This window comes from Vibrio sp. JZG120, assembly GCF_053890955.1.
Genome location: NZ_JBSRRK010000004.1, coordinates 634,385 through 684,062 on the forward strand (window position 1 = coordinate 634,385; position 49,678 = coordinate 684,062).

41 protein-coding genes, 1 tRNA gene and 1 other RNA gene (1 of these 43 only partly in view) are annotated in these 49,678 nt (G+C 44.7%); 14 read left to right on the forward strand and 29 right to left on the reverse strand.

Going from position 1 to position 49,678, the window contains the following annotated elements:
- Together ACWPOD_RS11270 and ACWPOD_RS11275 are read left to right on the forward strand one after the other, a co-directional pair.
- Positions 1-475: the end of a YeaH/YhbH family protein gene (locus ACWPOD_RS11270; RefSeq protein WP_005390656.1), read on the forward strand. The gene continues 797 nt to the left of window position 1, outside the view; only the last 475 of its 1,272 coding nucleotides appear in the window; its start codon lies off the left edge, out of view; the stop codon is at positions 473-475.
- 11 nt (positions 476-486) lie between these two features.
- Entirely contained in the window at positions 487-2,046 is a 1,560-nt protein-coding gene (locus ACWPOD_RS11275; RefSeq protein ID WP_006742146.1) for a SpoVR family protein, read from the forward strand.
- 77 nt (positions 2,047-2,123) lie between these two features.
- Here the strand turns inward: ACWPOD_RS11275 and kdsB are convergent, their stop codons facing one another.
- From kdsB to ACWPOD_RS11300, 5 genes are read right to left on the reverse strand one after another with little or no spacing between them, the layout of a single operon-like run.
- Entirely contained in the window at positions 2,124-2,879 is a 756-nt protein-coding gene (kdsB, locus tag ACWPOD_RS11280; RefSeq protein ID WP_005390653.1) for a 3-deoxy-manno-octulosonate cytidylyltransferase, read from the reverse strand.
- Positions 2,879-3,058: a Trm112 family protein gene (locus tag ACWPOD_RS11285; RefSeq protein WP_005390649.1), complete on the reverse strand. Its 180-nt coding sequence runs from the start codon at positions 3,056-3,058 to the stop codon at positions 2,879-2,881. The genes kdsB and ACWPOD_RS11285 overlap by 1 nt, the downstream gene beginning before the upstream one ends.
- Entirely contained in the window at positions 3,039-4,046 is a 1,008-nt protein-coding gene (gene lpxK, locus ACWPOD_RS11290; protein ID WP_395220325.1) for a tetraacyldisaccharide 4'-kinase, read from the reverse strand. The genes ACWPOD_RS11285 and lpxK overlap by 20 nt, the downstream gene beginning before the upstream one ends.
- Positions 4,047-4,051: 5 nt before the next feature.
- Entirely contained in the window at positions 4,052-5,800 is a 1,749-nt protein-coding gene (gene msbA / locus ACWPOD_RS11295; protein WP_005390646.1) for a lipid A ABC transporter ATP-binding protein/permease MsbA, read from the reverse strand.
- A gap of 31 nt (positions 5,801-5,831) precedes the next feature.
- A complete protein-coding gene (locus tag ACWPOD_RS11300; RefSeq protein ID WP_456231895.1) occupies positions 5,832-8,090 on the reverse strand; it encodes a DNA internalization-related competence protein ComEC/Rec2 in 2,259 nt (752 codons plus the stop codon).
- Between the two features lie 8 nt (positions 8,091-8,098).
- Between ACWPOD_RS11300 and ACWPOD_RS11305 the strand changes: the two genes are divergently transcribed.
- On the forward strand, positions 8,099-8,608 hold the full coding sequence (locus ACWPOD_RS11305) for a DUF2062 domain-containing protein (protein WP_006742150.1): 510 nt from the start codon (positions 8,099-8,101) through the stop codon (positions 8,606-8,608).
- Positions 8,609-8,756: 148 nt separating this feature from the next.
- Here ACWPOD_RS11305 and lolE read toward each other — a convergent pair whose 3' ends face one another.
- Genes lolE through lolC form a run of 3 tightly spaced genes read right to left on the reverse strand, consistent with a single transcriptional unit; the run spans position 8,757 to position 11,912 of the window.
- Positions 8,757-10,001 carry a lipoprotein-releasing ABC transporter permease subunit LolE gene (gene lolE / locus ACWPOD_RS11310; protein ID WP_456231896.1) on the reverse strand — a complete coding sequence of 415 codons (1,245 nt, stop codon included), beginning with the start codon at positions 9,999-10,001 and terminating at the stop codon, positions 8,757-8,759.
- 2 nt (positions 10,002-10,003) lie between these two features.
- The gene (gene lolD / locus ACWPOD_RS11315; RefSeq protein ID WP_046874713.1) at positions 10,004-10,711 is read right to left on the reverse strand and encodes a lipoprotein-releasing ABC transporter ATP-binding protein LolD; all 708 of its coding nucleotides are present in this window, start codon (positions 10,709-10,711) and stop codon (positions 10,004-10,006) included.
- Positions 10,704-11,912, reverse strand: a complete 1,209-nt coding sequence (gene lolC / locus ACWPOD_RS11320; RefSeq protein ID WP_085343473.1) for a lipoprotein-releasing ABC transporter permease subunit LolC — start codon at positions 11,910-11,912, stop codon at positions 10,704-10,706. Before lolC ends, lolD begins: the two co-directional genes overlap by 8 nt.
- Before the next feature lie 249 nt (positions 11,913-12,161).
- Between lolC and ACWPOD_RS11325 the strand changes: the two genes are divergently transcribed.
- The 4 genes from ACWPOD_RS11325 to ACWPOD_RS11340 all read left to right on the forward strand — a co-directional run bounded on the left by ACWPOD_RS11325 (position 12,162) and on the right by ACWPOD_RS11340 (position 17,688).
- Entirely contained in the window at positions 12,162-12,731 is a 570-nt protein-coding gene (locus tag ACWPOD_RS11325) for a PilZ domain-containing protein (RefSeq protein WP_456231897.1), read from the forward strand.
- A 5-nt stretch (positions 12,732-12,736) separates the two neighbouring features.
- A complete protein-coding gene (gene mfd, locus ACWPOD_RS11330) occupies positions 12,737-16,198 on the forward strand; it encodes a transcription-repair coupling factor (protein WP_456231898.1) in 3,462 nt (1,153 codons plus the stop codon).
- Between the two features lie 7 nt (positions 16,199-16,205).
- Positions 16,206-16,976, forward strand: a complete 771-nt coding sequence (locus tag ACWPOD_RS11335; protein WP_074191059.1) for a peptidoglycan binding protein CsiV — start codon at positions 16,206-16,208, stop codon at positions 16,974-16,976.
- A gap of 163 nt (positions 16,977-17,139) precedes the next feature.
- A complete protein-coding gene (locus tag ACWPOD_RS11340; RefSeq protein ID WP_005390628.1) occupies positions 17,140-17,688 on the forward strand; it encodes a GNAT family N-acetyltransferase in 549 nt (182 codons plus the stop codon).
- 84 nt (positions 17,689-17,772) lie between these two features.
- Here the strand turns inward: ACWPOD_RS11340 and ACWPOD_RS11345 are convergent, their stop codons facing one another.
- The 7 genes from ACWPOD_RS11345 to hinT form a co-directional block, all read right to left on the reverse strand.
- On the reverse strand, positions 17,773-19,062 hold the full coding sequence (locus ACWPOD_RS11345) for an NAD(P)/FAD-dependent oxidoreductase (RefSeq protein WP_006742157.1): 1,290 nt from the start codon (positions 19,060-19,062) through the stop codon (positions 17,773-17,775).
- Between the two features lie 539 nt (positions 19,063-19,601).
- Complete coding sequence (gene ycfP / locus ACWPOD_RS11350) at positions 19,602-20,141, reverse strand: alpha/beta hydrolase YcfP (RefSeq protein ID WP_012842003.1); 540 nt, start codon at positions 20,139-20,141, stop codon at positions 19,602-19,604.
- Between the two features lie 75 nt (positions 20,142-20,216).
- On the reverse strand, positions 20,217-21,098 hold the full coding sequence (gene thiK / locus ACWPOD_RS11355; protein ID WP_256955070.1) for a thiamine kinase: 882 nt from the start codon (positions 21,096-21,098) through the stop codon (positions 20,217-20,219).
- Positions 21,099-21,122: 24 nt separating this feature from the next.
- Entirely contained in the window at positions 21,123-21,713 is a 591-nt protein-coding gene (gene lpoB, locus ACWPOD_RS11360) for a penicillin-binding protein activator LpoB (RefSeq protein WP_005378467.1), read from the reverse strand.
- A gap of 66 nt (positions 21,714-21,779) precedes the next feature.
- On the reverse strand, positions 21,780-22,172 hold the full coding sequence (locus ACWPOD_RS11365) for a YcfL family protein (RefSeq protein ID WP_005390620.1): 393 nt from the start codon (positions 22,170-22,172) through the stop codon (positions 21,780-21,782).
- On the reverse strand, positions 22,172-23,569 hold the full coding sequence (locus tag ACWPOD_RS11370) for a COG3014 family protein (RefSeq protein ID WP_456231899.1): 1,398 nt from the start codon (positions 23,567-23,569) through the stop codon (positions 22,172-22,174). Before ACWPOD_RS11370 ends, ACWPOD_RS11365 begins: the two co-directional genes overlap by 1 nt.
- A 71-nt stretch (positions 23,570-23,640) precedes the next feature.
- Positions 23,641-23,991, reverse strand: coding sequence for a purine nucleoside phosphoramidase (gene hinT, locus ACWPOD_RS11375; protein WP_005390611.1), 351 nt, complete (start codon positions 23,989-23,991; stop codon positions 23,641-23,643).
- 268 nt (positions 23,992-24,259) lie between these two features.
- Between hinT and ACWPOD_RS11380 the strand changes: the two genes are divergently transcribed.
- Positions 24,260-26,251 (forward strand): methyl-accepting chemotaxis protein, encoded by a 1,992-nt coding sequence (locus tag ACWPOD_RS11380; RefSeq protein ID WP_456231900.1) that lies wholly within the window; start codon positions 24,260-24,262, stop codon positions 26,249-26,251.
- A gap of 163 nt (positions 26,252-26,414) precedes the next feature.
- Complete coding sequence (locus ACWPOD_RS11385) at positions 26,415-27,575, forward strand: DUF1887 family protein (RefSeq protein WP_005390608.1); 1,161 nt, start codon at positions 26,415-26,417, stop codon at positions 27,573-27,575.
- A 155-nt stretch (positions 27,576-27,730) separates the two neighbouring features.
- Here the strand turns inward: ACWPOD_RS11385 and udp are convergent, their stop codons facing one another.
- The 7 genes from udp to ACWPOD_RS11420 form a co-directional block, all read right to left on the reverse strand.
- Entirely contained in the window at positions 27,731-28,489 is a 759-nt protein-coding gene (gene udp, locus ACWPOD_RS11390) for a uridine phosphorylase (protein WP_012842006.1), read from the reverse strand.
- A gap of 305 nt (positions 28,490-28,794) precedes the next feature.
- Positions 28,795-31,101 carry a zinc/cadmium/mercury/lead-transporting ATPase gene (locus ACWPOD_RS11395; RefSeq protein ID WP_301575064.1) on the reverse strand — a complete coding sequence of 769 codons (2,307 nt, stop codon included), beginning with the start codon at positions 31,099-31,101 and terminating at the stop codon, positions 28,795-28,797.
- Between the two features lie 179 nt (positions 31,102-31,280).
- Positions 31,281-31,700 (reverse strand): CBS domain-containing protein, encoded by a 420-nt coding sequence (locus ACWPOD_RS11400; protein WP_005390603.1) that lies wholly within the window; start codon positions 31,698-31,700, stop codon positions 31,281-31,283.
- Between the two features lie 248 nt (positions 31,701-31,948).
- Positions 31,949-32,683, reverse strand: a complete 735-nt coding sequence (locus tag ACWPOD_RS11405) for an RNA methyltransferase (RefSeq protein WP_167426762.1) — start codon at positions 32,681-32,683, stop codon at positions 31,949-31,951.
- A 208-nt stretch (positions 32,684-32,891) separates the two neighbouring features.
- Positions 32,892-32,988, reverse strand: an RNA gene (gene ffs / locus ACWPOD_RS11410) — signal recognition particle sRNA small type.
- A gap of 137 nt (positions 32,989-33,125) precedes the next feature.
- On the reverse strand, positions 33,126-35,129 hold the full coding sequence (locus ACWPOD_RS11415) for a GGDEF domain-containing protein (protein ID WP_167426763.1): 2,004 nt from the start codon (positions 35,127-35,129) through the stop codon (positions 33,126-33,128).
- Positions 35,130-35,281: 152 nt separating this feature from the next.
- Complete coding sequence (locus ACWPOD_RS11420; protein ID WP_046874702.1) at positions 35,282-36,025, reverse strand: VP0952 family biofilm-associated protein; 744 nt, start codon at positions 36,023-36,025, stop codon at positions 35,282-35,284.
- A 257-nt stretch (positions 36,026-36,282) separates the two neighbouring features.
- Between ACWPOD_RS11420 and ACWPOD_RS11425 the strand changes: the two genes are divergently transcribed.
- Positions 36,283-36,585: a DNA base-flipping protein gene (locus ACWPOD_RS11425; RefSeq protein ID WP_005390592.1), complete on the forward strand. Its 303-nt coding sequence runs from the start codon at positions 36,283-36,285 to the stop codon at positions 36,583-36,585.
- Positions 36,586-36,615: 30 nt separating this feature from the next.
- On the opposite strand, the gene ACWPOD_RS11430 is transcribed toward ACWPOD_RS11425, so the two are convergent.
- On the reverse strand, positions 36,616-37,050 hold the full coding sequence (locus tag ACWPOD_RS11430) for a YbaY family lipoprotein (protein ID WP_012842007.1): 435 nt from the start codon (positions 37,048-37,050) through the stop codon (positions 36,616-36,618).
- Between the two features lie 240 nt (positions 37,051-37,290).
- On the opposite strand from ACWPOD_RS11430, the gene tesB reads away from it, so the two are divergent.
- Entirely contained in the window at positions 37,291-38,151 is an 861-nt protein-coding gene (tesB, locus tag ACWPOD_RS11435) for an acyl-CoA thioesterase II (protein WP_005390581.1), read from the forward strand.
- 64 nt (positions 38,152-38,215) lie between these two features.
- Here the strand turns inward: tesB and ACWPOD_RS11440 are convergent, their stop codons facing one another.
- Together ACWPOD_RS11440 and ACWPOD_RS11445 are read right to left on the reverse strand one after the other, a co-directional pair.
- Positions 38,216-41,257 carry a cadherin repeat domain-containing protein gene (locus tag ACWPOD_RS11440; RefSeq protein WP_456231901.1) on the reverse strand — a complete coding sequence of 1,014 codons (3,042 nt, stop codon included), beginning with the start codon at positions 41,255-41,257 and terminating at the stop codon, positions 38,216-38,218.
- Between the two features lie 461 nt (positions 41,258-41,718).
- Positions 41,719-42,183: an Lrp/AsnC family transcriptional regulator gene (locus tag ACWPOD_RS11445; RefSeq protein ID WP_005390577.1), complete on the reverse strand. Its 465-nt coding sequence runs from the start codon at positions 42,181-42,183 to the stop codon at positions 41,719-41,721.
- Between the two features lie 138 nt (positions 42,184-42,321).
- Between ACWPOD_RS11445 and ACWPOD_RS11450 the strand changes: the two genes are divergently transcribed.
- Entirely contained in the window at positions 42,322-43,416 is a 1,095-nt protein-coding gene (locus tag ACWPOD_RS11450; RefSeq protein ID WP_005390576.1) for a PLP-dependent cysteine synthase family protein, read from the forward strand.
- A gap of 63 nt (positions 43,417-43,479) precedes the next feature.
- On the opposite strand, the gene ACWPOD_RS11455 is transcribed toward ACWPOD_RS11450, so the two are convergent.
- Complete coding sequence (locus ACWPOD_RS11455; RefSeq protein ID WP_005390574.1) at positions 43,480-43,797, reverse strand: DUF1244 domain-containing protein; 318 nt, start codon at positions 43,795-43,797, stop codon at positions 43,480-43,482.
- A 213-nt stretch (positions 43,798-44,010) separates the two neighbouring features.
- Between ACWPOD_RS11455 and ACWPOD_RS11460 the strand changes: the two genes are divergently transcribed.
- On the forward strand, positions 44,011-44,586 hold the full coding sequence (locus ACWPOD_RS11460) for a porin family protein (protein ID WP_085343461.1): 576 nt from the start codon (positions 44,011-44,013) through the stop codon (positions 44,584-44,586).
- Positions 44,587-44,676: 90 nt separating this feature from the next.
- Here the strand turns inward: ACWPOD_RS11460 and ACWPOD_RS11465 are convergent, their stop codons facing one another.
- The 3 genes from ACWPOD_RS11465 to ACWPOD_RS11475 form a co-directional block, all read right to left on the reverse strand.
- A complete protein-coding gene (locus ACWPOD_RS11465; protein ID WP_104974322.1) occupies positions 44,677-44,874 on the reverse strand; it encodes a type II secretion system protein in 198 nt (65 codons plus the stop codon).
- A 222-nt stretch (positions 44,875-45,096) separates the two neighbouring features.
- The gene (vmeF, locus tag ACWPOD_RS11470; RefSeq protein WP_456231902.1) at positions 45,097-48,210 is read right to left on the reverse strand and encodes a multidrug efflux RND transporter permease subunit VmeF; all 3,114 of its coding nucleotides are present in this window, start codon (positions 48,208-48,210) and stop codon (positions 45,097-45,099) included.
- Entirely contained in the window at positions 48,210-49,319 is a 1,110-nt protein-coding gene (locus ACWPOD_RS11475) for an efflux RND transporter periplasmic adaptor subunit (protein ID WP_167426769.1), read from the reverse strand. The genes vmeF and ACWPOD_RS11475 overlap by 1 nt, the downstream gene beginning before the upstream one ends.
- Before the next feature lie 292 nt (positions 49,320-49,611).
- Between ACWPOD_RS11475 and ACWPOD_RS11480 the strand changes: the two genes are divergently transcribed.
- Positions 49,612-49,678, forward strand: a tRNA-Tyr gene (locus ACWPOD_RS11480).

Here is a 49,678-nt window from a genome sequence, read left to right on the forward strand (position 1 = left end):
AGACATCGCAAAACGTTTTTACGTTCTGTTATACCTGTTCTTAACTCGTACTTACGAGAATGTAGACGTTGTCTTCATTCGCCACCACACCCAAGCGAAAGAAGTGGACGAACACGAGTTCTTCTACTCGCAAGAGACCGGGGGCACTATTGTATCCAGCGCATTGAAACTGATGGACGAAATCGTAAAAGAGCGCTATCCAATTGGACAATGGAACATTTATGCTGCGCAAGCATCCGATGGCGATAACTGGGCAGATGACTCGCCAAGATGCCGCGATCTATTAGTGAACAAACTACTGCCAAACTGTCAGTACTACTCCTACATAGAGATCACACGACGCTCGCACCAAACTCTATGGCATGAGTACGAAAAACTCACCGATGAATTTCCGAACTTCGCAATGAAAAACATTCGCTCTGTGGAGGATATTTTCCCAGTCTTCCGTGAACTATTCCAAAAAGAAACGGCGTAAGGAGGCTAGCGATGAGTACCGCAACGAAAAACCTCTCAGGAGAGGCGCCTAAGAAGCGTAATAGTAAAATGCTGCCAGATGGACCGGATTGGACATTTGAGCTGTTGGAACGCTACCACAAAGAGATTAAGCGTGTCGCACAACACTATCGCCTAGACACTTACCCTAACCAGATAGAAGTGATTACTTCCGAACAAATGATGGATGCCTACTCAAGTATTGGTATGCCCATCAATTACAACCACTGGTCGTTTGGTAAAAAGTTCATCCAAACGGAACAGAACTATAAGCATGGTCAAATGGGGTTAGCCTACGAGATTGTCATTAACTCCAATCCGTGTATCGCCTATTTGATGGAAGAAAACACCGTGACAATGCAAGCGCTGGTGATTGCTCACGCTTGTTACGGGCACAACTCTTTCTTCAAAGGTAATTATCTGTTCCAAACCTGGACGGACGCTAGCTCCATCATCGATTATTTGCTGTTTGCCAAAAAGTATTTAGCTGAATGTGAGGAGCGATATGGGGTACAGGAAGTGGAAAAACTGCTCGACTCCTGCCACGCCTTAATGAACTTTGGTGTAGATCGTTACAAGCGACCAGAGAAAATCTCCATTACCGAAGAGAAAGCGCGACAAGAAGAACGCGAGGCATACTTACAGTCTCAAGTGAATGAATTGTGGCGCACAGTACCAAGAGCCAAAACCAAAGAGGAAGATCTTAAAGAGCGATTCCCAAGCGAGCCTCAGGAAAACTTGCTCTACTTTTTCGAAAAGCATGCCCCGCTACTAGAGCCGTGGCAACGTGAAGTCGTGCGGATTGTACGCAAAATCAGTCAGTATTTTTATCCGCAAAAACAAACGCAGGTCATGAACGAAGGCTGGGCAACATTCTGGCATTACACCATTCTCAACCATCTTTACGATGAGGGTTTGGTATCCGAAAAGTTCATACTAGAGTTCTTACATAGCCATACCAGTGTGGTAGCTCAACCGCCTTATAATAGCCCTTACTTTAATGGTATTAATCCATACGCCTTGGGCTTTGCAATGTTCCGAGATATTAAACGTATCTGTGAAGAACCAACTGATGAGGACAAGGAGTGGTTTCCGGATTTGGCAGGAACAGATTGGTTAGATGCGGTACATTTCGCGATGCATAATTTCAAAGATGAAAGCTTCATTAGCCAATACCTTTCTCCGAAATTAATGCGTGATTTCAAGCTGTTTGCGATCAACGATGATGACCACAAAAACTTTATTGAAGTCGCCGCGATACACGATGAGATGGGTTATAAACGCATTAGAGAAACCTTAGCCGCTCAGTACAACTTATCTAATCTTGAGCCAAACATTCAGGTATTTAATGTCGATGTTCGTGGTGATCGCTCACTCACGTTGCAATACGTACCTCATAACCGAATCCCACTTGATGACAGTTATGAAGAAGTTCTGAAACACGTGTACCGATTGTGGGGATTTGATGTCATTCTGCAAGAAGTAAAAGACACAGGTCACCGAGAAGTCTTAGCGACCTGCCCTAAACGGAATCAATATGACACAAACATCTAACTAATACTTGGGCATAAGCAATAAAAAGGCTCCTAATTCAGGAGCCTTTCTCGTTCTTAATTCAATGTGACCTTTAGTTATGCTTGCTTCGCCACAATAGCGCGCACCGCCTCTAGATCTTCTGGCGTATCAACGCCGGCTGCTGGCGCCTCTTTCGCTACCGCTACATGAATTTTTTCACCGTACCAAAGCACTCTTAGTTGCTCAAGGCACTCGATCTGCTCCAATGCGCTAGGAGCCCAATTTACATACGTATTAATGAAACCAGCTCGATAAGCATAAATACCAATATGACGCATTAATGGGTTGGCAATGATTTTGTCTTGTTTGGCAAAGTTATCGCGATCCCAAGGGATAGTTGCTCGGCTAAAGTACATCGCATAGCCTTGCTCATTAGCCACAACTTTAACTGCATTCGGATTAAACACTTCTTCTTCCGAGTCTATTTCTACGGCTAATGTCGCCATCGGAGCGTCACACCCCGATAAGTTATCAGCAACCTGACGAATGATAGACGGTGGAATCAAAGGCTCGTCCCCTTGCACGTTAACAATAATGTGGTCTGCAGGAATAGCCATCTTTTCAACAACTTCAGCAAGGCGTTCAGTACCTGATTCGTGGTTAGGAGAGGTCATACAGACTTTACCACCAAACGACGAGACAGCATCAGCAACACGCTCGTCATCAGTTGCCACGATAACATCTTCCGCACCCGCTTGTAGCGCTTGCTCGTAAACCCACTGAACCATAGGCTTACCGCCAATATCCGCTAACGGTTTACCAGGCAAGCGGCTCGATGCGTAACGCGAAGGAATGACAACCGTAAAAGACATTAGCGTCCCTCATCCATACTCATAGTACGAGCCTCAGGCTCGAGCAGAACGGGAATACCCTCTTTGATCGGGTAAGCGAGGCGATCCAATTTGCAGATCAACTCTTGATTCTCTTTATCGTACGTCAGCTTACCTTTGCAAACAGGGCAAGCTACAATCTCAAGCAGACGGTGATCCATAAGCCGCTTTAACCTCTTTTATTCTATTTAAAATTTGCTCTGCATCGTTTGGTTCAAACTGGGCAGATACAGGCAGATACCACCAATTATCTTGCGCATAATGGCTGCACTTGACAGCATCTTTCTCGGTCATAATCACATTGGCCCCTTGTTGAGCCAATGCTTCTAATTCTTGTTGGTCAAAGTCTTGATGGTCAGCAAAACCTTTTGTGACTTTAACATCTGCGTTCATCGAGTTTAGTGTATGAAAAAATCGTGGTGGATGCCCAATCCCTGCAAATGCCACTAGCTCTTTTAACTCAGAAACTTCCGCAAGTTGCTTAGTCTTGAGGTTAATGGCTTTAGATGGCGCTAAAGTCATTGCGATTTCGCCCGTATGTGCTTGACCGCCATTGGTGATGATAAAGTCGACTTCAGCAAGACGCTCGACCCCTTCACGCAGTGGGCCAAGCGGAATGAGGCTTTCATTCCCAAATCGACGATTCCCATCCACAATCACTAACTCAATATCACGGCCTAACGCATAATGTTGTAACCCATCGTCCGTAATAATGATATCCACTCCTGACTCTAGCAGTGCTTTCACTGCATTTGAACGCACCGGGTCTACCGCAACAGGCGCTCCTGTGCGTCGATGAATCAACTTAGGTTCATCACCACAATGTTTCGCAGGCGTATCTTCTTTTAGAACTAACGGATAGGCCGGAGCTTTTGCTCCATAGCCACGAGAAACGACCCCTGGCTTAAGCCCAAGCTGTTGCAGTTGCTCAACAAGCCAAACCACAACTGGTGTTTTGCCATTACCACCAGCCGTGATATTGCCGACAACAATAACAGGGATAGGCGCGTTGTAGGCTTGCTTACGGCCTGTTTGATATTGCTTTCGCTTAGACTTACTTATTGCTCCAAATAATACACTCAGTGGCCACAAAAGCGGCCACAAGAGGTATTTTATTGGATGGTTTTCAAACCAGATTTTTTCAACCACCGCGTCTATTCACCAAACTGAATACGGTGCAATTGTGCATACGCACCATTTTTTGCAATAAGATCGGCATGGTTGCCACGCTCAATGATGGCGCCATCATCAACCACAAGAATCTCATCGGCTTTCTCGATAGTTGACAAGCGGTGCGCAATCACGAGTACCGTTTTGTCTTTCTGCAGCTCATCTAATGCAGCTTGGATAGCGCGTTCTGATTCCGTATCCAAAGCAGAGGTCGCCTCATCAAGAATCAATACCGGTGCATCACGCAATAGAGCACGTGCAATAGCGACACGTTGACGTTGACCGCCAGATAGACTCGCGCCATTTTCACCAATCATGGTATCAAGCCCATCATCCATTTTGCTGATGAATTCCATAGCATGCGCGAGTTTTGCCGCTTTCTCGATATCACTGCGCTCGTATTTTCCATCCGTTGCGTAAGCAATATTGTTTGCAATCGTGTCATTAAATAAATGAACATTTTGTGATACTAGCGCAAACTGCTGACGCAAGTTCTTTAACTCGTATTCACGAATATCATGTCCGTCTAATGTGATGGAGCCACTATCAACATCATAGAAACGATTGAACAAGTTCGCGATGGTACTTTTACCGGAACCGGAACGACCAACCAGCGCAACGGTCTTCCCTCTTGGAATATCGAAGCTGACATTTTCCAATGCTGGCTTTTCTGCGCCAGTATAAGTAAAGCTTACGTTTTTAACTGAAACATCGCCATTTGCGCGTTCAACTGTCAACTTACCTTCGTTTTTCTCAGGCTCAAGGTCAATCAACGCAAAGAGCGTTTGGCTCGCGGCCATACCACGTTGGAACTGAGAGGTAACGTTAGTAAGCGCTTTAAGCGGACGCATCAAACCAAACATCGCAGAGAAGACAACGGTAAATGTACCTGGAGTCAGTTGCTCTTTAATCGAGTCAATACTTGCTAAGTAAAGAACGGCAACAATAGCAAGTGACGCAATCATTTGGATGATAGGGTTAGCCGCCGCTTGAGCCGTCACCAACTTCATGCTTTGTTGACGCATTTGGTTGCTGACCTTCTCAAATCGTTTACGTTCGATATCTTGGCCGCCGTAGCTCAACACGACTTTATGGCCTTTCAGCATCTGCTCTGCTGACGCAGTCACGTTGCCCATCATTGTCTGCATATTTTTGGATATTTTTCTAAAACGTTTAGAAACGACACCAATACCCCACGCGACAACGGGAGCAACAGCAAACAGCACTAACGACAACTGCCAGCTGTTGTAAAACATCAGGACTAACAGGCCAATGATACTTGCACCTTCGCGAACAATGCTCACTAACGCCTGGCTGGTTGCCGCAGATACTTGCTCTGAATCGTAGGTAATACGTGACAATAAATTGCCCGTCTTTTCCTTATCGAAGTAAGACACTGGCATATGCATAAAGTGATTGAATACCATGCGGCGGACTTGCATAACCACATTGCCGGATACCCAGCTCAAACAGTATGTGGAGACAAATCCACTTATGCCACGGACAAACATCATGGCAAAAATAATCAATGGAAGCGTGCGTAGAAAATCAGATTCAGCGTTCCCAAAACCTTCATCTAGTAATGGTTTTAATAGGGAAATCATATAGGTATCTGATATAGCATTAATAACTAATGCAATGACTGCAACGACAAGACCTGACTTGTAAAGGCGAATAAATTGCCATAGACGCTTAAACGTCTGCCAAGTCGTTTCATCAGTATTTATCGACATAGAAGTGCTTTATTTTCTTACATTAAGACTCTCATTCTACTCCCTTACGCAGCATCTGCCTATACCAAGGCTCAAATGTATCGCTACGTTTGGTTTCTGAGCGCCAATTATCACGGTGAATAGAGAAGCTTACCTGACCATATTCCCCAGTATCAAGCCAAGTAATGTCAAGCTTGCGATATGCTGCAACAACATGTTCTGCCGGCATTCCCCATTGATTATTTTTTGCCAAAGAAGCAACGGCCACACTCGGATTTACCGCTTCAATAAAGCGAGGATTCGACGAACTTTTACTACCATGATGAGGGACCAACATCACATCACTTTTTAACTTTTCAGGCTCCCTGAGCAAGATCCACTCGCTAATGGTCTCAATATCACCAGTAAAAAGCATACTGAACGTAGAAATAGGGTCGGTAAGGCGTAGTACACAGGAGTGCGGATTATATGCACGTTGAACAAGAGCAGGAGGCCAAAGTACTTCTATATTTAACCCTTGCCATTTCCAATGATCGCCGCGAGTACAAGACTCATATCCGATAAAGTTTTGGCTACTGAGTTTGCGCTGTGGCGAAAAGGAATCTTCAATGAACAAGCGTCCTCCTGCATGGTCATTGTCGGAATGGCTGAGGATCATCGTATCGATGATTTCATAACCTCGTTGATGCAAGACCGGAGTGACGACCTGCTCCGCAATACTGCCATTTTGCCATGCTTTACCTGTATCATAGAGCAACACTTTATCGTCTTTTTCTACAATCACCGCAAGGCCATGGCCCACATCTAATACATCAATGCGCCAATGTTGCTGATCATATTCCGATGTGAGCTTAATACTAATTACAATACCAAGTAACAAACACCACGCGTACTGAAACATGAATCGTTGAAACACCAAGCAAGCAATTACCGCCAGAATCAGCCCTGTCATTTCTATACTAATGGGTTGCCAGGAGCCTATCGCGTGCTGAATTGACGTGCTCAATGGCTGCAATGACCAGTCCACCAACTGCCACAGAGGCTTTGCTATCATTTCAAGAAATAAAGATGAGAACAGGGCCAGAAACATCAAAGGCACAACGATAAATCCGAACCAAGGAATAAACGCCAAGTTGTATGCAATTGATGACAAACTGAAACCAGAAAAGTAATAGCCACTAATAGGCACGATTAACACACTCAACATCAATTGAGTAAGCAATAACACTTTTAACTTCGCCTTCCAGCCCCCGCTTTGATGCCGAATCAAATTGATTGCGAACAGCACTGCGCAAACTGACAGATACGATAACCAAAAACTCATGCTATACGATGCAAAAGGTTGAACAAGCAGTTGTAGCGCTACCGCGAGCAAAAGTACCCGCCAGGATGCCCAGTGCACTAAGGTATATTTGAGAACGACGTAAATAACACATACCGACACCGCGCGGGTAGTAGGTAGTGAGAAGTCCGCTAACCAAGCATAGGCAACGGCAAACATCAGCCCACATAAGCTAGGCAATAGCTGGTATTGAGGTAACGCATAACGAATGGCACCGCCCACCACTAGCCCAAAAGTAAACGCCATACCAATATGTAAGCCCGAAATCGAGACCAAGTGCAGTAAACCACTGTCTCTGAGTGCTTGCCAATCTTCCTTAGATAACCAAGAGCGATCGGCAAAAACTAACGCATTTATTAACGAGAAATGATGAAGGGAGGACACATCCTCCGAAACATCAGCGATAATGGCTTGGCGCAAAGATGTAGTAGAACGAATAATCCAGGTAACATCCTTGTTAACAACACCGCGTGCGATAATACTTTTACCCATTGCGTGCTTTTCAGCGTCAAAACCAGCTTCGTTGCGTAGGCCTGTAATCGGCTTTAACGAGACGGATGTCGTAAACTCACTGTTAACATCGAGTGGAAAAGGCGTAATAAGACGGATTTTAGGTTTAAGAAAAGGTAACAGAGTTTGAGAATTTACCTTTTTTAGAGCCACAATGCCTTCATATCCGTGACTTATTTGCGTAAAAGGGCTGTCAACTTTACCAATTATGGTAATATTCTCCCCTGCTTGAAAAAGGGCTTGTCTCTGAGACTCCAATACATTGCCGTGGACGATGACAACCATAAAGCCCGCAATTGCGCCTATGCTAATTAAGCCACGACGTAATTTGATTATTGAGCCAGTGGTTATTATTCCCAGCAGCAGCCAACGCCAATCTGGTATTGTCGGCCACCAAGCTGACGAAATTACGCTCGCTACAAATAACGCCAAGGTCCAACTTTTTTCTGAGAGAGTCATGCTGTCCTATGCCTAGAAAGCTGATAAAACGCTTCATGCCAGATCATGAATTGATCAAACGCCAAAAAGCATTGAAGGTCTTCGGCAATGTGTTGTACAACCCGAACTTGTGGTGTTTAAATCGTCGCTCGGCGTCTGGGGCTTTTGCTGTCGGGTTATTTATGGCATTTGTTCCGCTACCAAGCCAAATGATCATGGCTGCTGGTTTGGCAATCATGCTTGGCGTCAATTTACCTCTCTCCGTCGCTTTGGTATGGATAAGCAACCCCATCACCATGCCTGTGTTATTTTATTTTGCGTATAAGCTTGGCGCTTTAGTGATGCATGTTCCTCCGCAACCTTTCCACTTTGAACTTTCGTGGGAATTCATCATGCAACAGATGAGCACTATTGGCCCTCCATTCTTATTAGGCTGTGCTATCTGTGGTGTCATATCCGCGATTATTGGCTACTTCGGCATTAGAGGACTTTGGCGCTACTCAGTGGTTCGGAGCTGGCAAAAACGCAAAATAAGATAAGACGTTACTGCATAAAAATCAGCATTTGCGCTATCAGTTGAGGGGCACCTAACAGTTAGAATGAAACACGATGTCGCTCAAGTTGGATAAATACAAAAAAGGACCGAATTCGGTCCTTTTTGCTTTTCTCGTATTGTAAAACGGTTGGTTATTTAGAACTCAGCACCGCTGCCGGATTTAACTTCGCGGCGCGAGAAGCGGGGTACCACGTTGCAAGCAAACTCAAAACGATCGCCGTCACCGACACCAATGCTACGTCTGGCCAGTGTAACTGTGATGGTAAGAAGTCGACGAAGTAAATATCACCCGATAAAAACTGATGACCGATTAAGCTCTCTAACCCTTTAATTAACGGAGTCAGGTTTAACGCCACTAAGACACCAATAACACTGCCGACGAGACTGCCAAATACACCAGAGAACACGCCTTGCCAAACAAAGATACGTTTGATTAGGCTATCTTTTGCTCCCATTGTTCGCAAAATTGCAATTTCTGCGGCTCGATCTTTGACTGCCATCATCAGCGTAGACACAATGTTAAAACATGCCACACCAATCACGAGTACCATCACCAAGTACATAATGGTGCGTACGAGCTGAATATCGCGATATAAAAAACCAAACTTTTGCTGCCAGCTTTTCAAATACACGTAAACATCCACCATGCTACCTACCTCACGAACAATAGAAGGCGCATTGAGAACATCATCCGTTTTTAGTGAAATGCCAGTGACCCCTTCCCCTAACCTCGCGTATTGCTGAGCATCCGCTAATGGCACTAACGCTAAAGAATGGTCTATTTGGCCATTCAACGTTAAGAACCCAGACACCTTCACGCGCACACGCTTAGGAGCCTGCACTTTGTTTGAGCCGCCTGTTTGCGGAATCATCAACGTAATGTAATCCCCCACGGCGACATTTAGCTCGTTTGCTACACCTCGGCCTAAGATCACTTGCTGCTGACCGGCATAAAAGTTTTGCCAAGCTTCTTGGTCAATAAAATTCGATAAGCTCGACACCGCTTGCTCGAAAGTAGGCTCTACGCCACGAACTTCTATCGCTTTTAGCTTACTGCCTTTTTCTGCTAACCCCGTAAAACGAACGTACGGCGCTGCCGCAACAACATCTTCATGGTTTAGGGCTTGATTCATCGTTTTGGTGTAGTTATGAAGCGGTCCATTAACACCTTCCAACTCGCCGTGTGGAATAACTGACAACACACGCGATTGCAGCTCGCGCTCAAAGCCATTCATTGCAGAAAGACCGATAATGATCACGGCTACACCAACCGCAATGCCAATCGTTGAAGAAAGCGAAATGAAAGACACCATCTTGTTGCGCTTTTTCGCTCGACTGAAGCGACCACCAATCATCAATGCTAAAGATGAAAACAAAATTAGCCCTCCGCAGATGCTGTATCAGTCACAAAACGATCTACGAGCAAACCATCTTGCATGTGCATTTGACGATCCATTTTCGCCGCCAGCTCTTTATCATGCGTGACAACCAAAAATGCAATGTTTGACTCTTTATTGAGCTCGCGCATCAAATCATAGATAGACAGTGCCGTATTATGATCTAAGTTCCCCGTAGGTTCATCGGCCAAAACAAGATCAGGCTTATTCACCAATGCACGCGCAATCGCAACACGCTGACGCTCACCGCCCGATAACTCAGAGGGTCTGTGTTGCATCCGATGACTCAAACCCACTTTATCTAACAGCGCTTTAGCCGCCTGTTTTGCATCCGTTACTTTAGCGCCGCCAATCATCAGTGGCATCGCCACGTTTTCAAGCGCAGTAAAATCAGCTAACAAATGATGAAACTGGTATACAAAACCAAGGTGCTTGTTGCGTAAAGCCGCCTGTTTATTCGAACTTAAAGCCGATAAGTTTTGCCCTAGAAAATCAACTTCACCATGAGTTGCGTCATCTAACGCCCCTAGAATATGCAATAAGGTACTTTTTCCGGAACCAGAAGAGCCAACAATAGAAACCAGCTCCCCTTTATCGATATCGAAACTTACGCCTTTCAACACTTCCGTATCTAACGACCCCTCTCGGTAGACTTTACGAATATCACGACATTCTAATAGCTTATTCATAGCGAAGTGCCTCAGCAGGTTTAACAGAAGATGCTCGATAAGAAGGATAAAGCGTAGCAGCGAGGCTAAGAGCAATCGCCAACACCACCACTAAAAGAATTTGCAGTGAATCAATCAAAATAGGTAGATGACCACCGAAACTGAATAGCGCCACACCGGCAGATTCAAGAATCGCATTCAGGTTAAGTGACAAGATCACGCCCGCAGCGCCACCGACAATCGCGCCAATTACACCACTGCTTGCCCCTTGTACCATGAAAATGGTCATCACTTGAGATTGAGTCATGCCTTGAGTTTTCAATATTGCGACTTCTGATTGTTTCTCCATCACCACCATGATTAAGGCGGAAATAATATTGAATGCAGCAACGCCCACAATTAGACCTAGCATAAGTCCCATCATGTTCTTTTCCATTTTCACCGCTTGGAAAAGCTCACCACGCTGTTCGCGCCAATCACTCCATTGCCACCCGTCAGGCATGGGTTGATCAGCAAAATCCGTCACCATAAATGGATCAGAGAAAAAGACACGCCAACCAGAAACCGTGTCTTTCGGAAAACGCATCAACTTAGATGCATCCGTCATGTTAACAATCATTAATTGACCATCAACGTCCGATCCCGTATTGAAAATACCAGCGACAGTAAAATTGCGCTGGCTAGGAATACGGCCAAGTGGGGTAAACTGCGTCGCGTTGGTCACCATTAAGCGCACTTTATCCCCCATTGATACCTTTAGAGAGCGCGCCAAACTATGACCTAAAAAGACCTTGTAATCGCCCGCTTGAAGTGACGATAATCGCCCAGCAATCAGATGGTTGCTGATCGGATCGCCTTTCTTTGGTTCAATGCCAATGAGGTAACCTGCCGTCAGTTGCGCAGAACTCTGAATTACAGCCTCTCCACGAACGATAGGCTCCGGTTCAGATTCACGCGACATCGCTTGAACAAATGAAGGGGCAGACTCGGTCAACGGCGTTTTTCCATCGTGTTGCGAAACAACGGCATGAGGTAGCACGCCTAAAATGCGCTCTTTTAACTGCGATTCGAACCCATTCATCACAGAAAGAACCGTCACCAATGCCATTACACCGATCGTAATACCCGCCGTCGACATATAAGAAACAAATCGGCTGAACCTATCTCCAGAGCGTCCCCGAAGATATCTCAAACCAATAAATAATGAGATAGGATGATACATATAAGACAAACCAACTGGTTGTTTTGATATAAAGCTTTAGCTGATTATCTTACCTTACTCTTCTCATTAAGAAGACAAGAGAATCGCTAAATTTGTCAACGACATGCAATAAGTCTGTATTTAGGGCAAAAAGTTCAAGGACAAATCAGGTAAACTTGATAACTTCATTCAGTTAGCGATAATCAGTGCCCTACTTCTCTTTGTTTGTTGAGTGAACAGGGAGCGCTCGCTGGCAAAAGGACCGACTATATGACAGAGCAAGAATACTTTACCGTCCATCATAATCTCACTATCAACGTCGAAACGTTGAGTGCGGATTTTGCTTTGCCAGATGAAGAAACCTTTGTCTCCGAAATTCCAGCACCGTTTATTGTTGCCAGCGAATTTAGCCATCTAGATATGTTGGCAGACAATGCACGTCTAGAGCTAAAAAACAAAGATTTAAAGCATGTGATTAACTTGCTTGATACGCAAAACGCGAAACTTAACCTCTTGTTGAGCTTTATGCTTTCACAACAAGATGACGCCTCCATTCGATATCAAACCACGACGTTTGGCGCCAGCCAACTCAGTTACCGTTCAGATACAGCGCTATCTGCCCAACAACTCGTTCGTGTTAAACTGTTTCTCGATCATCCTGCTGCAGCGATTTACGGTTACGCTCAAGTAGAAGAATGTGATGCTTCAGAGCAAGATTTCATTATCACTCTTAGATATAAGATGCTACGTGAATCTGACCAAGATTTGCTGATAAAGGCGGCACTATATCAACAACAAAAACTTTTACGTCAGCGCTCGATGGAGCGAGATAAAAAATAACTCCTATGACAAAAGCAACGATTCTTTCCGTCACCAATCCTTCTGAGCGTGGCGACAAAAAACAGCTAGGTAATTTACCGGGCGCGGCTCTACCTCTCGCTATTGCTGAAATAGCCAAGCAGCATTCGAGTCACTCGCTACTCGTCGTGCCTGACCCGCAAATCGCTTTAAAGCTTCAAGCGGAGATTGAACAATTCACCGACCAAACAGTAAGCCTGTTCCCTGATTGGGAAACGCTGCCTTACGATAACTTTTCTCCGCATCAAGAAATTATCTCTGAGCGTATCGCGCGCCTATACCAACTGCCAAACCAACGTAATGGCATTACCATCGTGCCAGTCAGTACGGTGCTGCAGCGACAGTCGCCACGTGATTTTCTATTGCAACATACCTTAATGGTGAAAACCGGCGATCAACTCTCGCTTGAGAAACTACGTGTACAACTTGAAAATTCGGGCTACCGCCACGTAGACCAAGTATTTGGGCCAGGTGAATACGCGAGCCGTGGGTCGATTCTGGATCTCTTTCCTATGGGCAGCGATGACCCGTATCGCATCGACTTCTTTGATGATGAGATAGATACCATTCGCACGTTTGATCCAGAGAACCAACGCTCTATCGACGATATTCAGCAAATTCAATTGCTGCCTGCGCATGAGTTCCCAACCACTAAAGAAGCGATTGAGGATTTTCGTACACGTTGGCGCACCCAATTTGAAGCACGCCGAGAGCCAGAATCGATCTACATGCAAGTGACCAAAGGCACTTGGCCCGCGGGTATTGAGTATTGGCAACCGCTGTTTTTTGACCATACCGAGACTTTATTTGAATATTTGCCAGAAGACTCTCAAGTCATCACATATGGTGATATTGAATCTGCGGTCGATACTTTCTTAACCGATGTCGAATATCGGTACGACCAGAAAAAAGTTGATCCACTACGTCCTCTTTTGACTCCTGAACAACTTTGGCTGAAAAAAGACGAACTCTTCAGCCAACTAAAACAGCTCCCTATGGCTCAATTGAGCCTAGAGAAAGTGGTTAAGCGTGCTGGTCGTCAAAACCTACCAGTACAATCGTTAGCCGAGCTTGGCGTTCAGCAACAAAATAAAGAACCGCTTTCGCGTCTTCGTCAATTCAGTGAGCAATTCAGCGGCAAAATTGTTTTCTCGGTAGAGTCAGAAGGTCGTCGCGAAGCACTAACGGAACTGTTGCAAGGCATCAAAGTTCGCCCAGTCGTACATGGCTCACTGTACCAAGCTCTAGATTCGGGTGATCGCTTCAGTTTGATCTTAGGCGCTGCAGAGCATGGTTTCATTCACGAAGAGCTGAACTTCGCTCTGATCTGTGAAAGTGATCTACTTGGTGACCGCGTTATCCAGCGACGCCGCAAAGATAAAAAAGCAGTCAACAGTGACACCGTTATTCGCCACCTTGCGGAATTGAAACCCGGTCAACCAGTGGTTCATATTGATCACGGTATTGGCCGCTACATCGGTTTACAAACACTTGAAGCCGGTGGCATGAAAACGGAATACGTCACCCTTGAGTATCAAAACGATGCCAAGCTCTACGTACCAGTTTCATCACTAAACCTTATTAGCCGTTATTCAGGCGGTGCTGAAGAAAGTGCACCACTGCATAAATTGGGTGGCGAGGCTTGGGCAAAAGCACGTCGTAAAGCGGCAGAAAAAGTGCGTGATGTCGCGGCTGAGTTGCTGGATGTTTACGCTAAACGAGAATTAAAACCGGGCTTCAAATTTGAGCTAGATCGTGGGCAATACGCAACGTTTAAAGCAACGTTCCCATTTGAAGAAACGGATGACCAAGCGATGGCCATCAATGCCGTCTTGTCAGACATGTGCCAAGCAAAAGCGATGGATCGCCTAGTGTGTGGTGACGTGGGCTTTGGCAAAACGGAAGTCGCTATGCGTGCAGCATTTGTCGCAACGGATAACAGTAAACAGGTCGCCGTACTCGTACCGACAACCCTGCTTGCTCAGCAGCATTTCGAAAACTTCCGTGACCGTTTTGCCAACTTACCAATCCGAGTTGAAGTACTGTCTCGCTTTAAGTCTGCCAAAGAACAAAAAGTCATTTTGCAAGACGTTGCAGATGGTAAAGTCGATATTGTCGTCGGTACGCATAAGCTGCTTTCAAGCGACATTAAATTCAAAGATTTAGGTTTGTTGATCGTTGACGAGGAACACCGCTTCGGGGTTCGTCAAAAAGAAAAAGTCAAAGCAATGCGTGCGGATGTGGATATTCTTACCCTCACCGCAACACCAATTCCACGTACTCTTAATATGGCCATGAGTGGCATGCGCGATCTGTCGATCATCGCGACACCTCCAGCGCGTCGTTTAGCCATCAAAACCTTTGTTCGTCAAAGAGAAGAATCTGTGGTCCGTGAGGCGGTACTGCGTGAAATCATGCGTGGTGGTCAGGTTTACTTCCTGCACAATCAGGTAGAGACTATCGAGAAAACCGCGGAAGACTTGCAAAAGCTTATTCCTGAAGCACGAATTACCGTGGCACATGGTCAAATGCGTGAGCGCGAACTGGAGCGCATCATGAATGATTTCTACCATCAGCGCTTTAATGTGTTGGTGTGTACAACTATCATCGAAACCGGTATCGACGTACCAACGGCGAATACCATTATTATGGATCGTGCAGACAACCTTGGTTTAGCGCAACTGCACCAATTGCGTGGCCGTGTTGGACGCTCTCATCATCAAGCCTATGCTTACTTATTAACGCCACATCCAAAAGCCATGACCAAAGATGCTATCAAGCGTCTTGATGCGATTGCTTCACTGGAAGACTTAGGCGCAGGCTTTACTCTAGCAACTCACGACTTGGAAATCCGTGGGGCTGGTGAGCTGCTTGGTGACGAGCAAAGTGGGCAAATTCAATCGGTTGGTTTTACACTGTACATGGAAATGCTGGAACAAGCAGTCCAAGCATTGAAAGAAGGTAAAGAACCTTCTTTGGACGAGCTGCTTTGTGAACAAACTGAAGTTGAAATGCGAATCCCAGCGCTCTTGCCAGACGATTACATCCCGGATGTGAATACACGACTGTCGATGTACAAACGTATTGCGAGCGTTACGAGTGGTGAAGAACTCTCAGAGCTCAAAGTGGAACTTATCGATCGATTTGGACTGCTTCCAGACGCGACGAAGAACTTACTTGCTGTCTCAGAATTGAAAATTTCGGCTGGTAGCCTAAAAGCGAAAAAGATAGAAGCCCATGATAAAGGTGGATTTATCGAGTTTTACCCTGATGCTGACATAAATCCAGCGTATTTGGTTAAACTGCTGCAATCACAGCCGCAAAAATTTGCAATGGAAGGTCCAACTAAGTTCAAGTTTAGCGTACCATTGGCGGACCGACGTAAACGCATTCAGTTTGTTCAAGACTTACTGAATGATTTTAAACAGAATTTATTACCAACGAGCTAATAGTCGAATGAGAATACTGATCCCGTTATTGCTTCTATGTGTCTCAATGCCTTCTTGGGCACAGCGTCAATTTGATATTGAAGTGATCATTTTCAAGCGAGCAGTCGACGCTGAAAGCACCACTGAATCTTGGCCGAATCAACTGCCAAAAATCGATATGGAAAATGTCGGCAGCTTAGAGAGTGAATCATACCGTCGCTCTAAAGGTGTAACACTACTGCCACGCTCATCTTTCCGCCTGAATGCGCAAGAAGCGGCATTAAACAACCATGCTGGGTTTAAAGTGCTTAAACACGTAGCATGGCGTCAAGGTGACCGAGGCAAATCTAGCGCCCCAATTTTCCGTATTGTTGGTGGACGAGATTTTTCTGATTCTTATCACGCAGATGGTAGTCCAATCAATGGCAGTACTCAGACATTTTCCACTGACGGTTACAGTGAGGAGACAGTCAACGGTCCTTTGTATGAACTAGATGGCCGATTCCAAATTTACGTGCAGCATTATCTATTCGCTGAAACGACACTAGACCTGCGCGAGCCAAGTGTTAGAGAAGTGCGTTTTGAACCAACTTCAACTGAGCAATTGGCGGATGATTTAGGTGAGGTCGATGGCAATGTTCAAGTCGGTAACTTGGCGGAAATCTCCCCTACAATAACAGAAGAAAAGTTCCTCAAGAGCTACCGAATGGATCAAAAACGCCGTATGCGTAGTAGTGAGACTCATTACCTAGACAACCCATTGATGGGCATGATCATTCAAGTTCGTCGCGTTCGATAAGCACGAGTGATTCAACAAAGCGCAGCATTTGCTGCGCTTTGTTTTTATCTGTTATGTCCTCAGTTATTCCTAACCAACGCAGAGCAAGGAAAATAACTGCGTTACAGTATGAAGTAGACAGTTTTCAAATTACTTAAACTCAACATGGAAGTCGTATCAGTTCATGAGTCCAGATTTTGAAATCATTGCGCCCCGCTTAGCGCTCAAGCTCATCCCTTCTGAAGAAGCTCACTTACTACAACGTTTGCTTGCAGAATCCCCTTCCCTACACCAGTGGCTAGATTGGTGTAATCAAAACATTACGTTGAAAGATGCACAGGACTTCCTGTTGGCAACCCGACTTAACTGGGTAAAAACAGAAGCTTTCGGTTTCGGTATCTATGAGCGACAAAGTAACACGCTAGTAGGAATGGCCGCCGTAAACGAGTTATATCACACGTTTAATATGGCAAGTATTGGCTACTGGGTTGCTGACCGCTATCAACGACAGGGCTATGCTCAAGAAGCCGTTAGAGCCTTGGCTGAATTCTGCTTTGCAAAGCTGAGTTTAACTCGACTGGAAATTGTCTGTGACCCCGACAACGAAGCAAGCCAAACCTTAATTGAGTCAGTCGGTGCACAAAAAGAAACCATCGCCAGAAACCGGTTTATTTTTCATGGTAAGCCTAAGGATGGCGTTGTGTACTCACTTTTACCGGCAGATCTAACATAAATAAAAAGCCACCGACTTGCGGTGGCTTTTTATATTTCGAAGATACAGCATCCGCGCAATCCGCGTAGATGTGAATTTGGCGTCTTAGTGAAGCTTAAGGTTTGGACGCAGTACTCGGTTGATACGGCCCACGAGCATCATCAGTCCGGTTTTAAATACGCCGTGCAACGCCATCAGGTGCATTCGATATAACGAGATATAAACGACACGTGCAATACGGCCTTCTACCATCATCGACCCTTTGGTTAGGTTGCCCATCAAGCTACCAACGGTAGAGAAACGGCTTAGAGACACTAATGAGCCGTGATCTTTATACACATAATCTTTCAGCTCGCGTCCGTTGATCTTCGCAACGATGTTGCTGAATGCTTGGCTTGCCATTTGGTGCGCAGCTTGCGCACGTGGTGGAACAAACGAACCATCAGCCTGAGTACATTGTGCTAAGTCACCAATAACGAAAATGTCATCATCACGCGTCGTTTGTAGTGTATTTTTCACTACCAGCTGGTTGATACGGTTCGTTTCTAAACCAGCGATATCTTTAATAAAATCTGGTGCTTTAATACCCGCAGCCCAAACCATGATTTGTGCCGGGATCTTCTCACCATCTTTCGTGGTGAGGCCATCTTTTTCAGCTTTAGTCACCATGGTTGCCGTGCGTACGTTTACGCCCAACTTCACCAGCTCCTGATGAGCAGCAGCCGAAATACGTGGAGGAAGCGCAGGTAGAATACGCTCACCCGCTTCAATCAGGTTGACGTTCAGCTTGCTAGAGTCAAGATCGCCAAAGCCGTAAGTACGCAGCTCTTTAACGGCATTGTGTAGTTCTGCAGATAGCTCAACGCCAGTTGCACCAGCACCAACAATCGCGATATCCACCGTACCGTTACCGTTTTTCGCGTGCAGTTTTAGGAACTCATTGTTCATTTCTGTGCGGAAACGGTGCGCTTGTTCTGGACTGTCTAGGAAAATACAGTTCTCACGAACGCCAGGAGTGTTGAAGTCGTTTGATGTTGAACCAATCGCCATGACCAGAATGTCGTATTCTAGCTCGCGGCTTGGCATCAGAAGCTCACCATGCTCATCTTTAAGCTCACTTAAGATGATCACTTTACGTTCGCGGTCGATGTCTTGAAGGCTACCCATTTGGAAGTCGAAGCTGTGGTTTTTTGCATGAGCTCGATAACTCAGAGCATCCACCCCTTCGTCCAAAGAGCCAGTTGCAACTTCATGCAATAATGGCTTCCACAAGTGGCTCGCTTTACGATCTACTAGCGTAATTTGCGCACGGTTCTTGCGACCTAGAGTTCGGCCAAGCTTAGTTGCCAACTCAAGACCACCAGCACCGCCGCCTACAACGATAATGCGTGTCACAATGATTTTCCTCTACAAAAATGAATATATGGGGTTCAGCTCGACATATGGCTCACAGACATGCTGTGCCATACATCCAACCGATGAATTCTTGGTTCTTAGAGGTGTCTCAATTTATTTGGATTAAAAACTGCTGCCTAATTTTATTCTTTATCTATCAATAACTTGTTAGGAATCAGCATATTTGTCTGGTACGCATACGACGCCAGAGGTTTTTGGGCAAGTTTATTACTCGCTCTCAATTTTTTTTGATATTTATCAAATTATTTTAGTCTGGTTCATTATATAGAGACGTACTTTGAAGGCAACCAAAATCCGTGTGACGAGTACGGATTGACTACTTTTCGACTACTCTACAACAAGGTATTCGTGCCACATAGGATGGAAGTAAGAAAACGGTAAGGAGAACACAATAATCTAAGCGCTAAACCAAAAAAATGAGGCCTTTAAAGAGAAAGGGACTCGGCATACTCACAAAAGGGGGTCGCAGCAAAGCAGCCGATAAAAAATGCCGCTTTACTGTTCACACTCAAACACTCTTAAGTATTTTTAAATGCCTTCATAGCTTGTAAATGGTGAGAGATCTTTTTGAACTTGTGGGACTGCGTTTCGTCCCAAATGATTTGATAGTATTTTTCTAACTCAGCTGCCGTTTTCGCATTGTCATGCACTTCATCATCTTTGGATAAAATCACCAAGCAGTGAGCTTGATTTTTCGCTCGAAACTGATCAACACATTTTGTTGCGATATCTTCATACTCTTCTGGGCGATCGATTCGACCAGCCATCGTTTTTTCTGGGTGCAAGTTCGGGTTAAACATCACTTGTTTGATACCGCATAGAAAACCAATTCGTTCAGACCAATAACCACCTAAACCAACCCCACAGATTAACGGGTTTGGATCATCAGATTGATCGATAACTTTAGACACCTCTTTTAACAAGTGTTGCATGTCGTGCTTTGGGTGAAGGGTGCTGTAATTGATAAAACGAACGTCGTCGTCGATGAATTGCAGTTGAAGAACTTTTTCGTGGTTACCCGGGCTTGTACTGTCAAAGCCGTGTAAGTAAATAATCATGTGTACCTCTCCCTGTGTGTATCTGGTACTTTTATTAAAACTACCACTATTTCCTTACTGTTAAAGGGGAAAATATCACGAGTTCTCAAAACAGTGATCTTCCATACACAATGAGCCTTTCAACTCATGCGCACTGTTTAAGTATTGTTCATCTCCCCACAATTTATAGGCCAGTAGATACCAAAGCATCGCCATCACTAGGGTTCTTGGCTGCCACGCCTGTACACCACTTAACCAAAGAGACGTATCGTCGATACCTCGAATTTGGCAATACTGTTTCACTGCCTCTTCCACAGGCGCATCCGCGACTTGAATAGTCAAGGTCAAATCAAGCCTAGGGTCAGCAATACCAGCATATTCCCAATCAATGACTTTCACCCCACTCTCTCCCCGAACGAGGTTGTAACACCCCAGGTCAAAGTGACAAAGAGCTAGTGGAACCGGCGCTACACTCGGTTCCGTGCGCCACTTCATGTATAGAGCCTCAAATTCCGTATCCGCATACTGACCATCAAGCTCAAGCCAATAATGATCGATGCGAGAAATATAAGAAAATGGAACCAAAGGGAGCGCGCTGATCGGGTGCTGATGAATGGTCGCCGCAATGGATAATAAATCTCTTACTGGTAGCCCTACATCCGAAAGTGCTTGCCCTTCGATCCATTCCACCAGTAAACCTTGCTCGTGGATAAACACTGGCTTAGGACCAATTTCTAATGAAGAGATAGCATTCAGAACTTGATATTCATTGTGGCGAGAAATTGAAAAAGCCTTGCAAACATTACTGGTCGGTCGCCAGATGTATACAAGGCCTTGAGAGGATTCCAACCGCCAACAGCGGTTGGTTAGCCCCCCGGTAACGGTTTGAACTTTTACCGGAGGCTCAGTAAAGAAGCCATCGAGAGCATTAAGACTCGGATCTAACTGTTTTGCTTGTTGCCAAGAAAACCATGCCATTGATGACTTCTCCATCAGTATCGATTAAAGACCGAATAAGCTCTTCGATTGCGCTTTACGAATTTCCGTTTCATCCGCCCACTCAATCAAACCTGTTTCTAGGTCCATTAGGCGCATGGTCATCTTGTAGTATACATCTTTATCGCTACCTGCATTTTTGACGATGCTAGATAGGTTACCGTAAAGCATGTATTGCGCACCCACCATTTTACCAAATTGGATCGCTGTGCTTTGGTTAACCAGCTCATCCGTGTTTTGGAAGTTAAGCTGTTCACGCACAGACTCAACACGATCCATATCAACAAAGCGGAACTTACCAGAGTTCAGCATCTTAGTAGAAATAGTGTCGGTAATGGATTCAGTGTCAATGTGTTCACTGGTCTTGTTCTTAATTCGCTCAACAAAAACGATAGGACGTTGATCACGAGTAATTGCTGCTACAGAACCCGACATCATCATGCTATCAACCATTTCAGCCGCGATTTTTTGTAAATCTGTTGAGCCAAAATCGATAGTTGTGGTTTCTGTTGCTTGCGCATCGCCGTAAGAGACTTTGTTAGAACAGCCACCCAAAATGACGGCAAGACCTAAAAGAGCAATAATACTTTTTTTCATGAGAGTTCCTTAGTTTTTCAATACCAGCGCATCGTTCGCGCGGCAGCTTCGGCAAAGCCGTTAAGATTAATTGTCTTGTGCTTCTCTAATTTGAACACGGAATTTGGTGCCATTTGGATTCACAGTAACTTCAGATAACGTGACTTGCTCAAACCCTCGCACAATCATTTTGCGCCATGGGCCCGGCTTGGTATTCACTTCTAAACCATTATTGTCATACCAATAGAAGCGGTAAAGAATGTGCTGGTCACCTTTATAGTTACTACTTAGTTGCACCACTCCACGTGGACGATCATCAACGTAAGTGGTGGTGATGTTGTCAACTAATAAGCGACTACCCAAAACGTTATCATTAAAAAATACTTTTTGCGTTTGACCATCAATTCGAATACCAGCCGTGTTTTCGGCGCATCCAACTAAACCAATAGCCATTGCTAAACAAATAAGCCATGCTTTCATTACAGTCTCCCTAGCTGTTTATGCCACACGGTTGAGTGCGTTCCCTGACGAGATACCCATACCAATGTAGTCTGCTGTGCAGGCACTTCAAACTGATAGGTTTGATCACCCAAGTTTAAACTTTGTGTTCCCGGTTTCACGACTTTTGATGCCGTTTTCACTTGCGCTGGTAATGTTTGCCAACTTCTCGTATCCGGCTGCTCGGTCAATGTGTTCCATACATTGAAAAGTATGTTACCCACATCATCGCCTTTTTTCGCTGCCTCTTTTCGGATTCGATCTTTTGCCCAAACGCGAAGAGCTTGACGGATCACCATTGTAGTCAGACGTTCATTAAGATCGTTTTGTGCCATCGCATTAACATCAGTCAGCGTGCTAGAAGGCAATACCTGACCATTTAAAACCACATCGCTAAAACGTTGAGCACCCCGATTCGGATAATAAGGAAGCGCCAACGAATAAATGGCCCCATTATCGCGACTGTCGTAAATCGGTAGATCAATACGCCAACCTTTCAAAGCCTCCACAACGCCTTGTTCATCAATAACGATGACTCGACCTTGAGACTGAGTTAACCCAGAAGGTGCTTTACCATACCGTTTCTCTAGCATGCGTAAGTCTTCACGCATGCCTAGTTTCTTAGCGGCGTACAACGTGCTTTCAACAACTTGTTTGTTGTCTGGCATCACAGCGAGTGCTCGTCGGTAATCAACATAAGCACTGTTTAAATCTCGTGACGCTTCATATAACAAGCCAGAAAGATAGAACAAATAGCCGTTTTGTACTGCGCTTAGTTTTTTACCAGCATCAGGGTAGCTCGCCAGCACACTGCCTAAATTGGCAGACATGCCTTGCTTTTTCAGGTCATTTTCTGCTGCTTTTAGTTCTTTTTCACGCGCCTTTCTTGCCGCTTCCTGAACTTGATTGGCTCGACGCACTTCAACAAGCGCCCCTTCCAAATCGTTTTTCTGTAAATAGTTTAGCCCGAGATAAAGGTGCAGAAAGCCAAGTTCATAATCGGCGGGATGATAATCTTGGAGATTGTCGTTCACTGCGAGGGAGCCGACGCTCGTTGCCGTCTCTGACACAGAAATAGTCGCGCGATCTTGCTGAACACGAACGGCACGCTCACCATTTTCCAGTGCTTTCAAACTTGTCGGGTAATCTTCAGCAAGAAAAGAAATACGGCCCTTTTCAAAGTTGCCAAGTATCTCGCCACCCACTTCGCTCGATTGAAGTTGTTTCGCTTTCGCATATTCCCCTGCAACAACGGCTTGATAAACTTCTTGATTCTGGTTGCTGTAGTGACTAAACAGATTGCCCGCAGACAAATTCGCGCAGCCAGAGGCCATTAAAGCCCAGCTCATCAGCCCTAACAGCTTTACACCTAGTTTCACATTTATCTCCACAAATGTGTCATTCGACAGGAAAAAGAAGTGGGTGAACTGCGCCACCCACTTTTTAAAGCTTAGCTCAATACCATTGGACCTAGAGGACGACCGCCTAATAAGTGCATGTGAATATGGTAAACCTCTTGGCCACCGTGCGGGTTACAATTAACGATCAGGCGATAGCCGTCTTCCGCAATGCCTTCCTCTTTCGCCAGTTTTTTAGCAACAGTGAACAAACGCCCCATCATTGCTTCATCTTCAGCTTCAACATCATTCGTTGTTGGGATCAATTTATTCGGAATAATGAGAATATGGCTCGGTGTGCGCGGGTTAATATCGCGAAACGCAGTCACCAACTCATCTTGATAAAGAATATCGGCAGGGATTTCCTTACGAATAATTTTACTAAAGATCGTTTCTTCCGCCATGAGGACTCCATTTTTATAAAGGTAATTAGACCCCAATTAGTATGCGCCAACCAAAAGCGGAGCTCAATAAAAACAGTGTTCACTTAACATTATTAATCAAACGCTAATTAACGAAGCTTTTTTTGTCGTGTGCGTCATAAAATGCGCGTCACAAACTCAATACAATCCAATGAATTTTGTTACTTTTTTAAGACAATTATTATTTTTATACCCAAGTAAGCTCAAAATTCTTGGGTAGCTTGTCTATTTTGGGAGAGGAAGCTCACTTATGCGAGGTTCAGTTATTAAAAGGATGTATGCGGGCTTTGCTCTGATCATCATCCTATTTGCCGTCACAATTGCCATTATGATGGGAGGAATGAGTGATATTCACGGGAAGTTTGGCACCGTGTCTAAATCATCCCTACCACTGGTATCGTTATCTAACCAAACCAGTGTTGAACTGCTTTCTGCCGACAAATCGTTTAAAGATTTTCTGACGACAGAGAATAAACAACGCATGGATGAAATGCGTCAGGAATTTGCTAGATCTCAACAACGTTTCGAATCCACTTTGGCTCAACTGGAAACTGCAAGCCAAATCTACCCCTCTCTTGCCGAACCGTTTTCACAATTAAAAACGTTAGAGCAGAGCTATTTTACTGAAGCTCTTGAAGCCATGGACAACTACGAAGCGATGTTCGCTGCGCAGGAAAAAGTGCAAAAATCGTCACGTCGCTTCCAAAAGCTGAATACCGAGTTGTCGGTCGGCCTTAAAGAATATGTGGCAGATCAAACCAGCATTTCTGTCAAAGTCATGGCGAAGAGTTACTTCATTAAGCTAAAAGATGCCGAAGTGATAACCTCTGATGCCCTCGCCAGCTCTGATCCTGAGTTTGTTACGCAAGCCGTGACCAAAAACCGCAAAGCAGTGACTCATTTGAACTATGCTTTCCGTGGTTTAGTTACTCAATTACCTGAACTAAAAACAGCGTTTGGTGAGTCGGTAGAACAATTCACACGCGATGTGGGAATGCGTGGAGGTGTCTTAGACCAGCACAATAATTACCTCAATGCTCGTGCAGCGCTATACAACAACATCGCCAACCTAGCGAATAAAGTTGATTCAACGATGGCGATTCTTGAGCAATTTACGACAACCGCAACGGATAAACTTAATGAATCGTTAGCAGACGCTGGTGACATTTATTCTGCGGGTGTGACGAAAGCCATCATCATTGGCGTTGTTGTCGTGTTACTTGCCACAGCGATTGGCTACCACATCGCGCATAGCGTTCGCGAACCATTGACTCGTATTCTAAAAGTGCTTGAAAGCCTGACTGAAGGTGACATGACACAACGTATCGATATTCGTTATAACAACGAGTTCAGCCGAGTGAGTGGACACATTAACTCACTAGCCGACAGTCTTCACGAGATCTTAGTGAAACTCAACGAAGCGTCAGAGAACCTATCTTCGACCGCAGCAACAAACGAAAGCACGTCTTCGCAAGCGCAAAGCAAATTAAGCTCACAACGCGAGCAAACAGCAAACGTTGCGACCGCAATGACGGAAATGTCTCACTCAGTGCAAGAAGTTGCTCAAAGTGCACAAGGTTCACTAGAAATGGTGCAGCGTGTCGAATCAGCCTCTGAAGAAGGCAGAAATGTCATGAGCAGCAATATCTCGACCATAAATCAACTGGAAACGCGTTTGAACGAATCCGTTTCCGCTGTCTCTGAATTGCAAAAAATGAGTGGTCAAATTGGTTCTATCCTCGATGTGATTCGCAACATTGCTGAACAAACTAACCTACTGGCATTGAATGCAGCAATTGAAGCGGCTCGCGCTGGCGAGCAAGGTCGCGGCTTTGCGGTAGTGGCCGATGAGGTGCGTGTGCTTGCATCCAGAACCACTCTGTCAACCACTGAAATTGAATCGATGATCAGTAATCTGCAATCCAGCTCTCAGTCAGCAAACCAAGTGATACAAAGCTGCATGAGCGATATGGAGATGTCTGTTGAGCAAGCATCAAAAGCGAACAGCTCAATGGAAGAGATTCAAGCGCTAATCATCGAAATCAGCCAAATGAGTACGCATATTTCGCAAGCGGCAGCAGAGCAAAGTGAAACCTCAGCAGACATTGCACGCAGTATTGAAGATATCAATAGTATCGCCGATGAAAGCTTCCAAGCTATGTCGAGCATCGCACAGACCAGTGAATCCCTGACTCACTTGGCTCATCAACAGAATGAATTGGTTCACCGCTTTAAGTTATAAATAATTTATAAATTTAAGCATTAATTAGTGCAATCAACTGTATAAGGGCGACTTTTTGTTAAGTCGCCCTTGTTTTTTATCAGCCATGTCTACATATGATTAATATGGCCAGCTCATCCCCTTGCACATCTCTTTTCGAGCGGCCTCATAAAAAGGAAAATCTATGGCTGTTCATGTTGGTATTATCGACCAAGACCCAGTGAGATTGGTCACTCCTCTATTAGATAATCGTACGCTAAGCACACATATCGTCTTCATCGGAGACAAGAGCCAGTTAGATATATTTGACCGACTGAGTGCCGTTTTAGAGCAACGAGACATTACTTCCGAATTTTTTGAAATCCCATCCGCCGTCAATACTTCGCTGATCAAACAAGCGATTCAAAAACTGGCAAAAGATCTCCATGAACGCGGCGAAGATGTGAAATTGAACGCCAGTTGCGGTCTTCGTCATCGCTTATTGTCTGTGTACGAGGTTTTCCGTACCTATCGCTGGCCAATTTTTGTGGTTGAGCCAAGTAGCGATAAGCTTTGCTGGTTATACCCAGATGGCAAAGAAGATACTCAAGTCGAAGACCACATTACGATTGCTGACTACCTCACTATCTTCGGCGCACGCGGCGAGTTCCACCACGTTGATTTACCTCCTCTTCTTGATAAAAAACTGTATGAACTTGGTGAACGCTGGGCCTCAAATGCGCTTGAGCTTGGTCCAGGCTTAGCGACTCTTAACTACCTTGCAACCACATGCCGCAAAGAGCAAAAACTTGATGTGGAGCTTTCTGAAAAGCAACAAGGCTACCGTGAGCTCAACATGCTGCTTTCGGACTTAGTGGAAGCGCAAATCGCCACTTATGAGAATGGCGTTCTAACGTTTGCAGATGAAGATGCACGCCGCTTTTCAAACGGTGAATGGTTAGAGACTCTGGTACACAGCACGGTCAAGCAAATTCAAGATACGATGCCGACGATTCAAGATCGCTCTTTGAATGTTCAGGTTTATCGCAAACTTGGTGAAAGTGAAGTACGCAATGAGTTGGATGTTGCAACGGTGGTAAACAACAAGCTCCACATCATTGAGTGTAAAACCAAAGGCATGCGAGATGACGGCGATGACACCTTGTACAAGCTAGAATCCCTCAGAGATCTGCTAGGTGGTTTACAAGCACGTGCAATGCTGGTGAGCTTCCGACCGCTTCGTCACAATGACATTACTCGTGCAGAAGATTTGGGGCTAGCTCTGATTGGCCCTGATGAGCTTAAAGACTTAAGAACACACCTAACGGCTTGGTTTAAAGACGCAGGTGGCTCGGACGAGATCTAGTATCAGTGATAAAAGCTAGAATTCAAAATGATCAAAAGCAGCGTTACAGGCTGCTTTTTTCATACCTAATTTTTAAGTGTGGTTTAGATAGATAGAAAAAAACCAGAGGCTTGCCTCTGGTTTTTCCGTTTGTTTAAAATGCCAATTATCGCGGCTTACAGCATTTTACGCGCTGCTTCTACTACCACCTTAATTGAACGAGCTTCCGTCTCTTTCAGAGTTGAATGATCTGGAATCTCTTTTTGTGTACGGTTGATGATTACACCCGCTACACAACCTGCTTTTAGACCAGAGCTCGCACACATTGTTAGCAATGTTGCAGACTCCATCTCAAAGTTAAGTACGCCCATGTCTTGCCATTCTTGCATAGAACCTTGGAAACGCTTAACAACGCGACCAGAGAACGTGTCGTAGCGCTCTTGACCTGGGTAGAACGTATCACTTGAAGCCGTCACACCCATGTGAACCGCAGCGCCAGACTCTTCAACTGCTGCTTTCATTGCAGTTGCCACTTCAAAGTCAGCAACTGCTGGGAATTCCATTGGCGCAAAGTGCAGGCTCGCACCGTCAAGGCGAACTGACCCCGTCGTTACGATCATGTCACCTACGTTTACATGCGGTTGAATTGCGCCAGTTGTACCAACACGTAGGAAAGTACGAACACCAAGTTGCGCGAGTTCCTCAACTGCGATAGAGGTAGAAGGGCCACCAATACCTGTAGAACAAACCACAACAGGTTTACCGTCTAATTCGGCACGGTATAGCGTGTATTCACGGTGACTTGCTAGAAATACTGGGTTTTCCATTTGTTCTGCGATTTTTTGAACGCGCGCTGGATCACCAGGAATGATGGCTAGAGTCGCACCATTAAGATCAGCTTCAGTAACACCTAAATGAAATACAGCTTGAGACATAAGTCGCTCCTTATTGTGGCTTATTTTATGAACAATAAGCTCATTAATCAGTTATTGGGTACAAATGCACTGTAGCGAACCTTTCACCAACATAGAGTGATCATAATCACAATGAGAAAATGTAATGAAACTATAATTTCATCCAAAACAAGCAATGATCACACTTTTAGAGAGTTTGGCTCATTTTGTTGCATAGCGATGCGTGATTTCAAAAACAAACTAGACATCTTATTGAATTTCGTCGACACGGTTAAAAAAGCCCGAGACACGAATGCCTCGGGCTTTTTATTAGCTAGTTAGGTAGGTCACTTGGCCTGCTTGGACTCAAAACGGAGCAATCTCAACGCATTTAACGTAACCAGTGCAGTTGCGCCGCTGTCGGCTAATACTGCCACCCATAGACCCGTAATGCCCAGTAAACTTGTCACCAAGAAAACGCCTTTCAAACCAAGCGCTAACGCAACATTCTGACGAATATTGCTTAACGTCGCACGCGATAGTTCTATCATGGCAGGTAACTCAATCAGACGATTGTGCGTTAATGCCGCGTCGGCCGTTTCCAGCGCAACATCCGTACCGCCTCCCATCGCAATACCGATACTCGAAGCTTTCATCGCTGGCGCATCATTAATACCATCTCCCACCATTGCAACGGTGTGTTGCTGTGATAGTTTCTCGACGTAATGCACTTTATCTGCTGGTAATAAGCTTGCTTTATAATCCAAGCCTATTCTGGTCGCCATTGCTTCAGCACTTCTCGGGTTGTCACCGGTTAGCATCACCGACGTTATCCCAAGCTCCTTCAACGTAGCGATAGCTTCTTGGGCATCTGGGCGCAATGTATCTTGCCATGCGATCACGCCAATGACCTCGTAATCGTAACGCACAATAACAACCGTTTTACCTTGTTGTTCCAACGTCACCACTCGCTCTTCGGTTTCTTGAGAAAGTGGGAAATCGGCCTTAGAAGGCGTGACTACTTGGACTATTTTCCCATCGACGTAACCAGTGACACCAGAGCCCACTTGTGCGGTTTTATCTAGCGCTTCAGGAATAGGAAGCCCCTGCTTTTGCACTTTATTAACTAAAGAAACCGCTAGAGGGTGGCTTGAGCCAACTTCGATTGAGGCTGTCAGACTAAGTAACTTGTCTTCATCTACACCGAAAGCAAAGACGTCGGTCACCTGTGGTTTACCTTGCGTCAATGTACCGGTTTTATCAAATGCGACGGACTCAACCTTACCAAGCAACTCAAGCGCCGCACCACCTTTGATTAATGCCCCCCGCTTCGCCGCAGCCGCCAAGCCAGAAGTAATCGCTGCAGGCGTTGAAATAACCAACGCACAAGGACAGGCGATCAGTAACAGGGCAAGTCCTCGATAAATCCACGTTTCCCATGGTTGAGCAAACAACAGTGGTGGCGTGACGATAACCATCAAGGACACCAACATCATCAGCGGCGTATACCAACGGCTGAATTTATCCAGAAAACGTTCTAATGGTGCCTTACGAGATTCTGCTTCTTCAATCAAATGGAGAATTCGGTCAATCGCATTCTCGCCTTGGCGAGAGGTCACCTGTAAACGAACGACTTTATCGACAACCACAGCCCCGGCCATCACTTTGCCACCCGTTTGGTGCTCAACGGGAACGGATTCTCCCGTTAACGCGCTTTCGTCAAAACTTGCAAGCGCATCTTGCAACACACCATCCGCTGGCAAACGACCACCGGGGGCAACTTCTATAATATCCCCCGGCTTAAGCTGAGCTGCAGGCACCTCTTTACGCTCACCATCAACAATTAAAATTGAATTTTCTGGGACTAAGTCCATTAGCGCTTGGACACCACTTCGAGCGCGGGATGATGCATATGCTTCTAACTTTTCACCAATAAGGAAAAGCAATAACACCATTGCCGCTTCAGCGGTTTCACCTAAATATAAAGCGCCGAGCGCTGCCACACTCATTAACGTTTCAATCGCAAAAGGCGTACCGCTACGCGCCAACTTGAACGCTTTAAGCGCAATTGGGTATAAACCCAGTAAACAGGTCAACGTGAATAACCAAGTACTTATTTGAGGGTCGATCTTAGAAATTATTGCCGCGACAACCATCGCACTAGCAATAGAGAGAATTTGAATGTTGTCTTTTACTACCCCACGCCAGCCCTTCGTTGCAGTATTTGGTTTTGGAGCATCGAGTGAAGAAAGCGGAAAACCTGTTTGTTGGGCTGTATGCTCTATCGTAGAGGTCAGCTCGCGATCGTCAAAATCAACAACCAGTTTTTCTGTTGCAAATAAGACTTTTGCTTGGTTAACACCTTCCAAAGACGTAATAGCCTTCTCAAGCTTTTGCGCACATGAAGGGCAATCCATACCTGACACAAGCCACGAGTTTCGAATTGAGGAATCACTCTCCCTTGAGGGCTCTTCTTCCTCACCAGGGTCGGCGCTACAACTCCCTCCGCTGCAACATGAACTTTCGGACACTTCTACGCCAGCTTGAGAAATGTTGAGTGAAGATTTTACTGGTGCGCAGCACGACTCGCTCGCGCCAAGCGGCACCGCAGTTTTGATTTTGCTAGATTGGCAACCTTGATGTTTCGTACACATAATTTATTTTCCTTATTGGTGTAGGCTCTTTGCCTATGACTAAGGATAAACCTTAGAGCTAGCTCCAAGGTCAAGGTGATTTTTTAAAAACTCATCGATTGAAAATAAAAAAAGACGCCGAAGCGTCTTTCCAAATGACTTATTTAAAATCAAGCACCTATGATATTTGTTCAGAAAGGTTAAACTGGATGCTTAAAACACTCATTTAAAGTCATCCCGATGGCGCGCAGCACATCTCGCCTAGTGATAACGCCAACCAATTTACCTTTGCCGTCAACCACTGGATACATTTTTGGCTTACCAATCTTCATCATGTCAGCCAACTCAATCACTGACATGTCTGGAGAAACAGATAAAACATCGTCATGCATACACTCTTGAACGGTATGCGTATCTTGGCAGTGATAACTCGCTTTCACCAATTTATCTAACAAGTCTTGCTCTGATAAGAATCCAACTACCTTTTCATTCTCATCAATGACGGGTCCACCTAATGTGACGCTTTGCATGACTTTATTCAAAGCAGCCGAAAGTGACATATCTTTAGTGAAGGTCACCGCTTGCAACGTCATGTAATCTTTTACTTTTAATGAATGCATTCTTATCTCCTTAAGGGCATTTTATTGCGGCCTTTAGATAAGTGTCGCCTAATTTCCTGAATTTACTAAATGGAAATGAGTAATTTTATTTATAGGTGCAGCCTATTGATCTGAATCAAAATTAAGTCATCATCGGCATTCACTGTTGTTTAATTGAGTACAACTTGCAAATAGGCTGATTTTTAACAGGTGGTAAATACAACAAAGCCAGTCAAATTGACTGGCTTCATTATTGGCGCATAGTTACATTAACAATGATGTCGACGCATGTTGTCTAAAATAATACCGGTTGCCATTGCGACATTCAGCGACTCAGCACCACCAAATGCCGGAATCGTGATCTTATTTGTCACGAGCTTCGCAGCTTCTTCACGTACGCCGTGGGACTCGCTGCCCATCAACAAAATACCTTCAGCAGCGAATTCCGTTTTATGAACGCTCTCCCCTTCCAGAAACGCGCCATAAACTGGCAAATTGGCTTCTTCTAAGTAACTTGGCAAATCCACCAGACTCACTTGTACGCGGCCAAAACTGCCCATGGTCGCGCTGATCGTCTTAGGATTATACGGATCAGCACAATCTGAACTCGCAATAATGTGCTTGATGCCATACCAGTCTGCGACACGAATAATCGTTCCTAGATTACCTGGGTCAGATACGCCATCTAGCGCAATCATCAAGCCTTTTGCTTGAGGCACTTTTACACTCGGGATTTCAACCACTGCAATGGCCGCGTTATTGCTCACGAGAGTGCTCGCTTTGGTCAGGTCGTCAAGCGATGCTTCAATGCAATCAAAACTACATAGCGCACTAGCGTTTTGTTCGAGAAATGCCTCGGTTGCGAAGACATGCTTCACCTTTAATGAACTACTTGCCAGCTCTAAAACGTTCTTTTCACCCTGAACTAGGAATAAGCCATGCGCTTTACGCTGTTTCTTTTGACCTAAAGCACGAAGCAGTTTTAATTGGTTTTTTGAAATCATTAAAGTATCCCAGGTGAAAATGGTTATTCGGCGAATGTACTCGAAACAATCTTCACGACAGTTCGGTATCAAGCGCGTGAGATTATAAATTATACCTAAATAACCTCAAGAAACTTGATTCATCAGAAGACTTTGAAGAGCAAACGCAGTAAAAGAGGGTTCAAAAACGAAAAAAGCCCTGCGATATACGCAGGGCTTTTAAAGGGTGGGACCCCAGCCACATCCCGGCACACAAGTCACCCGCTGCGGCTGCTTCCTTCCGGACCTGACCGAGTTCACGAGCTATTGTTGCGAGAGGACCAGAGCCCCATAATTCTTTTCGAGAGGACTTGCCTCAATCGATGGGGCGATTATTCAGTATCAGTCCTCATAATGCAAGAGTAAAAGCCTTGAATTTCGTCATTTCATTACCGTTTGGACAAAACTCGATCAATTCATTCCTCTATGATTGAGCCACGTAACGATGCGAAGAAGGATAGCGGCGTGTTGACTGCTTACTTGAATACATATCTTCATCAGCTAAATGCATGGCTTGCTCTAAGCTCATGTGCTGTTCTCTTTTTGCAGAGACACCGATAGAGATGCCCACAGACTCTAACTCACTACACAGTTTACCTTTTACATCAATTCTGCTGAGCTCTTTCATTGCCCTATTTAATTCTGCTTGAGTCGGGTAGCCCAACAAGATGAACTCATCTCCCCCTATGCGGTAACTTTTCCCTGACCATACATAATGAATTTTTAGCGCCAATAATTGCAACACCTCATCACCAGCACGGTGACCGTACGTATCATTGATTCGTTTGAAGTGGTTAATATCCAAGTAAAGTATGGATAGATCTTTGTTTACGCCTTTTCGATGTTTTACTTGCAACGCGCGGCGATTTCTTAACCCCGTTAAATTGTCGGTATTCGATTGACGGTAAAGATAAAGCGAAACGCAAATCGCAAACAACAATACAAAGACAAACACAGCCTGCGTTTGCGTCGCCAGCCGAACCTCATATTCAAGCGCGGTACGCCAATCTGGGCGCAGGTCGTACTGGGCAATGATCTTATCAACTTCCAACATCGCTATCGCTCGACTGAAAAAAGGAGCAAGCATGGCACCTTTCTCGTTCGCCACCAATCCAACAGAAAGTTGTGACTGGTAAAACTCACCAATCGCCGTGTCCTGCTCTATCGGAACCAACTCGCTCAGACGTAAAAAGTGGTTGAGCATCGCGGTATCCATCGGAATGTAATCGACCTCTTCATTCAATAAACCCTGAATGAGTTCTTGTTGGGTACGATAACGTTTCAGCTCTTTTAGCGGTAAAAGTTGTGTCATCATTTGGTCGAAAAAGTCGTCCTCAACCACACCAATCCGCTCAGAGATCAACTGTGACACATGAGAGTAAGTGTTCGGCTTGTAACCTAAACGCTTGACCATAACGGATGCTGGTGAGTAATGGGGCTTGGGAAAGTAACTAAATTCATGTCGCTCGCGACTGACCGTTAACGGCGCTAAAATTTCAAAACTCCCCTGCATAAACTCGTGATACATGGAGCCCCAACTTTCATTTGGCTCACTAATGATCACGCAGTTTAATGCCAAGATCTCACAGCTTCTCAGGACGACATCTGCCGTCATCCCTTCGATACTGCCGTCTTCGTTGTAAACAACATATGGAAAGATAGATTCGAGCTTGATCCGTATTGGCTCACTAAAATCGAGAGGTAATAAGCGAATAGATTCTCGCAATGCCGCTCGCCTTAATTCAAATTGATACTGGGAGATTTCTTCACGAAGTTGCTTTTGCACTCCTTCCCCATGAATAAACGTAGCGAACGTATCCAACTCTTCGAGATGATGATCTTTTTTACTGATGATCGATACTGGCTTTATCGAAATCTGATCATTCAACATCTTAGCGTCAAAGCCCTCCAGCAGCATCGGCTTAAGCTGATTGATGGCATCAACTATGCCTTCAACAACGCCTGATCTCAGTAACGTTACCGCTTGCTCATGACCTTGATAAGAGACCTGTTTTAGCTCCGGGTAGTATTGTTTAAGTAATTCGGCATAAACCGTATCTTTAGGGACGCCAACTCGTGAAATGTCACTCAACGTCGAGTCTTTTAATCCAAAAAGGTAGGTATATTCGATATTAGTTGGACGGGAGTAACTAAAGCGTTGAGCACGCTCTTCTGTGTAAGTGATATTCGCAGCAAAGTCCGCTTCCCCATTCGCGACGGAATTTAGAATGGCATCAAAGCTGGAATAGTTCACATATTGAACGGTAAAGCCGAACTCTTTCGATGCAGCATTAAAAAGAACACGGGTGACGACATCATCCGCTTCTGTCGCAACTTTATAATGAGCAATTAAAGGTGATTCAGCTTTTACATTCAAACTCAGTAGGCAACAAGTAAAAAGCAACAGTGTTCGAGCAAAGGTAGTCATGACAAACTTATCTTAAATCAACCACTTATAATGTGGTTATTATTATTGGAAGTTTAGTAAATATGAAATGAAGAACATATACTAATCTTCATTTTGTTCCACAACCAATTCGATAGTCTGCCGCACGTGTCACTTTTTACCTGACGAAATACTCATAATTCTGCCTGTTCATCGCTGCTACGTAAGATATAGTCCGTCATCCAAGCCGTTCCTAACAAACAGATCCAAACAACAAAAACAGGGTTTGGTACATCTGTAGTTGGACTCACCACTAAGGCAGCAAAGCCAACGGTCGGTAACGTCCAGCACAATAGTTTACTCCAACGAATGGAGTGTTTAAGCTTCGCGAGGGTTTCCATTGAAGCCAGCATTCCTGTCACGCTCAATGCCACAAGAACGGCATATGGCAAGCCAGCAATCCATAATGGGAACAACAACAGCATCGGCCACCAGCTGTGCTTATTGGATGGGGTCCAATGTACAGCAGACCACCACATCGCCATGACAGCGACAGTTTGAACCACTGTAACCCAAGCGGAGCCATCTAGCTTCCCACCTTGTTGCGTGACCATAATACCGACTTGTAGAGTAAGTACGATTAGGCCTGCGGTGAGCAGAACGCCCAACGAACTTCTACGAGAGAACACTACCATTAAAAGTGGGAAAAGGATCAAAATACCAATCGATAGCGCGATTGGCTGCATTGAGAGCGTAGCGCCAAAAGCCATCATTGCGCCCAGCAACACCAAACCTGCAAACCCGCCTTGTGGCAAGATCCACAACGCCGGGATCATGAGTGCAAGAACGGGAATATCTCCCTCGCTCAAACTCATCGCTCGAACGCACACCACTGCGAGTAAAGTCGTAATGAAAAATTGAAGTGTCGATAAAATCATAGCGCCTCCTGGCTTCCCCACCTACTTGGTAACTCAACGGCAAAAACTGGGATTAAAAGTCGTTGAGAGGGTCTAGATTCAAGCTTAGCTTGTGTTTGTTTTATGCTTTTTAACGCTCATTAACATACGGCACGACTGAAGAGAAAATGTGATCAACAAAAGTCAATCGCGGGCAATATAAACGTTAAGAACCGTTAGCAATATACAAGTCCGATGGTTTACCATTCCTTAGTAATCCACAATAGACACTTTTGAGTATGGACCAATTTTTAGCGCAAATCTTTGCTGTAATTCACCAAATTCCAAAAGGAAAAGTCTCCACCTACGGGGAAATCGCAAAAATGGCAGGTTACCCGGGCTACGCAAGACATGTTGGTAAGGCGCTTGGTAATTTGCCAGAGGACAGCAAACTCCCGTGGTTTAGAGTGATAAATAGTCAAGGAAAAATATCCTTAAAAGGCAGTAATTTAGAACGACAAACAAAGAAATTAGAAGCCGAAGGAATTGAAGTATCTGAGATTGGAAAAATTTCGCTAAGAAAATACAAATGGCAGCCTTAGGCTGCCATTTTTTGTTCGCTGAGTTTGATATTAACGCGTGCCAACTAGACGAATATCCAACTGGTGAGTTTGTGCTTCATCTGTAATTACACCGTTATGTGTATCGCTGATAAAACGCAATTTACCATCCACTTCAATACGCGCACGGACGCTATAACGATGGTTTGGTTTGATTTCATTGTTATCGTAGTTCAGCTCAAAAGAAAGAGGAACTTGTTTACCTTCCGTTTCGAATGTCTGCTTTGCTAGTACTTTTGCTGGCGCATCAGCCAAAGACACATCTTCTAACGCAACGGTAACCACTGCGTTTGGCGGCAGAGCAATACGCTCACGGTAAGCCACTGTACCTGTAATCGTCTTCATTGACGCCTCTGCAGATTCCATTTCTGTATTTTGAGAAGTTTGGCAACCCACTAACGCAGCCCCAAAGAGTAAAGAAGTAACAAGCAGTAGTGTTTTTTTCATATCTTCCTCGAAAAGAGTATTAAACCGGAGCAATTATAGGTGTGGAATATAAAACAGTCTGCTTCCTGCCAGTTTATTTGACAATAGTTTGACTGAGTTAGAATTTATCAAACAATTGATTTTGTTTCATAATCGGAACAATACTATTTCTAAGTTACTCAATAGTTCTTAACTATGGCACTTCACAAGAGTGAGACTGTTGAGGTAAGTTGGAGTGAAAGACAACGGTGAGGAGACACAATGAGTAAACCATTACGAGAATTGCTCAGCCTACTACAACTCGAAAAATTAGAAGAAGGCTTGTTTCGTGGCCAAAGTGAAAACCTAGGTTTGCCTCAAGTGTATGGTGGCCAAGTGATTGGGCAAGCGCTTTCTGCTGCGCGCTACACCGTTGAAGAAACACGCGCGGTGCACTCCTTCCATAGTTATTTTTTGTACCCTGGTGATCCAGAAAAACCCATTATTTATGATGTAGAAAACCTAAGGGATGGCCGCAGCTTCAGCACCAGACGCGTTAAGGCGATTCAAAATGGACGCCCTATTTTCTACCTAACGGCGTCTTACCATGGCGATCAACCTGGGTTTGATCATCAAAAGGAAATGCCAGACATTCCTGGCCCAGAAAACTTCGCCTCTGAGAGTGAGCTTGCTAGCCATATAGCCGAATTCCTGCCAGAGCGACTACGCAAAACATTTTGTGGTGAAAAGCCAATTGAAACCCGTCCTGTTACGGTCATCAACCCTCTAAAACCCAAAAAAGCAGAGCCTAAACAGTATCTTTGGATTCGTGCCAATGGTGAAATGCCAGAGAACCTGCTTATACATCAGTACCTGTTGGCCTACGCATCAGATTGGGGATTCCTCGTGACAGCAATGCACCCACATGAAGTGTCATTAATGACGCCAAACTTCCAAGTTGCCACCATTGACCATTCAATCTGGTTCCACCGTCCGTTCAAAATGGATGAATGGTTGTTGTACGCGATAGAAAGCCCAACAGCGAGCAATACTCGTGGGTTAGTGCGTGGCGAAATCTATAACCAGCAAGGTCATTTAGTGGCAACCGCAGTGCAAGAAGGTGTAATGCGCTATACCAAGTAACCGCTAAATCTTAAACGACAAAAGGAGTGCTCAGCACTCCTTTTTTGTGGGTATCAAACGATAATTAATTTGGTTGATACTTCATAGTAATGACCGACCATTCGTAAAGTGATTTCGGGTAGCCGTATTCGCTTTTCCCGTAAACGACATTTGGGTCAGCATAGAATCCACCTTTATCCGTTGCTAAAAATTCACGCACCCCACGACGGTAAGTAATGATTGGTGCTGCCGACTCATACTCTATGTCTTCCAAATTAGAATCATCAATCACTAAGAACCGAGTCATACGGATAGTGCTACCGCTGGTGCAATACCCTGGATCATCATAACCAATTGCATTAAAAGGCTTAAGGTCATCAGCAAATAGCTCTGATGTACATCCATCGAATCGAGCAACATGCACCCACGCTGCCTTTTCTTGTCTTCGGTCATCGCTACCAACTGGCTTAAACATAAATAGCACAACCTTACCTTTACCGTGTTTTTGCAACTCGTCATCCGTCGGTTCACGTACCGAACGCGAACCCAAGATACCAAATTCACTCTCTTCTAAATTGGCAAACTGTGGGGCACTAAGCGTGCTCACAATAACGGTTTGTTCGCTATTAAGTTGTGTGTATTTATCTGCAACACCCGATTCTGCCAAATCGACACTAACCGTGACTTTTGTTCTTGGTAACGCTTTGTAATCTCGCGATTCACTCTCAGAGATATCTAGAGCAATAGAATGGTATTGAGAGTAATTGGTTAGCGTCAACTCTGCATTCGCATTGTCTAACGTGGCAAGATCTTTGCTCACAGTATCGCCAAATGAGTAAGTGCGAGTACCGACCGTTCTACCGAAATCTAAGTCAATTGCCTTGAAAGGCGTAAACTCAACGGTTTGAAGTTTCGTGGTAAGACCGGGATGATCCGCTTTATTAATGGTGCCGTTAACCAATACGGTTTTAGTTGTATAGTTACGTGCAGTTAGCGTCACTTCTAATTGGTACTCGCCTGCGTGCAAAATCTTCAAACGCCCCGTTTCAGAAGAGACTAACTCAACCACAGGATCTTTTTGGTTAATAAGACGATAGCTGGCTTTCGCCTCTCCTCCACTCATCACTGGTGAGATAATAGTACCCGCTGAAAAGTCTACCGTTGGATAAGCAATCGATACAGGGTTTGTGCCCTGTTTGATCGTTACAGAGAAACTGCTTTCACCCGGAGTAAATTTATCGTCCCCTGCATCCGATACAACAACTCTTGTGCTGCCAGCATTGAGGATGCGCATCTCGCCCGTTTTGCTGTCTAGGGAAACCACATCCGTTGCTGCATTTTCTGCAAATCGATACGAAACTTCGCCAACCGTACCAGAGATGGTCGGTTTTTGAACATAAGGCTGGCTGGTTTTCCAAGTATCTTCCACATCGGATTGCACATCAATCCGACTCGGCGCACTCAGAATATTAACGTACACTTTCTGATCTGGACCCGCAGTATAATTCGCGCTCTCCTGTCTGCGAACTGTTAACGTCGCTTTACCCGCTTTGTAAACATAGGCACGTCCATCCGCAGTAACCTCTATAACATCTGTAGCAGTGTTATCAACGAGTTCTACATGATCGTTACTTGTACTTAAACCAAAGTCACGACGAAGATCAAAGCTATAGTCTTTGCTATACACCATTTCATAATCTTGTGTCACCATGGCTTGTCCCGCAGCTTTCGCTACTTTGATGACTACATTAAACTGAATTGGTTGATATAAATCCCCACCATCATCTTCAAACTTAAGACTATATTCACCAGCCGTCTCTACTTCTAATTTGCCATCGGTCATTCTTAAACCGTCCGGTAAACTACCGACTAGGCTTACGTTGCCTTTTTGTCCTGAAAATGCCAAAGGAATTGAGAGGCTAGGCTGATAAATAAGCGACATTTCAATGTCGTTCATCACTGGATGAGGCGCGCGATTAACTTCAACATTGAAGCGAGCTTTGCTTGCAGGATAATTACGCATTTCATGCTCGTAGATTTCAACTTCAGCCGTACCTACACCTTTGATCAGCAGTGCTTCACTGCTCATAGATTTAGCGATAACATCTGTGCCGCTAATAATTCGCAGTGAATAGTCGCCGCGAGCGTTCGTCACCTTAGGGAAAATTCGGCCACCTTCCTCATAAGTTTTCACAACATCCGCTACGCTGATTGCTTCGCGTTGACCTTGTTTTACATCCACAACAAATTGCGCCGTTTGCTGCTTATCTAAAAAAGCATCGCTGTAAGTTGCTGTCGCTTCAACGGTTAACTGCCCAACATTATGAACAAGGAGCACACCTGACTCCGAGTTGAGTAACTCGGCAACTTTGTTGTCTGGTTCGCTGCGAATGATTTTGTATGTGATGCTTTGCGTTTGAGCTTTATCTAAACGTGCAGGTTCTAACGTCAGCCCTTCTCTATATTCGTCTTCCAGCAAGGCGAATTGAAGTTGCCCGGATGCTACTCCATGAAGCTTCACCGTCGCGCGAACTTGCTTCGGCAGATAAAGCTCGTTACCTGAGTCAGTAATCAGTACCGACGCCTGACCAATTGAGCCTAATGAATATACCGAACCGTTCTGATCAACCCGAATCAAGTTATGACCACTTTCTACTTCATAACTCAATTCACCTTTTTGGCCACGAACGGTCAGCGCTTTCCCTTCAGATTCGATTGCATTGAAGTTTAGATCACTAACCGAAAGGTCTGTGTTAATACCTCGTTCCACAGTGATAGAAAATCGTGCTTCAGAGGATTCATAAGCAGAACTGTTATCCGTAGCCAGAATTGTTGCCGTTCCTGGACGCAAAATTTGTAGCATTCCAGAGTCATTAATTTTCACAACATTTAGCGGATTAGAGTCAATGACTTGATAAGACACCGAGCCATGTACATTGCTCAATTTTGCCTCTGTAACGGTTCCCACGCCCTCAAACTTCAATACCGTGTCTTCAGCTTTTAACTGTGGACGACTCTGCTTTGTTATCGTAGTTGGTGTCTTTGTATTGTTCGTTTTAGAGTCACCTCCACCACCACAACCAGCGAGTAAAGCCGCAAGAAAAAGCAAATAATATTTTCTGTTCATTTTTAGAAACACTTTGTCACAAATAAGTGCTAGCGATAATAATACGATGTTTTATTAATCACTACATCCATTTTTGAGTACTTTATTACTTAAGTATTTGCTACTGTATTACGCATAAAAATAAATGTTCAGAAGTGGTGACTAAAATACACAAAACAACACAAAGCAAACGTTTAAATTAAACCAATTAATTAATTTAGTAAGAATGAATATTCAACAAAAATAAAACACGAAAAATAAAGAGAAAAAATTGCGTTATTTTTTCATGCATTTTGCTGTATTAGCGCTTGGTGGAGGATAAAAAACAAACAGTTAATGCGGAAATAGAAGAGAGAATAAATATCGTTTATATTTATTCCAACCCAGTAAAAAGTAACTTAGTTAGAATAACCCTGCTACCTGTTAACATTTAAAATGCTAACAGATAGAGTAACCATTAAATAAAATTCGTATAAAGCTATTTAGTTGAGAAGTGGTAACTCAGTCGTATATTTAATGGATTCCATAGCAAATGTTGAAGTCACATTAGACAGTCCCTTTACACTATTAACTAAGCGCTTATAAAACTCGTCAAAACACTTCATATCTTTGACTAGCACTTTCATCATGTAGTCATACTCGCCGGCCATGCGATAAAACTCCATCACCTCAGGGAAATCACTCACTGTTGTGACAAAGTGGTGATACCAATCTTCAGAGTGATCGATGGTTTTTAGCTGAACAAAAGCGATAAAAGACAGGTCGAGTTTTTCTGCACTCAGTAACGCCACGCGCTTTTCGATGTAGCCTTCTTCTTCCAACCTTTTCAAACGCTTCCAACATGGCGTTGTTGTCAGATTAACCTGCTCTGCTAACTCATTTAATGACAAGGTGCTGTCGGTTTGTAACAACGCAAGCAGCTGCTTATCGACTCGATCCAAACTCATCCTATAAAACCCACAAAGTGTAGAAAACTTTTCTATCAAAATAGTCATTACCAGCAACTATAGCAAAGTTTTTCTCTCATATTATAGGTAAATTATTCCCATCCAATGCTTATCTATCGATTTCCAAGGAGAGACGCCATGTGTACTGACCACAACTGGATCAACAATGCAGTGCGTAAAATTGAAGCAGACTTTCAACGTTCTGCTGATACTCATTTATTTAAACTCGAACTGCCTTCTCTTGATGGTATCGATATCTACCTAAAAGATGAGAGCACGCACCCAACAGGCTCTCTGAAACACCGATTGGCACGCTCGTTGTTTCTTTATGCGATTTGTAACGGATGGATTGGTCCTGAAACCACAGTGATTGAAGCGTCCTCAGGCAGCACTGCCGTTTCAGAAGCGTATTTTGCTCGCTTGCTTGGCTTACCGTTCATTGCTGTTATGCCGAAAACCACCGCACGTAAAAAGATTGAACAAATTGAGTTTTACGGTGGTAAAGCGCATCTTGTAGAGCGCTCAGATCAGATTTATGACGAGTCTCGACGTTTGGCTCAAGAGTTAAATGGCCACTACATGGATCAGTTTACTTATGCTGAACGTGCGACTGACTGGCGCGGCAACAACAACATTGCGAACTCTATCTTTAGCCAAATGGAACTAGAAGATCACCCAATTCCTAATTGGGTAGTAATGAGCCCAGGAACTGGTGGCACGTCTGCAACCATTGGCCGTTTTATTCGTTACCAAAAATACGACACCAAACTTTGTGTCGTAGACCCTGAAAACTCGGTGTTTTACGACGCTTTCCAGTCAGGTAATCACTCATTAAAAGGTGAGACCGGCAGCAAAATTGAAGGCATCGGTCGACCACGTGTCGAGCCAAGCTTTATTGCAGGTGTTATTGACGAGATGCGCAAAATTCCAGACGCTGCCAGTGTGGCAACTGCACATTGGGTTTCTCAACTCATTGGGCGTAAAGTCGGTGCATCAACGGGGACGAACCTCTACGGTGTGCTTCAACTGGCCTGCGAAATGAAACAACGCGGTGAAACAGGCTCTATCGTGACACTTTTATGTGACTCTGGTGAGCGTTACTTAGATACGTATTACGACTTAGCATGGGTAAAAGAGAACATCGGTGATATTCAACCTTACCTCGCGCAACTTGAAGTCATTCAAGCGAAAGGCTGTGTCGAACCTGCATGTTGCGGTCCAATTACCGCTTAATATGTAAATTCGAATGTAAAAAACAGCCCGCTGATGTGCGGGCTGTTTTTTTGGAAATGAGTATTACTTTTTCTGACGCGCTTCAAACGCCGCCAATTGTTCTGGCGTTGCCGCTGGCTGATGATTTTGTTTCCATTCATCGTAAGTCATGCCGTAAACACGTTCGCGAGCGTCATCAATATCTAAATCCACACCGAGATTTTCCGCTTCAGCTTTGTACCATTTGCTAAAGCAGTTGCGACAGAAGCCCGCAAGAATCATGAGGTCGATGTTCTGCACGTCTTTATTCGCGTCTAAATGCGCCAATAAACGACGAAATGTCGCCGCGTCTAACTTATCTTGTTCTTCTTGAGTCAGATTTTTATATTTGAATTCAGCCACTTTCCTTTCCTTCTCTCTTATTTGATTGACGTTAGTCACCATACCGAATAGTAAGTTCTCCAGCCTAGGAAGTCTGCTTTAGCGCAACAATTCCCAGTCTAAATGACTACCTTTGCGTAAAAGCTGATATGATAAACGCCATCTATCTTATTGATTAAATTAATATTAACACAACTCATTACAACGGTCTTTTACAAAGGTTATCGTCAAGTTATGAAAAACGCCATTCTATTATTGTCTGCCTTGACCATCAGTGTGCCGACTTTTGCTGCTCAAGAACAAACTCATCAATCTTATTTTTATCTGGGTACTGGTAACGTCGGTTTTGATACGCCCTATTTTGGCTCAGACAGAGACAATGAGTGGTCCACACCACATATCACTGTTGGTTGGGGCTATCATGTTAATCAATACCTTGCGTTTGAAGGTGTGCTTCGCTATTCCCAAAACGAACTTAAGAACGACAAACTGAAAACAGATTTGGATTTGCACTATTACCAAGCGGGTATGTCAGCTGTATTGACCAGTGATAACCTTGGCGATACGCCACTTTCTTTGTTCGGCCGCGTGACCGCGTTAGGGACTCAGGCAGAAATGTACGTTCCAAACCAACAAAAAGTCACCGATGATTCAGGAGCACTATTCAATATCGGTGCTGGTGTCCATTGGGATATGAGCAAAGACATCTGGTTGCGCGCAGAGTACATCTATAATGTCGCAGATATGGGCTTTGAAGATTTTTACGACAGCTACGAAGGTGTGCAAATTAGCTTAGGGAAACGCTTCTAACATTAGGTAGCACCAAGTTACCAGAATTGAAATACAAACAAGCCGAGGTTTTTACCTCGGCTTGTTTTACAATCTACGGTGTGTCATCAGTTACTGAGCGGAAAACTTTTCTGTTGTCTCTTGATTCACATGGCTACTTGGTTGACCGGCATCGAGAGAGTGTAAAATGCCATCTTGACGATCTTTTAGTGCACTCGTTAACGTCGGAAGTGCAGTGGTCGCTAACAACGCCATAACACCCGCAACTAAAACCATTTCTACCATGTAACTACCACGTACTTTTTTCAAGAGAACACCTCAAATAATAATAGGTATATGCTGCTTTCCCGGCATGACACCTAACAAGACCCGACATTCAGTCAATACGATGAGCGAGTCCTGTGCCCCTCGAAGAAGTGGCGAAATAATAAACAAAAATAATCATTAGATCTATAAGTAATCACTCTCAATATAAAAAAACACCGAACAAAAGTTGTTCGGTGTTTTCAATCAAAGCTTTACGTACAGCGGCTAAGGATGAGCAATACGGCCTTTTGTATCGTGGCTGAGTGCTTTGTTCAATTCTGCTTCTACATGACCTGGCGCCTGTGTTTTCGCCGAAATCAATCGGTACATAGCCGGGATGACAAACAAGGTCACCAATGTCGCAAATCCCATCCCGAAAAAGATCACGGTACCCACGGCAATACGGCTCTCATAACCTGCCCCTGTCGATACAATCAACGGGATAGCACCAGCAAGCGTGGTAAATGCTGTCATCAAGATCGGGCGTAGACGTCGCGCAGCTGCATCAATAACCGCTTTTTCGAATTCAACACCGCGGTCTCGCAACTGGTTGGCAAACTCAACAATCAAAATGCCGTTTTTCGTCACCATGCCGATCAACATGATCATGCCAATCTGGCTGTAAATGTTCATGCCTTGCCCCATCACAACCAAGCCAAGGAAGCCACCAAATACGCCCATCGGCACCGTAAACATCACCACTAACGGGTTCACGAAGCTTTCAAACTGAGCCGCTAACACGAGATACGCCACAAGCAATGCCAACGCAAACACGACAGCAACACTCGCTTGGTTCTCTTTAAAGTCTTTTGACTCGCCAGAATAACTCACCGAGATGTCACCTGGTAAGTTGTCTATCGCTTGTTGATCAAGGTAATTCAGCGCGTCTCCTAATGTGTAGCCTTCTGACAGATTAGCCGTAATAGTGATGGATTTCTGTTTGTTGTAGTGAGATAGACGAATAGAAGCTGCCACTTCTTCAATTTTAGTGACCGCGTCTAACGTCACTAACTGCCCACTATTGGTTCGCAGATAAATCTGGCTTAAATCCGCAGCATTATTAAAGCTGTTTTCATCACCACGAAGATACACATCATACTCTTCGCCACGCTCAACATAAGTCGTCTCACTTTTACCACCAAGCATGATTTCTAGCGTATCAGAGATGTCTTTGACACTGACCCCTAGTTCTGCGGCACGCTGTCTGTCGACCGTAACCAATAGCTCTGGCGTTTTCTCTGAGTAATCGATCTCAGCGCCTTCCATCATTGGCGATTCTTCTGCTTTGCTTTTCAACATTTCAGCCCAGACGAGAAGTTCATCGTAATCAGAGCCACCTAATACAAACTGAACAGGCTCACTCGAACCACCTTGGAAACCAGGCATAAATGGGAACACTCGAACATCAGGTATGCCAGCCAGTGCGCCACGCACTTTGTTAAGCGCTTCCTGAGCTGTTACATCTCGCTCGTTCCAGTCTTCTAGAATCATGATAACAAAGCCGGTTTGATCGCCTGCCTGTCCACCAAATGCAGGCGTTTGAATACTAAACGACTTCAGATACCCTTGCCCAAGTAATGGCATCAATCGGTCTTCAACAATGTCCATATTGGCTGACATACGATTGTATGACGTAGCATCAGCCCCGCGTACAAACGCAAACATCACGCCGCGATCTTCTTGAGGGGTCAACTGGGCTGGCACTTGGTTCATCAAGAAGTAACTGCCGCCCAAACACGCCAAAATCACCAGCGGTGCAGCCCAACGCATTTTCAATGCGCCTTTCAATAATGAGCGGTAACCACTCTCAAGTTTACTAAATAGGCGATCGACCACTTGATTAAATCGATTTGGTTTTACATTCGCCTTCAAAATCTGACTACCCAATACAGGAGTTAATGTTAGGGCGATCAAAGACGAGAAAATTACTGACATCGCCAACAAGACAGAAAACTCAGTAAATAGCAGACCTACCATGCCATCCATAAAAGAAATCGGCAGGAATACCATCACCAGCACTAGCGTTGTCGCGATAACGGCAAAGCCTACTTCCCGCGTGCCTTTATAGGCCGCAAGCAAAGGCGATTCACCACGTTCGATATGGTGGAAGATGTTTTCAACAACCACAATCGCGTCATCCACTACCAAGCCGATAGACAGGATCAACGCCATCAAGGTGATTAAGTTGATAGAAAAGCCAAAGTAATAAGCGGCAATGAATGAGGAAATCAGCGATACCGGAACCGTAACAGCTGGGATCAAGGTTGCACGAGCTTGACCAATGAAGATGTACAACACCAAAATAACCAAACCGCCCGTAATAAACAGCGTGCTATATACCTCTTCTATCGAACGCTCGATAAACACCGTCGCATCGTAGTCGATAGCAAGCCGCGTTCCTTCCGGCAAGAACTTCTGGATATTATCAACTTCAGCTCGAACTAATTTTGCTACTTCTAACGGGTTCGCATCAGACTGAGGAACAACCCCCAAACTAACATTGACGACGCCATCGCTTTTAAAGGTCGAGTTTTCGTTCTCTGCACCGATAAAAACATCAGCGACATCTTTCAAATAGATAGGCGTATTGTCGCTTGCCCTTTTAATCACGAGGTACTGAAAATCTTCCGGCGTGTTATAGCTACGCGCTGTCCGTACCGACATGACTGTCGAATCATTACGAACTTCACCACCCGGACTTTCTAAGTTTTCACTTCGCAGTGCCGATGTAATGTCCGAAGCCGTGACTGAGCGCCCCGCCATCAGCTCTGGCTTAAGCTTCACGTACATCACTTTGTACAAACCACCAGAAAGATCAATGGAGCTCACCCCAGAGATCAAGCTAAAGCGATCCATCAATACACGTTCGGCATAATCCGTCAATTGAGTGCGGTCCATCTCTGCAGAGCTGAGGTTTATATATAGGGAGGCCTGACCTGAACCGTTATTCTTGTAGACAATTGGATCGTCCGCTTCATCAGGTAGCGAACGTTGAGCGCGAGCCACCGCGTCGCGAACATCACTAACACCCGTATTGAGATCGTAACCTAGCTCAAAAGTGATCGTGATACGCGAACTGCTGTTTCGCGTCGTCGAACTGATCTCATCTATTCCGCTGATGCCTGAAAGCTGATCTTCTAATACAGAAGTAATTTGACTCTCGATGATCGTCGCGGAAGCGCCCTCATAACGCGTACTAATGGAAACGACCGGACTTTCAATGTCCGGCATTTCTCGCACCGCTAGTTTCGTAAAGGATACAAAACCAAATACACACAGCAGCATACTCAATACCAACGCTGCGACTGGGCGTTTTACAGAAACGTCAGAAAGTAACATTAGTTTGCTTCCTTAGCCGCTTCGTCTTGCGTGCTTTGAACACCTTGATTACCAGTTGCGTTAGCTGTTTCTGCCTTTCCTGGTGCGACAATTTCCTTAACTTCAACACCATCTCGCATATTAACGATGCCCTGTACAACAATTTTGTCGCCAACTTCAACGCCTGACTCAATAACGACTTCGTTATCGACACGAGCACCGAGAATGACTTCTTGTCGAGTCGCTTTATTGTTGCCATCGATGACGTATACGTAACGCTTGGTGCCAGAGTATTCTAGTGCTTGAACCGGGATAATTGGCGCTTCAATCGCAGGGAAGGCCAATGATGCATTCATTAACATGCCCGGCTTTAAGAGGTTTTCAGGGTTCTCAAACTCAATACGTACACGCAGGTTCAGCGTTTCTGCGCTGATTCGCGTATCAATACCTGTGACTTGACCAGTAAACATCTGTTCACCCCATGCACTGGTTTTGGCAATGACTTCCATACCAATAGAAAGCATTGATAAATAGCGCTCCGGTACTTGTAAGTCCAGCTCCATGACGGAAAGGTCATCCAAGGTCAACAGCTCTGTACCCGCGCTAACCATTTTACCGCGACTAAAATCGATGAAACCAACAGTGCCAGAGAATGGAGCCGTAATATGAAGATCGGCCAAATTTGCTTGAGCGGCGTCCAGCCTTGCTTGTGCGATTTCAACACTTGCTTTTTGTGCGTCGATCTCAGTTTGGGTGATAGCATTTCGCTTAACCAAACGTTGAAACTCTTTTAGCTTACGTTGTTCATCTTTAAGGTACGCCTTTGCCTCAATCAAAGCGGCTTGAGCCTTATCATCATCCAACTTGATTAACAGCTGACCTTGTTGGACATTTTGATTCGCTTTAACAGCGATTTGATTCACTTTGCCGGCGACTTCCGATGCAACAACCACAGACTCCGCCGCTTCTAATTTACCGATAAGCGATAAGGATTGATTGATCTCGTGCGTTTCTACTTGTTCAGTTACGACGGTAACTGCTGAGCCTCGCATAGCTGCGAAAGCTGATGGAGAACTCATTAATATAGAAAGCGTTAAAACAGATAACGATAACGTGGCTTTCATGCTCATGATATTGACTTCTAAACGAATAAACTTATGTCATTAAACTGCTTACATTTTATCAGTAGATACGTGGTTTAACGTCAAGTAGTGTAAATTCAAGTAAAAAGAGCGTTTCTCTTCTGTTCAAAGGACACACAAAACGCTGACTTTCTACCATCTTTGCCCAAAAAGACAGCATTCAACGTAAAAACGCAAGAAAAACGCTTTACAGCCTGAGCGAGTTTGCTATGATTCGCTCCGCACTTGGGAGATGAGTTGGGAAAACATCTTGCTAAGTATAAAAATCCTCTGGAGGGGTTCCCGAGTGGCCAAAGGGAGCAGACTGTAAATCTGCCGGCACTGCCTTCGATGGTTCGAATCCGTCC

Bases quoted from the DNA above. Each gene is read 5' to 3' on its own strand.
- ACWPOD_RS11450 (WP_005390576.1), top strand. From the start codon at position 42,322: ATGTGTACTGACCACAACTGGATCAACAATGCAGTGCGTAAAATTGAA.
- vmeF (WP_456231902.1), bottom strand. From the start codon at position 48,210: ATGTTACTTTCTGACGTTTCTGTAAAACGCCCAGTCGCAGCGTTGGTA.
- ACWPOD_RS11405 (WP_167426762.1), bottom strand. From the start codon at position 32,683: ATGATTTCAAAAAACCAATTAAAACTGCTTCGTGCTTTAGGTCAAAAG.
- tesB (WP_005390581.1), top strand. From the start codon at position 37,291: ATGAGTAAACCATTACGAGAATTGCTCAGCCTACTACAACTCGAAAAA.
- ACWPOD_RS11460 (WP_085343461.1), top strand. From the start codon at position 44,011: ATGAAAAACGCCATTCTATTATTGTCTGCCTTGACCATCAGTGTGCCG.
- ACWPOD_RS11275 (WP_006742146.1), top strand. From the start codon at position 487: ATGAGTACCGCAACGAAAAACCTCTCAGGAGAGGCGCCTAAGAAGCGT.
- ACWPOD_RS11425 (WP_005390592.1), top strand. From the start codon at position 36,283: ATGGACCAATTTTTAGCGCAAATCTTTGCTGTAATTCACCAAATTCCA.
- ACWPOD_RS11430 (WP_012842007.1), bottom strand. From the start codon at position 37,050: ATGAAAAAAACACTACTGCTTGTTACTTCTTTACTCTTTGGGGCTGCG.
- ACWPOD_RS11420 (WP_046874702.1), bottom strand. From the start codon at position 36,025: ATGATTTTATCGACACTTCAATTTTTCATTACGACTTTACTCGCAGTG.
- ACWPOD_RS11285 (WP_005390649.1), bottom strand. From the start codon at position 3,058: ATGGATCACCGTCTGCTTGAGATTGTAGCTTGCCCTGTTTGCAAAGGT.
- ACWPOD_RS11445 (WP_005390577.1), bottom strand. From the start codon at position 42,183: ATGAGTTTGGATCGAGTCGATAAGCAGCTGCTTGCGTTGTTACAAACC.
- lolC (WP_085343473.1), bottom strand. From the start codon at position 11,912: ATGTATCATCCTATCTCATTATTTATTGGTTTGAGATATCTTCGGGGA.
- mfd (WP_456231898.1), top strand. From the start codon at position 12,737: ATGACAAAAGCAACGATTCTTTCCGTCACCAATCCTTCTGAGCGTGGC.
- ACWPOD_RS11380 (WP_456231900.1), top strand. From the start codon at position 24,260: ATGCGAGGTTCAGTTATTAAAAGGATGTATGCGGGCTTTGCTCTGATC.
- ACWPOD_RS11340 (WP_005390628.1), top strand. From the start codon at position 17,140: ATGAGTCCAGATTTTGAAATCATTGCGCCCCGCTTAGCGCTCAAGCTC.
- ACWPOD_RS11300 (WP_456231895.1), bottom strand. From the start codon at position 8,090: ATGACTCTCTCAGAAAAAAGTTGGACCTTGGCGTTATTTGTAGCGAGC.
- ACWPOD_RS11440 (WP_456231901.1), bottom strand. From the start codon at position 41,257: ATGAACAGAAAATATTATTTGCTTTTTCTTGCGGCTTTACTCGCTGGT.
- ACWPOD_RS11400 (WP_005390603.1), bottom strand. From the start codon at position 31,700: ATGCATTCATTAAAAGTAAAAGATTACATGACGTTGCAAGCGGTGACC.
- ACWPOD_RS11365 (WP_005390620.1), bottom strand. From the start codon at position 22,172: ATGAAAGCATGGCTTATTTGTTTAGCAATGGCTATTGGTTTAGTTGGA.
- hinT (WP_005390611.1), bottom strand. From the start codon at position 23,991: ATGGCGGAAGAAACGATCTTTAGTAAAATTATTCGTAAGGAAATCCCT.
- kdsB (WP_005390653.1), bottom strand. From the start codon at position 2,879: ATGTCTTTTACGGTTGTCATTCCTTCGCGTTACGCATCGAGCCGCTTG.
- ACWPOD_RS11395 (WP_301575064.1), bottom strand. From the start codon at position 31,101: ATGTGTACGAAACATCAAGGTTGCCAATCTAGCAAAATCAAAACTGCG.
- msbA (WP_005390646.1), bottom strand. From the start codon at position 5,800: ATGTCGATAAATACTGATGAAACGACTTGGCAGACGTTTAAGCGTCTA.
- ACWPOD_RS11335 (WP_074191059.1), top strand. From the start codon at position 16,206: ATGAGAATACTGATCCCGTTATTGCTTCTATGTGTCTCAATGCCTTCT.
- ycfP (WP_012842003.1), bottom strand. From the start codon at position 20,141: ATGATTATTTACTTACACGGCTTTGACAGTACAAGCCCGGGTAACCAC.
- lpoB (WP_005378467.1), bottom strand. From the start codon at position 21,713: ATGAAAAAAAGTATTATTGCTCTTTTAGGTCTTGCCGTCATTTTGGGT.
- ACWPOD_RS11385 (WP_005390608.1), top strand. From the start codon at position 26,415: ATGGCTGTTCATGTTGGTATTATCGACCAAGACCCAGTGAGATTGGTC.
- ACWPOD_RS11325 (WP_456231897.1), top strand. From the start codon at position 12,162: ATGACAGAGCAAGAATACTTTACCGTCCATCATAATCTCACTATCAAC.
- ACWPOD_RS11475 (WP_167426769.1), bottom strand. From the start codon at position 49,319: ATGAGCATGAAAGCCACGTTATCGTTATCTGTTTTAACGCTTTCTATA.
- ACWPOD_RS11305 (WP_006742150.1), top strand. From the start codon at position 8,099: ATGCCTAGAAAGCTGATAAAACGCTTCATGCCAGATCATGAATTGATC.
- udp (WP_012842006.1), bottom strand. From the start codon at position 28,489: ATGTCTCAAGCTGTATTTCATTTAGGTGTTACTGAAGCTGATCTTAAT.
- thiK (WP_256955070.1), bottom strand. From the start codon at position 21,098: ATGGCATGGTTTTCTTGGCAACAAGCAAAACAGTTAGATCCGAGTCTT.
- lolD (WP_046874713.1), bottom strand. From the start codon at position 10,711: ATGAATAAGCTATTAGAATGTCGTGATATTCGTAAAGTCTACCGAGAG.
- ACWPOD_RS11415 (WP_167426763.1), bottom strand. From the start codon at position 35,129: ATGACTACCTTTGCTCGAACACTGTTGCTTTTTACTTGTTGCCTACTG.